The organism is Streptococcus sp. W151 (assembly GCF_053010205.1).
Genome location: NZ_JBRKNT010000001.1, coordinates 345,184 through 402,854, shown reverse-complemented (window position 1 = coordinate 402,854; position 57,671 = coordinate 345,184). Strand labels below are relative to the sequence as shown.

The 57,671-nt window shown below is 42.5% G+C and carries 58 protein-coding genes (2 of these 58 only partly in view); 9 read left to right on the top strand and 49 right to left on the bottom strand.

The genetic code is table 11. The features are described 5' to 3' along the window. The 14 genes from ACVC7Q_RS01890 to ACVC7Q_RS01825 all read right to left on the bottom strand — a co-directional run. Positions 1-1,775 carry the 5' portion of a PTS fructose transporter subunit IIABC gene (locus ACVC7Q_RS01890; RefSeq protein ID WP_447264620.1) on the bottom strand. It extends 193 nt beyond the left edge of the window, so the window shows 1,775 of its 1,968 coding nt (coding positions 1-1,775); it begins with the start codon at positions 1,773-1,775; its stop codon lies off the left edge, out of view. Further along, positions 1,772-2,683 (bottom strand): 1-phosphofructokinase, encoded by a 912-nt coding sequence (gene pfkB / locus ACVC7Q_RS01885; RefSeq protein ID WP_447264619.1) that lies wholly within the window; start codon positions 2,681-2,683, stop codon positions 1,772-1,774. Before pfkB ends, ACVC7Q_RS01890 begins: the two co-directional genes overlap by 4 nt. Continuing rightward, entirely contained in the window at positions 2,680-3,423 is a 744-nt protein-coding gene (locus ACVC7Q_RS01880; RefSeq protein WP_447264618.1) for a DeoR/GlpR family DNA-binding transcription regulator, read from the bottom strand. Before ACVC7Q_RS01880 ends, pfkB begins: the two co-directional genes overlap by 4 nt. A gap of 227 nt (positions 3,424-3,650) precedes the next feature. Further along, positions 3,651-5,972: a CAP domain-containing protein gene (locus ACVC7Q_RS01875; RefSeq protein WP_447264617.1), complete on the bottom strand. Its 2,322-nt coding sequence runs from the start codon at positions 5,970-5,972 to the stop codon at positions 3,651-3,653. Positions 5,973-6,110: 138 nt separating this feature from the next. Then, positions 6,111-6,827, bottom strand: coding sequence for a tRNA (guanosine(37)-N1)-methyltransferase TrmD (gene trmD, locus ACVC7Q_RS01870; protein ID WP_447264616.1), 717 nt, complete (start codon positions 6,825-6,827; stop codon positions 6,111-6,113). Next, positions 6,817-7,335 carry a ribosome maturation factor RimM gene (rimM, locus tag ACVC7Q_RS01865; protein WP_003016315.1) on the bottom strand — a complete coding sequence of 173 codons (519 nt, stop codon included), beginning with the start codon at positions 7,333-7,335 and terminating at the stop codon, positions 6,817-6,819. Before rimM ends, trmD begins: the two co-directional genes overlap by 11 nt. Positions 7,336-7,388: 53 nt before the next feature. Then, entirely contained in the window at positions 7,389-7,721 is a 333-nt protein-coding gene (locus ACVC7Q_RS01860; RefSeq protein WP_447264615.1) for a MazG nucleotide pyrophosphohydrolase domain-containing protein, read from the bottom strand. Positions 7,722-7,763: 42 nt separating this feature from the next. Further along, positions 7,764-8,003, bottom strand: a complete 240-nt coding sequence (gene kphA, locus ACVC7Q_RS01855; protein ID WP_003001620.1) for an RNA-binding protein KphA — start codon at positions 8,001-8,003, stop codon at positions 7,764-7,766. A 20-nt stretch (positions 8,004-8,023) separates the two neighbouring features. Continuing rightward, a complete protein-coding gene (rpsP, locus tag ACVC7Q_RS01850) occupies positions 8,024-8,296 on the bottom strand; it encodes a 30S ribosomal protein S16 (RefSeq protein WP_003007475.1) in 273 nt (90 codons plus the stop codon). Between the two features lie 123 nt (positions 8,297-8,419). Beyond that, positions 8,420-9,109 carry a YjjG family noncanonical pyrimidine nucleotidase gene (locus tag ACVC7Q_RS01845; RefSeq protein WP_447264614.1) on the bottom strand — a complete coding sequence of 230 codons (690 nt, stop codon included), beginning with the start codon at positions 9,107-9,109 and terminating at the stop codon, positions 8,420-8,422. Beyond that, complete coding sequence (locus ACVC7Q_RS01840; RefSeq protein ID WP_447264613.1) at positions 9,109-9,603, bottom strand: YkgJ family cysteine cluster protein; 495 nt, start codon at positions 9,601-9,603, stop codon at positions 9,109-9,111. The genes ACVC7Q_RS01845 and ACVC7Q_RS01840 overlap by 1 nt, the downstream gene beginning before the upstream one ends. Positions 9,604-9,687: 84 nt before the next feature. Further along, positions 9,688-10,332: a hypothetical protein gene (locus ACVC7Q_RS01835; protein WP_447264612.1), complete on the bottom strand. Its 645-nt coding sequence runs from the start codon at positions 10,330-10,332 to the stop codon at positions 9,688-9,690. A gap of 271 nt (positions 10,333-10,603) precedes the next feature. After that, positions 10,604-12,430 (bottom strand): translation elongation factor 4, encoded by a 1,827-nt coding sequence (gene lepA, locus ACVC7Q_RS01830; RefSeq protein WP_447264611.1) that lies wholly within the window; start codon positions 12,428-12,430, stop codon positions 10,604-10,606. A 66-nt stretch (positions 12,431-12,496) separates the two neighbouring features. After that, on the bottom strand, positions 12,497-12,934 hold the full coding sequence (locus ACVC7Q_RS01825; protein ID WP_447264610.1) for a GNAT family N-acetyltransferase: 438 nt from the start codon (positions 12,932-12,934) through the stop codon (positions 12,497-12,499). Positions 12,935-13,130: 196 nt separating this feature from the next. Between ACVC7Q_RS01825 and ACVC7Q_RS01820 the strand changes: the two genes are divergently transcribed. From ACVC7Q_RS01820 to pepT, 3 genes are read left to right on the top strand one after another with little or no spacing between them, the layout of a single operon-like run. Beyond that, entirely contained in the window at positions 13,131-13,886 is a 756-nt protein-coding gene (locus tag ACVC7Q_RS01820; RefSeq protein WP_447264609.1) for a LexA family transcriptional regulator, read from the top strand. Further along, positions 13,883-14,704 carry a Cof-type HAD-IIB family hydrolase gene (locus ACVC7Q_RS01815; protein ID WP_447264608.1) on the top strand — a complete coding sequence of 274 codons (822 nt, stop codon included), beginning with the start codon at positions 13,883-13,885 and terminating at the stop codon, positions 14,702-14,704. The genes ACVC7Q_RS01820 and ACVC7Q_RS01815 overlap by 4 nt, the downstream gene beginning before the upstream one ends. A gap of 2 nt (positions 14,705-14,706) precedes the next feature. Continuing rightward, positions 14,707-15,927, top strand: coding sequence for a peptidase T (pepT, locus tag ACVC7Q_RS01810; RefSeq protein ID WP_447264607.1), 1,221 nt, complete (start codon positions 14,707-14,709; stop codon positions 15,925-15,927). A gap of 36 nt (positions 15,928-15,963) precedes the next feature. Here pepT and ACVC7Q_RS01805 read toward each other — a convergent pair whose 3' ends face one another. The 15 genes from ACVC7Q_RS01805 to ACVC7Q_RS01735 form a co-directional block, all read right to left on the bottom strand. Then, positions 15,964-17,703, bottom strand: a complete 1,740-nt coding sequence (locus tag ACVC7Q_RS01805) for an ATP-binding protein (RefSeq protein WP_447264606.1) — start codon at positions 17,701-17,703, stop codon at positions 15,964-15,966. Further along, positions 17,700-18,791 carry a carbamoyl phosphate synthase small subunit gene (locus ACVC7Q_RS01800; protein ID WP_447264605.1) on the bottom strand — a complete coding sequence of 364 codons (1,092 nt, stop codon included), beginning with the start codon at positions 18,789-18,791 and terminating at the stop codon, positions 17,700-17,702. The genes ACVC7Q_RS01805 and ACVC7Q_RS01800 overlap by 4 nt, the downstream gene beginning before the upstream one ends. A gap of 124 nt (positions 18,792-18,915) precedes the next feature. Then, complete coding sequence (locus ACVC7Q_RS01795; RefSeq protein ID WP_003007497.1) at positions 18,916-19,839, bottom strand: aspartate carbamoyltransferase catalytic subunit; 924 nt, start codon at positions 19,837-19,839, stop codon at positions 18,916-18,918. Positions 19,840-19,885: 46 nt separating this feature from the next. Continuing rightward, positions 19,886-20,404 (bottom strand): bifunctional pyr operon transcriptional regulator/uracil phosphoribosyltransferase PyrR, encoded by a 519-nt coding sequence (pyrR, locus tag ACVC7Q_RS01790; RefSeq protein ID WP_003001719.1) that lies wholly within the window; start codon positions 20,402-20,404, stop codon positions 19,886-19,888. Positions 20,405-20,641: 237 nt separating this feature from the next. Continuing rightward, positions 20,642-21,301 carry a Pr6Pr family membrane protein gene (locus tag ACVC7Q_RS01785; RefSeq protein WP_447264604.1) on the bottom strand — a complete coding sequence of 220 codons (660 nt, stop codon included), beginning with the start codon at positions 21,299-21,301 and terminating at the stop codon, positions 20,642-20,644. 245 nt (positions 21,302-21,546) lie between these two features. Beyond that, positions 21,547-21,882: a zinc ribbon domain-containing protein YjdM gene (locus tag ACVC7Q_RS01780; RefSeq protein WP_101770717.1), complete on the bottom strand. Its 336-nt coding sequence runs from the start codon at positions 21,880-21,882 to the stop codon at positions 21,547-21,549. Between the two features lie 117 nt (positions 21,883-21,999). Next, the gene (locus tag ACVC7Q_RS01775; RefSeq protein WP_447264603.1) at positions 22,000-22,752 is read right to left on the bottom strand and encodes an HAD family hydrolase; all 753 of its coding nucleotides are present in this window, start codon (positions 22,750-22,752) and stop codon (positions 22,000-22,002) included. Continuing rightward, positions 22,727-23,131, bottom strand: coding sequence for a PaaI family thioesterase (locus ACVC7Q_RS01770; protein ID WP_003016342.1), 405 nt, complete (start codon positions 23,129-23,131; stop codon positions 22,727-22,729). The genes ACVC7Q_RS01775 and ACVC7Q_RS01770 overlap by 26 nt, the downstream gene beginning before the upstream one ends. A 123-nt stretch (positions 23,132-23,254) precedes the next feature. After that, positions 23,255-23,722: an NUDIX domain-containing protein gene (locus ACVC7Q_RS01765; protein ID WP_447264602.1), complete on the bottom strand. Its 468-nt coding sequence runs from the start codon at positions 23,720-23,722 to the stop codon at positions 23,255-23,257. A 26-nt stretch (positions 23,723-23,748) separates the two neighbouring features. Continuing rightward, a complete protein-coding gene (locus ACVC7Q_RS01760) occupies positions 23,749-24,168 on the bottom strand; it encodes a hypothetical protein (protein WP_447264601.1) in 420 nt (139 codons plus the stop codon). A gap of 31 nt (positions 24,169-24,199) precedes the next feature. After that, the gene (locus ACVC7Q_RS01755) at positions 24,200-24,553 is read right to left on the bottom strand and encodes a diacylglyceryl transferase (protein WP_447264600.1); all 354 of its coding nucleotides are present in this window, start codon (positions 24,551-24,553) and stop codon (positions 24,200-24,202) included. Positions 24,554-24,657: 104 nt separating this feature from the next. Next, positions 24,658-25,281, bottom strand: coding sequence for an NAD(P)H-dependent oxidoreductase (locus ACVC7Q_RS01750; RefSeq protein ID WP_447264599.1), 624 nt, complete (start codon positions 25,279-25,281; stop codon positions 24,658-24,660). Between the two features lie 92 nt (positions 25,282-25,373). Continuing rightward, positions 25,374-25,871 carry an N-acetyltransferase family protein gene (locus tag ACVC7Q_RS01745; RefSeq protein ID WP_447264598.1) on the bottom strand — a complete coding sequence of 166 codons (498 nt, stop codon included), beginning with the start codon at positions 25,869-25,871 and terminating at the stop codon, positions 25,374-25,376. Between the two features lie 14 nt (positions 25,872-25,885). Further along, positions 25,886-27,874: an excinuclease ABC subunit UvrB gene (gene uvrB, locus ACVC7Q_RS01740; RefSeq protein ID WP_447264597.1), complete on the bottom strand. Its 1,989-nt coding sequence runs from the start codon at positions 27,872-27,874 to the stop codon at positions 25,886-25,888. A 139-nt stretch (positions 27,875-28,013) separates the two neighbouring features. Beyond that, a complete protein-coding gene (locus ACVC7Q_RS01735) occupies positions 28,014-28,961 on the bottom strand; it encodes a CPBP family intramembrane glutamic endopeptidase (RefSeq protein ID WP_447264596.1) in 948 nt (315 codons plus the stop codon). A gap of 261 nt (positions 28,962-29,222) precedes the next feature. On the opposite strand from ACVC7Q_RS01735, the gene ACVC7Q_RS01730 reads away from it, so the two are divergent. Together ACVC7Q_RS01730 and ACVC7Q_RS01725 are read left to right on the top strand one after the other, a co-directional pair. Then, complete coding sequence (locus ACVC7Q_RS01730) at positions 29,223-31,406, top strand: amino acid ABC transporter substrate-binding protein/permease (protein ID WP_447264595.1); 2,184 nt, start codon at positions 29,223-29,225, stop codon at positions 31,404-31,406. After that, the gene (locus tag ACVC7Q_RS01725) at positions 31,406-32,146 is read left to right on the top strand and encodes an amino acid ABC transporter ATP-binding protein (RefSeq protein ID WP_003007564.1); all 741 of its coding nucleotides are present in this window, start codon (positions 31,406-31,408) and stop codon (positions 32,144-32,146) included. Before ACVC7Q_RS01730 ends, ACVC7Q_RS01725 begins: the two co-directional genes overlap by 1 nt. A 363-nt stretch (positions 32,147-32,509) precedes the next feature. On the opposite strand, the gene ACVC7Q_RS01720 is transcribed toward ACVC7Q_RS01725, so the two are convergent. From ACVC7Q_RS01720 to ACVC7Q_RS01695, 6 genes are all read right to left on the bottom strand, one after another. Continuing rightward, entirely contained in the window at positions 32,510-34,252 is a 1,743-nt protein-coding gene (locus ACVC7Q_RS01720) for an ABC transporter ATP-binding protein (RefSeq protein WP_447264594.1), read from the bottom strand. Further along, positions 34,249-35,976: an ABC transporter ATP-binding protein gene (locus ACVC7Q_RS01715; RefSeq protein ID WP_447264593.1), complete on the bottom strand. Its 1,728-nt coding sequence runs from the start codon at positions 35,974-35,976 to the stop codon at positions 34,249-34,251. Before ACVC7Q_RS01715 ends, ACVC7Q_RS01720 begins: the two co-directional genes overlap by 4 nt. 36 nt (positions 35,977-36,012) lie before the next feature. Further along, positions 36,013-36,741 (bottom strand): DUF1003 domain-containing protein, encoded by a 729-nt coding sequence (locus ACVC7Q_RS01710; protein ID WP_447264592.1) that lies wholly within the window; start codon positions 36,739-36,741, stop codon positions 36,013-36,015. 67 nt (positions 36,742-36,808) lie between these two features. Further along, positions 36,809-38,155 (bottom strand): asparagine--tRNA ligase, encoded by a 1,347-nt coding sequence (asnS, locus tag ACVC7Q_RS01705; RefSeq protein WP_447264591.1) that lies wholly within the window; start codon positions 38,153-38,155, stop codon positions 36,809-36,811. A gap of 147 nt (positions 38,156-38,302) precedes the next feature. After that, a complete protein-coding gene (locus ACVC7Q_RS01700) occupies positions 38,303-39,481 on the bottom strand; it encodes a pyridoxal phosphate-dependent aminotransferase (RefSeq protein ID WP_414345550.1) in 1,179 nt (392 codons plus the stop codon). Positions 39,482-39,497: 16 nt separating this feature from the next. Then, positions 39,498-39,845, bottom strand: a complete 348-nt coding sequence (locus tag ACVC7Q_RS01695) for a cell wall elongation regulator TseB-like domain-containing protein (protein WP_447264590.1) — start codon at positions 39,843-39,845, stop codon at positions 39,498-39,500. 357 nt (positions 39,846-40,202) lie between these two features. On the opposite strand from ACVC7Q_RS01695, the gene ACVC7Q_RS01690 reads away from it, so the two are divergent. Continuing rightward, positions 40,203-40,649, top strand: coding sequence for a MarR family winged helix-turn-helix transcriptional regulator (locus ACVC7Q_RS01690; RefSeq protein ID WP_049514775.1), 447 nt, complete (start codon positions 40,203-40,205; stop codon positions 40,647-40,649). Between the two features lie 118 nt (positions 40,650-40,767). On the opposite strand, the gene yaaA is transcribed toward ACVC7Q_RS01690, so the two are convergent. Beyond that, entirely contained in the window at positions 40,768-41,493 is a 726-nt protein-coding gene (gene yaaA, locus ACVC7Q_RS01685) for a peroxide stress protein YaaA (protein ID WP_447264589.1), read from the bottom strand. A 99-nt stretch (positions 41,494-41,592) separates the two neighbouring features. Between yaaA and ACVC7Q_RS01680 the strand changes: the two genes are divergently transcribed. Together ACVC7Q_RS01680 and trhA are read left to right on the top strand one after the other, a co-directional pair. Further along, positions 41,593-42,060 (top strand): DUF1836 domain-containing protein, encoded by a 468-nt coding sequence (locus ACVC7Q_RS01680; protein ID WP_447264588.1) that lies wholly within the window; start codon positions 41,593-41,595, stop codon positions 42,058-42,060. Next, a complete protein-coding gene (gene trhA, locus ACVC7Q_RS01675) occupies positions 42,035-42,682 on the top strand; it encodes a PAQR family membrane homeostasis protein TrhA (protein WP_049491795.1) in 648 nt (215 codons plus the stop codon). The genes ACVC7Q_RS01680 and trhA overlap by 26 nt, the downstream gene beginning before the upstream one ends. A gap of 423 nt (positions 42,683-43,105) precedes the next feature. Here trhA and ACVC7Q_RS01670 read toward each other — a convergent pair whose 3' ends face one another. Beyond that, the gene (locus ACVC7Q_RS01670) at positions 43,106-44,305 is read right to left on the bottom strand and encodes an MFS transporter (RefSeq protein WP_447264587.1); all 1,200 of its coding nucleotides are present in this window, start codon (positions 44,303-44,305) and stop codon (positions 43,106-43,108) included. 393 nt (positions 44,306-44,698) lie between these two features. Here ACVC7Q_RS01670 and ACVC7Q_RS01665 point away from each other — a divergent pair, with 393 nt between their 5' ends. After that, complete coding sequence (locus ACVC7Q_RS01665; protein WP_447264586.1) at positions 44,699-46,003, top strand: aminotransferase-like domain-containing protein; 1,305 nt, start codon at positions 44,699-44,701, stop codon at positions 46,001-46,003. Positions 46,004-46,020: 17 nt separating this feature from the next. Here the strand turns inward: ACVC7Q_RS01665 and ACVC7Q_RS01660 are convergent, their stop codons facing one another. The 12 genes from ACVC7Q_RS01660 to deoC form a co-directional block, all read right to left on the bottom strand. Continuing rightward, complete coding sequence (locus ACVC7Q_RS01660; RefSeq protein WP_447264585.1) at positions 46,021-46,269, bottom strand: hypothetical protein; 249 nt, start codon at positions 46,267-46,269, stop codon at positions 46,021-46,023. Positions 46,270-46,361: 92 nt separating this feature from the next. After that, positions 46,362-48,116, bottom strand: a complete 1,755-nt coding sequence (locus ACVC7Q_RS01655) for an ABC transporter ATP-binding protein (protein ID WP_447264584.1) — start codon at positions 48,114-48,116, stop codon at positions 46,362-46,364. After that, positions 48,103-49,857: an ABC transporter ATP-binding protein gene (locus tag ACVC7Q_RS01650; RefSeq protein WP_447264583.1), complete on the bottom strand. Its 1,755-nt coding sequence runs from the start codon at positions 49,855-49,857 to the stop codon at positions 48,103-48,105. Before ACVC7Q_RS01650 ends, ACVC7Q_RS01655 begins: the two co-directional genes overlap by 14 nt. Position 49,858: 1 nt before the next feature. Then, a complete protein-coding gene (locus ACVC7Q_RS01645; RefSeq protein WP_447264582.1) occupies positions 49,859-50,524 on the bottom strand; it encodes an MmcQ/YjbR family DNA-binding protein in 666 nt (221 codons plus the stop codon). A 103-nt stretch (positions 50,525-50,627) separates the two neighbouring features. Beyond that, positions 50,628-51,263: a copper homeostasis protein CutC gene (locus ACVC7Q_RS01640; RefSeq protein ID WP_447264581.1), complete on the bottom strand. Its 636-nt coding sequence runs from the start codon at positions 51,261-51,263 to the stop codon at positions 50,628-50,630. Positions 51,264-51,284: 21 nt separating this feature from the next. Then, positions 51,285-51,887, bottom strand: a complete 603-nt coding sequence (locus ACVC7Q_RS01635) for a hypothetical protein (protein WP_447264580.1) — start codon at positions 51,885-51,887, stop codon at positions 51,285-51,287. Between the two features lie 120 nt (positions 51,888-52,007). Continuing rightward, positions 52,008-52,964 carry an ABC transporter permease gene (locus ACVC7Q_RS01630; protein WP_129299189.1) on the bottom strand — a complete coding sequence of 319 codons (957 nt, stop codon included), beginning with the start codon at positions 52,962-52,964 and terminating at the stop codon, positions 52,008-52,010. Beyond that, positions 52,964-54,025 (bottom strand): ABC transporter permease, encoded by a 1,062-nt coding sequence (locus tag ACVC7Q_RS01625; RefSeq protein ID WP_447264579.1) that lies wholly within the window; start codon positions 54,023-54,025, stop codon positions 52,964-52,966. The genes ACVC7Q_RS01630 and ACVC7Q_RS01625 overlap by 1 nt, the downstream gene beginning before the upstream one ends. Next, positions 54,018-55,553 (bottom strand): ABC transporter ATP-binding protein, encoded by a 1,536-nt coding sequence (locus ACVC7Q_RS01620; RefSeq protein ID WP_447264578.1) that lies wholly within the window; start codon positions 55,551-55,553, stop codon positions 54,018-54,020. The genes ACVC7Q_RS01625 and ACVC7Q_RS01620 overlap by 8 nt, the downstream gene beginning before the upstream one ends. 128 nt (positions 55,554-55,681) lie before the next feature. Next, positions 55,682-56,743, bottom strand: a complete 1,062-nt coding sequence (locus ACVC7Q_RS01615) for a BMP family lipoprotein (protein WP_447264577.1) — start codon at positions 56,741-56,743, stop codon at positions 55,682-55,684. Positions 56,744-56,818: 75 nt separating this feature from the next. Further along, positions 56,819-57,208: a cytidine deaminase gene (locus ACVC7Q_RS01610; RefSeq protein ID WP_070675610.1), complete on the bottom strand. Its 390-nt coding sequence runs from the start codon at positions 57,206-57,208 to the stop codon at positions 56,819-56,821. After that, a protein-coding gene (gene deoC, locus ACVC7Q_RS01605; RefSeq protein WP_447264576.1) for a deoxyribose-phosphate aldolase crosses the window boundary here: on the bottom strand, positions 57,195-57,671 show its 3' portion. Its footprint extends 186 nt past the window's final position; 477 of the gene's 663 nt are visible here — the last part of the coding sequence; the start codon falls outside the window, past its right edge — the gene reads right to left on this strand; the stop codon is at positions 57,195-57,197. The genes ACVC7Q_RS01610 and deoC overlap by 14 nt, the downstream gene beginning before the upstream one ends.

Here is a 57,671-nt window from a genome sequence, read left to right as displayed (position 1 = left end):
ATGGCACGAGCTGGATCAGCTGCACCGAATGGAATGGCACCTTCTGTGATGAAGGAAAGACCCATAACAATGTTTGTCAAACCAGAATCGCGTTCTTCTTGTGTGAATTTATCTTTGAACAAGACAGTTGCTACAAATACTGCCAATGGAGGAACCATACCTGCTGCCATAACAGCAGCCATAACAATAGAACCTCCTGAAGCAACAGATTCAGCAAGTGTACCTGTAGCGAAGACATAAGCCGCTTTGTTAACTGGTCCACCCATATCGACAGCCATCATACCGCCAACGAGAAGGCCAAGAAGGACTGCTGAGCTACCTGATAAGCTTGAGAGGAAGTTGTTAAGACCAGTATTGATAGCAGCCATTGGAATATTGATAAGGAACATCAAGAATCCTGTCAAACCAACACCAAGCAATGGCAAGAGAAGGATGGAACGGATACCATCAAGAGAACGTGGAAGACCTGCAAGAGCTTTACGAAGAACTAGAATCACTCCACCTGCAAGGAAACCACCAACCAATGCGCCAAGGAAACCAGATGATACGGCTGCTGGTAATTCACCTTTAGCAGCACCGAAAGCGATGTTACCAAAGGCTGACCCTGAGCTAGCAATAGATCCTGCAATAAACCCTGCTACAAAACCAGGTTTTTCAGCGATGGAGAATCCGATGTAACCTGCGAGTACAGGAAGCATAAAGCCAAAGGCTGCACCACCGATTGTTTTAAATTGAGCTGCTAATTCATGGTACGAACCAAGTTGAGACAATTGATCTTGAGGAACTCCGAGAATTTGGTCAATCAAGAAGGCAAGGGCGATCAAGATCCCACCACCGATAACGAATGGAAGCATTTGAGAAACTCCACTCATCAAGTGTTTGTAGAAGGCTCCACCCAAGCTCAATTTTTCTTGGCTAGCGCTAGCTTCTGCTGCATTTTCAGCGTGGAAGACATCTGCTTTGCCGTCTAAGATAGTTTGGATCAATTCTTCTGTCTGACGGATACCAGCTGCAACTGGTTTAGAGATCAATTTTTTGCCATTAAAACGAGCTGTTTCAACTGCTTTATCTGCTGCAATGATCACCCCTTCAGCTTTGGCGATTTCTTCAGCTGTCAAGCGGTTGCCGACACCTGATGCACCGTTTGTTTCAACGCGTACCGTAACACCCATTTCTTCACCTTTTTTGATGAGGGCTTCTTCCGCCATGTAAGTGTGGGCGATACCAGTTGTACACGCTGTAACGGCTACGATCAATGGTTTGTCAGATGAAGCTGCTTCTTTGACAGCTTCTGCTTTTTTCGCTTCTTCAGCTGCAGCTTCTTGCTCTTCTGCATCGAAGACTGCGATTACTTGATCAGGAGTACTTACTTGGCGGAGTTTATCCGCAAAGCCTGGTTTCATCAAGTACTTAGACAATTCCGCAAGAGCTGCCAAGTGAGTATCGTTGGCCCCTTCTGGTGCAGCGATCATGAAGAACAAGTCAGTTGGTTGTCCATCAAGTGATGCGTAATCTACACCCTTGTTTGATTTTGCAAACAAGACCGTCGCTTCTTTGACAGCTTCATTTTTGCTGTGAGGCATAGCAATCCCTTCGCCCAAACCGGTAGATGTTTGCGCCTCACGATTCATGATGCCAGCTTTGAAAGTTTCAAAATCTGTCACCACACCATTGTCGACGAGCGATTGAATCATTTCATTGATCACGCCCTCTTTGTCTGTTGCTTGAAGATCAAACAACATCACGTTTTTATTTAAAACGTCTTGAATTTTCATAGTTTTTCTACCTCTACTTTTTCATAAATTTCTTTGATATAGTCCGCTGTCGCCAAATCATCTGAGAAAGTGGTCGCTGTTCCACAAGCCACGCCCCATTTGAAGGCTTCAATGACGTCTCCTGTCGTTGCAAGCTTCCCAGTGAAACCTGCCACCATGGAATCTCCTGCACCAACTGAGTTCTTCACTTGCCCTTTGATGGGTTTTGCGAAGTAGGTACCACTTGGACTGACTAGAAGAGCACCATCGCCCGCCATGGAAATAATGACGTTTTGTGCTCCTTTGGCCAAGATTTCCTTGGCGTAGCGTTCAATTTCTGGCAATTCCGTCAAGGTAACGCCAAAAATAGCTCCCAACTCATGGTTGTTTGGTTTGACCAATTGGGGATTGAACTCCAAGGAATCAATCAAGGTTTGCCCTTCAAAGTCACAAACGACTTGCGCACCTGTCGCACGGGTTGCTGCAATTAGTTCTTTGTAAATGGCATTTCCAAGTGAAGATGGGGCAGAGCCTGCAAAGACTACCACATCATCTGCTGATAAGCTGGATAGGATGCTGAGCAATTCTTGCAACTGAGCTTCCGTCACTTCTGGACCATTGCCATTGATCTCTGTTTCCTCATCGGCTTTGATCTTGACATTGATCCGGGTATCTTGGTCCACGGTCACAAACTTAGTTGAAATAGCTTCGCTCGTAAGGACATCTTCAATGAAACGTCCTGTGAAACCACCGATAAACCCAGTTGCTGTGTTCTCGATAGCGAGCCGCTTCAAGACACGACTGACATTGATTCCCTTACCACCGGCAAATTTATCTTCCGAAGCCATCCGATTGACCGCCCCTGTCTCTACATGATCGAGACGGACAATGTAGTCAATGGCAGGATTCAGTGTTACTGTATAAATCAAACCTCTATAACCTCCGTTTTTTCCTTTAAAACCTTCAATCGTTGTGGGTCACATTGATTGGTAATGATCATGGCTCGCTTGATAGGAGCCACTTTGACAAAGGATGTCACTCCAATTTTTGAATCATCCGCTAGGATATAGGTTTTTTTTGCATTTTCGATAATCGCACGCTTGACAGATCCTTCTTCCAGATCTGGAGTGCTGTAAAATTCATCATCGATTCCATTCATTCCAAGAAAGGCCTTGTCAAAATTCAACTGACCGATTTGATTGAGCGCGATCCCTCCGATACTAGCATCTGTAGAAGATTTTACCTTTCCACCGATGATGACCGTCGGAACATTTCGCTCGACCAACTTGGTCGCATGGTGAATCGAATTGGTCACCACAGTTACCGTTGGATTGACAATTTCTTGTACCAAGAGTTCATTGGTCGTCCCAGCATCGATAAAGATCACATCATGATCTTTGATCAACTCCGCCGCTTTTACCGCAATTCTTGACTTAACTTGAATGTTTTTGATAGATTTTTCTTTATTGCTTTCTTCCTCTTGAAGAAAATGCAAGCTTTCCGCGCCACCGTGAACCCGGCGAAGTTTGCTTTCAGCTTCTAGCTCATCCAAGTCTCGCCGAACGGTTGATTCAGACGTCCCCAGCTCTTGCACAAGGGTTTCTAAGGAAACAAATTTTTCCTTTAATACCTTTTCCAGGATAAATTGTTTTCGTTCAGACTTGAGCATTTCTCCTCCTTTTGCAATCGATTACAAAAACCATTATACTCTTTTTTCAAAAAATGTCAACAATTTTTATCATTTTCTATCATTTTCTTTCAAAAAATCCAAAAGTGTAAAAAAAAGACAGGAAAGAACTCATTTTGTTAAAAGAGTTCTTGTCCCACCCTCATAAATTTTCTTTAAAGATTGTAAGCAATAAAGTGTCTAAGCGTCCACTCTATCTTCTGTATTCCTTAATCATTATTTGAAGATTGTTTCTTTTTCTTGAAACCAAACAATCCAGCAAGTAGCCCAACGACTACACCTGTTGTTGCTGCTGCATATTTGGAAGAATCTGCACTTGCCACAGCTTGGCTGTTTTCTTTTTTGGGTTTGATTTCTTCTACTTTGGCTTCTTGTTTTGGAGCTGGAGTAGCTTTTGGTGCTTGCACTTGCGGACTATTGGTACTTGTTGGAAGAATTGTTGGTCTATCCGAAAAAGTGGTTGGATTGCTTGAGCGGATATCCATTGGCATATCTGCTGCTTCTAAAATAGCTGGATCCATTCGTGACGCTAGATCTTCATATTGAGAATTCAACAGTTCCACGACACTTTGATAAGATTGAAGAGTAGTGAATTCGGCTTCTAATTTTTCTTTTTTATTTTCTAAATTAGCCACCGCAGCTGATAAAACTGATTGGGCTTTGACCAATAATTCTGGAGCATTTTTAAAGTCAGAAAGACGTTTTTCAGCAGCAACCAAGCGTTCTTGCGCCACCTTCAAGCCCTCATGCGCTTCTTGAACGACTTGGGCTTTTTCTGCTTCTTCTGCTTTTAAAAGATCTAATTTCTCACGCGCAGCTGCTAACAAATCTTTCGCTTTTTGAAGCGCTGCTTCTTTTGGTTGGATAGCTGCTTCAATCCGACCTCGAGATACATCAAGAGTCGCTTTTGCTTTTTCAACTGCATGATCCTTGCTGACAAGAAGAATTTTGTAGTTTTGGATGCTTTTTTGGACATTGGCCATCTCTACTTCCACATTTGAATTAGTGTGGCGGGCATCTTCTAATTTGCCTTGCAAGATAATGATTTGGGACTCTTGATTGGCCTTATCCAGCTTGAGGTTAGCGACTTCATCAGATTTTGCTTTGACATCTGATCTTGTCGTTGTAGCACCAGCTCCCTGACGCAATTGGTAAGCAAGTGCATTGGTTGACACTGCTGAGGTAACTGGACTGTGTAAGAAAGCTGCTTCTGACATGGCATTACTTGGGTCATAAGCCACTGATAAAGCCGTTGCTTTGTTGTCCACCATTTGGAGGTAATGACCAATCTTGGCAAAGGCCTCAGCCCCAATCTTCATATAGATATCATTGGCATCGATTTGTGTTTCGTCTGTCGGTAGACCGTATTGAGCTGCCACTTCTTGGTAAGCCACTTTTTCATTGTACCAAAAGTCTACTGCACCAGCAGGTGAGAAGCCATAAGCAATATTTTCGTTCGGCAAATACTTAAACATATGCCAGTTGGCCTTTTTGAAGTATTCTAACTGAACTTGACTGGCAGGGAGGGAATAAGGATCCAGCTCCAATTCAGGCAAGCCTGCATTGCGACGATAGTTATTAATGGCATCTGCGATTTCAAGGGCTCGAAGATTGGCTTGCAAGGATCCAGACTCTCCAACCGTCAAGCCGTCTTCTTCACGACCACGCTTGTAGAGGGCTAAAGCACTTGCTGCAGCTTCATTGCCATTGTCAGCCAAGTGTTGCAAGTAGCCTTCGTAGGTTGCTTGACTCAGTTGAACTGGGCTATTAGCTGCTGCTTGTTCTATGGCTGCCAACTCCGCTTCTTTTGTCGCAATGACCGCCTTCAAGTCTGTGAGTCTCGTTTGGGCGAGTTGAATATCACTCTCAATTTGAGCGACTGTGTCAGCCCCATTTTGCTGACTCGCTTGCAAGGTCGCAAGGTAATTCTGAGATTCTCGAATACTTTGCTCGACTTGGCTTTGCTCCAATAAGGCTTGGTTTAGGACATTCTCATCATTTGAAATCGGTGCTTTTGCTTGGTTCAATTCATTTTGTGCTACATCGACCAAAGATTCCTGAGCAGTAACCTGATTTTCCTGTTGACGAACAGCCTCTACAACTTGGTCATGTTCAGCTTCCGCCTCTCGAACCTTATTTTCTTCGATGGTCACATAGGCTTGAGCTACCTTGACGTCATTTTCTGCATTCTGAACTTGTGCATTTGAAGTCGTTGCGATCAGGTTTTCCGCCTCTGTCACTTCAGCTTTCTTTTCTTCCAGTTCTTGTCCTGCAGCCTTGACTTCCGTTTGAGCATCGATCACTTTTTGCTCTTGGTAGTGGACATCTTTCACCACTTGCCCTTTTTGAGCTGTGATTTGCTTCAACTCATCAACTGTAATTGGTTTTTCGACTACTTCCGTGCTGTTGGTTTCTGGATTTTCATTTTGCTTGACCTCTTCCGCACTAGCCTTATGATGAAACATTCCAGATAGGACCGTTGTCGCCGCAACTCCTGTCGTAAAAACCGATTTTCCTAATTTCTTTCCCATTAAACTCACCCCCAAAACTGAATCATTTTCTTGAAGTTTCTCTACCCCTTAGCATACCACATTTTGTTACCAATAACTAGTAGGTTTAAAAAGTTTTTTTCACAAAATTTTAGGGCAAAAGAAAAACAGCTGACGCTGTTAGTCTTCTTGTTTAATTTGTTCCAACATTTTTTCTTCTTCTGCTGTCAATTCGTAGTTTTCTAGCAGGTCAGGCCGACGTTCTAAGGTCTTTTTCAAACTCTGATAGAGGCGCCACTGACGGATATTTTCATGGTGGCCACTCATGAGGACATCAGGAACCGTCATTCCTCGATAATCATAGGGCCGAGTGTATTGAGGATATTCTAGAAGCCCGGAAGAGAAGCTATCATCCTGGTGGCTAGACTCTTTGCCGATCACTTCTGGAATCAAGCGTACCGTCGCATCGATCATGGTCATGGCAGCTAGTTCGCCACCCGTCAGGACATAATCGCCAAGAGAAATCTCATCTGTCACCAAGGTCTTGATCCGCTCGTCGTAGCCCTCATAATGGCCGCAGATAAAGATCAATTCATCTTCTTGAGCCAACTCTTCTGCGTAACTTTGGTCAAAAGTCCGACCAGCAGGATCCAGTAAAATCACGCGCGGATTCTTTTTCTCAATCGCATCAAAGGCATCGAAAATCGGCTGAGCACGTAAGAGCATGCCTTGCCCCCCACCATAGGGTTCATCGTCCACATGCCGCGCCTTCTCAGCATTTTCACGGAAATTATGGTAGTTTATCTCGAGAAGTCCCTTTTCACGCGCCTTTCCGACAATCGAATGCTCCAAAGGCGAAAACATCTCTGGAAAGAGGGTTAAAATATCAATCTTCATCGTCTAACCCTTCTAAAATGTCTACATCCACTCGATTTCCTGGAATATCGATATTGAGCACCACTGGCGGGATATAAGGCAAGAGAAGGTCGCGTTTGCCTTTGCGTTTCACGACCCAGACATCATTGGCACCTGGTTGTAGGATCTCCTTGATCTGACCGATCAGTTGGTCATTTTCATATACATCAAGGCCGATGATCTCATGGTAATAAAACTCGCCCTCATCCAAATCCGTCAAGTCTTCCTCAGCAACTTTGAGGCTAAAGCCCTTGAACTTTTCGATCGCATTGATATGGTACATATCCTTAAACTTGATGATGTCGAAGTTCTTGTGCTTGCGATGACTGGCAATGGTCACCGTTTGGACAAAACGATCCTTCTCATCAAAGAGGGCCAACTCTGCTCCTTTTTTAAAACGTTCTTCTGCAAAGTCTGTCACAGACAAGACCCGCATTTCTCCTTGTAAGCCTTGGGTATTGACAATTTTCCCAACGTTAAAGTAATTCATGATTTCTCCAGTGTAGTTTTTTCACTCTATTTTATCACGTTCAAAGGATTTTCTCAAATGCTCTTTTCTGCTAGAAACTGCTCTAAATCCTTCTCGTGCTGGTATTTGGCAGCTGCTGTTTTATCCTTTTCAAAGATGGTTTTAGTAAGGTCGATGTCATTTATAGTTGCGATGGCGACTGTATAGTGAATGATATCAGCTAGTTCTTTGGCCAATTCCTCATTTGAGTCCTGAACCCCTTCTTTTCGTCCAGAACGACCATTTAAGATCTCGGCAACTTCTCCAACCTCTTCGACGAGCTTGATAAACAGACCTTCTTCCGTACGACTGTCTTTGTAATGTTCTTTTAAATAGGCTTGTAATTGCCGAATGGTAACTTCTTTCATAGCTTCTCCTTGCAACAAAAAAACGGGACAGAGTCCCGCCTTTTATTTTTCGTCAATAACGATTCTTACTTTTTTATCTTCAGTTGGGACAGAGTAGACAATCGTTCTTATCGCAGAAATGGTGCGACCTTTTCGACCGATTACACGACCAACATCGCTAGGATCAAGGTCAAGGTGGTACTCCAAAAATTCAGGAGTATCTTCGATCTTGATGGTTAAGGCATCCGGTTGTGAAATCAAGGGTTTCACAATTGCAATAATGAGATTTTCAATCGTATCCATACATCAACCTACTTAAAAAATTATTTTGAGAATTTAGAATCGTGGAATTTCTTCATCACACCAGCTTTTGAAAGGATGTTGCGAACTGTATCAGAAGGTTGAGCTCCATCAGCCAACCATGCAAGAACGCGGTCTTCTTTCAAAGTTACTTGGTTTTCTTCAACAAGTGGATTGTATGTTCCAACTGTTTCGATGAAACGTCCATCACGTGGTGAACGTGAATCTGCAACGTTGATACGGTAGTAAGGTTTTTTCTTAGAACCCATACGAGTCAAACGAATTTTAACTGCCATTTTTATAAGTCTCTTTTCTATATTTTAATTTTCGGTGAAATAGACAAGCTATTTAGCACATGATCTATTATAACACATTTTATAGGCCTGTCAAGAAAAAAACTTGACAGTATTTAAATTTTTTTAATTAAGCAGTAAATCGGCGATTTCTTGATAGGTGCTTACTTCATAAGTCGGCACTACTTGGCTGGTATTTTCCTTGTGATCCGGATTATACCAGACGGTATCAATCCCCGCAGCATTCCCTCCTGCGATATCAGCTGTCAAAGAATCACCGATCATGAGGGTCTCTTCCTTGCTAAACCCTGGAATCAGCTGGCCTACTTTGTCAAAAAATGCAGGTTCTGGTTTCTGAGTATGAAGCTGTTCAGAGATAAAGACCTCTTTAAAATAAGGTGCGATGGTAGAATGAGCTAAGCGTCCTTCTTGAATGGCAGTCACTCCGTTCGTAGCACCATAGAGCTGGTAACCTGCTTTTTCAAGTCGGGCCAGTAAGTCCTCCGCCCCTAGGAATGACTGCCCTTGAAGACTGATGTAATCTTGGTAGCGAAGAGCCATCTCGGCCCCATCAACCGTGATCCCAAAGTGGGCAAACCCAATCGCAAACCGACTATCCACGAGTTCTTGTTTGGTGAGCTTCTTTTGTTCCAAATCCTTCCAGAGCCCTTGGTTCATAGGTTTGTAGTAATCTTTAAAGGCCTCTACATCTGGAAAATTCATGTCTTCTAACATCTGCGTCAAGGCTGTTTCTTCAGCAGATTCAAAATCCAACAAGGTATGGTCCAAATCAAAAAGTAAAAATTTATATGCCATTACAAACGATCCTTCAATTTTTCGACAAATAAATAAGCAGCTGGGCAAGTGAGCGTATTTTTGATGGTCAGATGGTTGATCTGATAGATCTTCTTGCGATCGGTGTGAGGAAATTCCCGACAAGCTTTAGGCCGAACATCGTAGATGGAACAGAGATTGTCGCCACCAAGGAAGGGGCAAGGCATGGATTTAAAAACCTTGTCGCCATCATCATCCACTTGAAGAAATTCCGCCTCAAAAGCAGGTAGTTTCATCTTGAAATATTTGGCGATCCGCGTGATATCTGCTTCCTTAAAATCAGGCCCTAAGGTCTTACAGCAATTGGCACAAGCCGTACAATCGATTTCTTGGAACACTTCATCGTGGATTTCTTGCGCTAGTTTATCTAAATTCTTAGGCGGCTTCTTTTTGAGATTCGCTAATACCTTGCGATGCTCCTTTTGCTTTTGGAGAGCTAACTGATGGTATTTTTCAATATCAATTTCCTGTGTCATCCTCTATTTCCTCTTCTAAACAATAGAAAGATTATACCACAAAGACTCTAAAAAAAGATAGATCCTGCGATCTATCTTTCTCCATCAATCCGTCACGGCACCTGTTCCATCTAGGCTCCAAGTGTCTTCGATGTATGGGATAAAAGTTTTCATGGTTTCTGCATCTCCTTCAAAAGAAATAGTATAAACTTTTTCATCCTTTTGGAAGATCCAGGTAATCAAATATTGACCAGATTTCATCACAATTTGAAGCTGGTAAGCGTCCAGTCCTGCAACCTTTGTTCGAGCTCCCGTCATCTTGCCAACATCCTTATTATCTTGCCACATAAGGGCCAGTTTCTTGGCTAAAAATTCTGCATTAAATTCAATATCAGCGGGAACTTTTGCCTTTTCTTTGGTAAAGCTGTCTAAGGTGACAATATTATAGCCACTCCCATCAGTATATTGGACAGCCTCAACCCCACTAAGGTCCGTAAATTTGATCCATTTACTTGGAATATTGATGTATCCATAATCTGCATTTCCAATCCGCTTGGTTTCTTGATTGGTAGTACTTTTCTTTGTAGAAGCAGTATCCTTTGACGAAGAACTGCTTGTTTTCTTTTCGACTTTGCTGCTACTTTCTTTTGTAGAAGAAGCTGCTGTATCCTTTTTAGTGGTGTGACTACAGGCCATTAGGGTAGCTACAGATAGAATCGTAAGTGATGTAACAAGAAATTTATGTTTCATGCGCAACCTCCTTGAGAACGTTCTCTTTCCTCTAGTCTACCATGAATAAGGGTATTTTAAAATAGGATACGTGTCACATCTGATCGAACCTTTCAAATTCAGTTCATTTCTTTTAAACCTAAAACAAAAGGCTGGGACAAAAGTCCTAGCTTTTTAATTGTTTTTGGATTGTCGAGCAAGACGCAGTGGTTGAGCGGGCTCTACTGTGCGGAGGTGGGACGACGAAATCGAATTCTAACGAATTACCGATTTCTGTCCCACTCTCTAATTGTTATTCTTCATCCATTGACAGAACTGACAAGAAGGCTTCCTGCGGTACTTCTACTGAACCGATAGCTTTCATCCGTTTCTTACCGGCTTTTTGTTTTTCAAGAAGCTTGCGTTTCCGTGAGACGTCCCCACCATAACACTTGGCCAAGACGTTCTTACGAAGGGCCTTGATATCTGTACGGGCCACGATCTTATGACCGATGGCTGCTTGGATGGGCACCTCAAACTGTTGACGAGGGATAATTTTCTTAAGCTTCTCAACGATCAACTTACCACGTTCATAGGCAAAGTCCTTGTGAACGATAAAGCTGAGGGCATCGACGGTATCTCCATTGAGGAGAATATCCATCTTAACCAGTTTGGATGGACGGTATTCAGACAACTCATAGTCAAAGCTCGCATAGCCACGAGTGGAAGACTTCAATTTATCAAAGAAATCAAAGACAATTTCCGCCAGTGGGATTTGATAGATGACATTAACCCGATTCTCATCGATGTAATCCATGGTCACAAAGTCCCCACGTTTGCGTTGGGCCAATTCCATGACTGCTCCGACAAACTCTTGTGGCACCATGATTTGCGCTTTGACATAAGGTTCTTCGATCGAAGCGATCTTGGTTGGATCTGGGAACTCAGATGGGTTTGAGACATCTAGTGCTTCTCCATCTGTCAAATTGACCTTGTAGATAACAGACGGTGCTGTCATGATCAAGTCAATATTGAACTCACGCTCTAAGCGCTCTTGGATAACGTCCATATGAAGAAGTCCCAAGAAACCACAACGGAAACCAAAACCAAGGGCTTGAGAAGTCTCCGGTTCAAATTGAAGACTAGCGTCATTCAATTGCAATTTTTCCAAGGCTTCACGAAGATCATTATATTTATTGGATTCGATTGGGTAAAGACCTGCAAAGACCATTGGGTTCATCTGCTTGTATCCATGTAGTGGCTCACTTGCTGGATTGGTCGCTAAGGTCACAGTGTCCCCGACACGGGTATCTGCAACGGTCTTGATAGAGGCCGCAATATAGCCAACGTCTCCAGTTGCAAGGAAATCACGTCCAACCGCTTTAGGAGTAAAGATCCCAACCTCAGTCACATCAAAGGTTTTTCCATTACTCATGAGCTGGATCTTATCACCTGGTTTGACCATTCCATTGACAACCCGTACCTGAAGGATAACCCCACGATAGGCGTCATAGACGGAATCAAAGATCAAGGCTTGAAGAGGTGCTGCAACATCACCTGTCGGAGCAGGAACTTTCTCAACGATCTGCTCCAAAATCTCTTCAATCCCAATACCAGCCTTGGCAGAAGCTAGGACTGCTTCACTGGCATCCAAGCCGATGACATCTTCTACTTCTGTGCGCACACGTTCTGGATCTGCAGCTGGTAAGTCAATTTTGTTAATAACTGGCAGAATCTCCAAATCGTTGTCCAAAGCAAGGTAAACATTGGCTAGTGTCTGGGCTTCAATCCCTTGAGCGGCATCCACTACGAGAATGGCTCCCTCACAGGCAGCCAGCGAACGCGAAACCTCATAAGTAAAGTCTACGTGCCCCGGTGTGTCAATCAAGTGGAAGATATAGGTCTCCCCATCTTTGGCTGTGTAGTTCAACTCGATGGCATTGAGCTTGATGGTAATCCCACGTTCCCGTTCCAGGTCCATGCTATCTAGGAGTTGGGCTTGCATCTCCCGACTAGACACGGTTTCAGTTTTTTCTAAAATTCGATCGGCCAAGGTTGACTTTCCGTGATCAATATGGGCGATGATAGAGAAGTTTCGAATCTTCTCTTGTCGTTTTTTTAATTCTTCAAAATTTGGCATAATCATCTTCCTAGTAAATTTAATCGTACTCTTCATTATAACAAAAAAGATAGGCCTTTGCCTATCTTAATTCATTATTTTCAAAAATCGCTTCTGCGTTTTATTTCCCTCATAACCCAAGCGTTCGTAAAAAATATGGGCTTCTTTTCGATGAGATGCAGAATTTAAACGGATAAAAGCAGAATGCCTGCTTTTGGCAAGTTCTTCAACTCGCTCCATCAATTGGCGACCGATCCCATGTCTTTGAGCAGAAGGGAATACCGCTAGCCCTAAAATATTTAGACCGGCGTCACTATAAAGACTTTCATAAACCTCTGCTTCAACATAACCAAGAATAGTGCCTGATTGGTCCTCTTCGTAAACAAAGCAAAAGTGACCCGAGTCTGGCAGATTGAATTTTTCGATCTGAGCTGCCACTTTCTCAAAGGTCGAATCATACCCCAATGCTTGGTGGCACAAATCTCGAATTTGACCTGCATCTTTGACTTGAACGCTACGAATCATGCCACAACCTCCATGAATTCTTTGGTTTTATCTTAGACCTTTTTCCTCAAAAAGTAAAGGGAAATTAAATAAATTTTCAATTAAAAATCCGATTTATATCAAATCGATCTTTTTTTCATATTTATCAGGGATTTCTATTTACTTTTTCGATTTAATTCATTATAATAGAAAAGGTAAATACAAGGAGGTGAGTACGTTGGCCAGAGGTCGTGGAAAAGCAAGTCCTCAAGACAAAGAGGCATTACGGATTATATCGGAAAAGATCAGAGAATTACTGAAAGAACAAGGGAAAAAGCAGATCGAATTATCTCGTATTACTGGAATTCCTGCTAGCACCTTGACTGGATATGTAAAAGGAACTTCTCTTCCCGTTCCTGAAAATTTGGAGAAGATTGCTGCCTTTTTTCAGGTAACAGTTGCTGAAATTGACCCTCGATTACGAAATGATTTTGTGGTCATTGATTCAGAGATTGAGAGATTGTACAAACAGCTCGATGAGGGAAATCAAGAAAATCTTCTTTCTTATGGAAAAAGTCTCTTGACCCATCAGAAAGAAAGACAGAAGATTGAAAAGCAATACCATTCTTATTCTGTCTACGATTCTTTTGCATCTTATCAAAATCAGAAACAAGCTGATATCGTCTGGTTTGATCAAAAGATCCCTTACGATTTAGCTTTTTGGATTCATACGGATTCCTTAGAGCCCAAATATGAAAAAGGAGCCGTTGTGTTAGTCAAGCAAACCTATTACGATCAGGCGGGGGCTATTTATGCCATTGATTTTGATGGGCAAACTTTGATCAAACGTGTCTTTCGTGAGGCCAACGGGGTACGACTCGTTTCCCTCAATAAGAAATATAGTGATCAGATCATTCCACTGGATGAGGAACCTGGGGTGATTGGAAAAGTGATTGATGGCTTTGTTCCTCTCGATTTGGAGGAGATCAAATGATTCAATTAATCGCGATTGACTTGGACGGAACTCTCTTACATGAAGATAAGTCGCTGTCTAAAGGCAATATCGAAGCTCTTCATAAGGCCCATGAAGCCGGCTATGATATTGTGATCTGTACAGGGCGTCCCTTAGCGGGGGTCCGTCCCATTTTTGAAGAGATTGGTCTTCCGGATGGCAACTACTATATGATTATCAATAACGGGTGTACAACTTTATCTACTAAGAATTGGGAAATCATTGGTAAGGAAGAATTAAGCCTTGAGGACATGCACCACCTGCATGTTTTGACGAAAGATTCAGACGTCCAGTTAACATTATTTGACATGGATCATTACCTAGTCGTCGCACCTGAAGCCAGTGATCTTGTCACTATGGATGCCGGCATCGTAAATACTAAACCGACACCTGTCTCAGAAAAAGAGCTCCCCAACTATCTTCCTATTTTTCAAGCGATGTATGTGGGAGATCCTTCTGCTATTGATAGCTTTCAAGCTAAGCATGAGGCAACTTTAGAGAACAAGTTTAACACCGTACGTTCACAGAATATCTTGTTTGAGATCCTTCCTAAAGGCGCAAGCAAGGCTTCTGCTCTACAAGCATTAAGTCAAACATTAGGCTACAGCAGAGACCAAGTGATGGCTCTTGGAGATGCTAATAATGACCTTGAGATGCTTCGTTTTGCTGGTTATAGTGTTGCCATGGGAAATGGCAATGCTGCTGTCAAGGAAACAGCGGACTTCGTCACCCTGACCAATGATGAGGATGGCGTGGCCCATGCTATTCACAAATTAATTGCAACTGAAAAAGGAGAATGATTATGAAATACGCAAATTTGTTGGACCGTTTTATTACCTATGTAAAAGTCAATACACGTTCAGACGAACATTCTACAACGACTCCAAGTACCCAATCACAAGTTGATTTCGCAACCAATGTCTTGATTCCTGAGATGAAACGCGTGGGGCTTCAAAACGTCTATTATTTACCAAACGGCTATGCCATTGGGACACTTCCAGCTAATGATCCAAGCTTTACACGCAAGATTGGATTTATCTCTCACATGGACACCGCTGACTTCAATGCGGAAAATGTCAATCCTCAAATCGTTGAGAATTATGATGGGGGTGTCATTGCTCTAGGGGATTCTGGTTTCACACTGGATCCAGCTGATTTTGCTCATTTGAACAACTACAAGGGACAAACCTTGATCACGACGGATGGTACTACTCTTCTGGGAGCAGATGATAAATCTGGTATCGCTGAAATTATGACGGCTATCGAATATCTGACAGCGCATCCTGAAATCAAACACGGAGAGATCCGTGTCGGCTTTGGTCCAGATGAAGAAATTGGCGTCGGAGCAGATCAGTTTGATGCAGAAGACTTTGATGTAGACTTCGCCTATACGGTTGACGGCGGTCCACTTGGCGAGCTTCAATACGAAACCTTCTCAGCAGCTGGAGCTGAAATCACCTTCAAAGGACGCAATGTCCACCCAGGTACAGCCAAAGGTCAAATGATCAATGCCCTTCAATTGGCCATTGATTTCCATAACAAACTACCAGAAGGAGCACGTCCTGAATTGACCGAAGGCTATGAAGGTTTCTACCACTTGATGAATATCGATGGAACTGTCGAAGAAGCTACTGCCAGTTACATCATTCGTGACTTTGAAACTGAAAGCTTTGAGAAACGTAAAGACTTCATGACATCTATTGCGGATCAGATGAATGCTGAGCTCGGTAGCGAACGCATTCTCCTCACCCTCAAAGATCAGTACTACAACATGAAGCAAGTGATTGAAAAAGATATGACGCCGATTACCCTTGCTAAGGAAGTCATGGAAGATCTTGGAATCACTCCAATCATTGAACCAATCCGCGGTGGTACAGATGGGTCTAAAATTTCCTTTATGGGAATTCCTACACCAAACATCTTTGCCGGTGGCGAAAATATGCACGGTCGCTTTGAATACGTTAGCCTCCAAACCATGGAACGCGCTGTTGATACCATTATCGGTATTGTGACCAAAAAATAAGAAACAAAAAGGATTCGGATAGATTGTCCGGATCCTTTATTGTATGTTAGAAAGAATGACAATATCTTTGACCTGATCAATGGACTGAATTAGGTTAAGGCTTGTTTCATTGATAGGGAGATAATAGACTTTATCTGCCAAAGATTCTGTAAAAGGACGATTGGTGAGTAAGATCACCTGTTGTCCTCTTTCTTTTAACTCTTGCTCCTTCTTTCGTACCTTTTGGTAAAAACTCGTGTCCCGAATTTCTAGATCATCCACCAAGACACACGCAGCATCCAAACCGAATGACTCATTGATCCCATTTTGGGTCAGATAATAGGCTGCTCCTGCTTTGACCTCATATAAGCCAGCTGATGGCTCAACCGGAAGAAATGCTGGACTTGTATCAGCCTCTACACCTTTTTCTAACTCCACTAGATTGGCCAAGACCTGCAAATAAATAGGGGATAATTTACTTAAATCCAAGAGTTCCTCAAACTCAAAACCACGTTTCAGAGCCTCTAAGATATAGAAGAGCCGATGGGGCATATGACGAGCTATTTTTTGGATTAACTCATCATCGCTCATTTCTTCAGGAAAGACAGTCAGCAGTTTTTTATCTTTAATGGTTTCTAAGGCCTGTTGATAAGCTTCATCGATCCTCTTTCCAAATCCATAAACTGCCCCATAAGAGTGAATTTGGGTATTGAGACGAGCATTCTGTGCAGCATCTGAAAAGATCGGAATCTTAAAGAAAATATAGTCTAGACTGGGTTCATAGACAGCCTTTAGATCCTGTAATAAGGGGTGAGGCAAATGCTCGAGCGAGCGCCCCAATTGCAGCTGCACGCCTTGCTCAAACAAGGAATAGCCCAAGCCCATAGAGGCCATCGAGATACTATCTGAAGCAAATGGATTAACCTCTAAGATATAAAAAGCATAGCTCGTCGGATCCAAGGCAAACTTAATGGAAATGGCTCCTGTCAACTTCAGATAGCGACTGATATGGATCGCCGCTTCACGAAGATTTTGAAACTCCCGGTCAGTCAGGGTAACCGCTGGCATAAATTGGTAAGAGTCACTAGAGTGGATCCCAACAGGATCAATGCTTTCAATAGAGGCCGCCAGGTAGTGATTGTCTTCACGATCCCGCATGACTACAAAATCCAGTTCCTTAAAGCCATAAGTCGAAAACTCCAGCAAACACTGCTGACTTGGAGAGACCGAAAGTCCCATTTCTACAGCTTCGCACAAGTCATCCAGGTTATGAGCAATCTTTCGCCCTTGCCCTTGCTTACTCGCTACTGGCCAGATCATAATGGGAAATTGAATGCCTTCAGAAAACTCGATAGCTTCTCGAACCGAACCAACCAGTGCTGAAGCCGGTACCTGATAGCCCAGCTCTTGAAAGAGACGTCGTTGATCTGCCTGTTGGTAAAACGTACGGTAACGCTGCAAGCTAGGACCAAGAATCGCTAGCGAGGCTTCTTTGAAAAAGGACGTTTCCTCCAATCGAAACAAGAGATTCAAAATCTGTTTATCCGCAAAAGCTAGGAGCAAGCGAGATCCAGTATAAGAAAGAAGAGTCGTCCTAAGCGCATCCAGCTTGAGCTTACTAACTACAACTATATCTGCAGCTTCTTGGGTGATAGCATTTTCCTCGCCCAAGTAAAGGACAAGAGCATTCCCATCCTTGTCATAAAGTTTTTGTGCTTCATTTACAGCAGCCAAGAGGCTAATATCCTGATAAGAATCTCCACACAGGAGAAGCAATTTCTGGTTTTGTTTCATCATTCCTTCTCCCTTCTACTTTCGTGAATTTTGGCATCAATCAACTCTAAAAATTCATCGTAAAAATAGAGATTTTCCCTTGGCCCTGGACTAGCGTCCACTTGGAATTGAACCCCTAAAATCGGTTGGTAACGATGACGAAAAGCTTCAATACTATGGTCATTGACGTTTTCATGCGTGACCAATAAATCATGGGGCAGGCTATCGCGTGCTATACTATACAGGTGATTTTGACTGGTTATTTCGATTTTTCCTGTCGCAATTTCACGCACAGGAATATTTAAACCAAAATGCCCGACTTCCATGGGAGCTAGCTCAGCCCCGTAGGCTTGTGCTAACAACTGGGCTCCCAAGCCCATGCCCCAGATCGGAATCTGACCATTGAGCTTTTGGATCAAGCGGCAGAGTTTTTTCACCTGATGGGGATCGCCTGGCCCACTGGATAAAATAACCCCATCTGGTTGCTGCTCCATCAGTTCATCATAAGAGATATCATAGGGATAGACTGTCACATTACAGTCCCTTTGACTCAGCTGGCGTAAGACAGAGTGCTTGACCCCTAGATCAATCAAGGCAATACTCTTTCCAAAACCAGGTACAGCATAGGCTGTTTTTGTCGAGACTTGACGCACTTGGTCTTTTGGAAGGACTGTCGCTCGCAACTGATCCAGGATATGCTCAATCGAATCCCCCTTGTTAATAACAGTTGCCTTCATCCGTCCATACTTGCGGACAATTTTTGCCACCTGGCGCGTATCAATCCCTACAATACCAGGGATTTTTTTTCGCTTCAAGAATTCATCCAAGGTCATCTGCTGCCGCCAATTGCTCGGCATCTCCACCATATGCTGAACCACTAGCGCTAAACAAGTGGGTGTAATGGATTCAGAATCATCCCGATTGATCCCTGCTGCGCCAATAACCGGGAAGGTAAAGGAGAGAATCTGGCCACTAAAAGCCTGATCCGTGAGCAATTCTTGATAACCTGTCATGGCTGTGGTAAAGACCAACTCACCAGTCACATATAGATCTGCACCAAAGGCTTCTCCTTCAAATACAGTCCCATCCTCTAGGACCAATAGTCGTTTCATCGGACCCCTCCCTTCTTTTACTCTAGTCCAATTTTATCATAGTTCCTCAAAAAAAGGAAAGTCAGATTCCATGTAGCGATCTACTCTGTCCTCTTTCTTTCCTTTCAATGAATTTTCAGTTATCTTATTTTGCTCCGCGACCTTTAAGGACGGCTTCAATGATGGCCATACGGACAAAGACACCATTGGTCATTTGTTCTACGATACGTGATTTAGGAGCTTCTACCAAGTGGTCCGCAATTTCAACGTCACGGTTCACTGGTGCTGGGTGCATCAAGATCGCAGTATCTTTCATACGGTCATAACGTTCTTGTGTCAACCCATGAAGACGGTGGTAGTTTTCTTTAGAGAAAAGTGATTCGTAATCATGACGTTCGTGTTGCACACGCAAGAACATCATCACATCCACTTCTTCAATGACTTCATCGATAGTGACGAAGGTTCCATAGTCTTCAAATTCCGCACTTCTCCATTCGTCTGGACCTGCAAAGTAAAGAGTTGCTCCCAAACGTTTCAAGATTTGCATGTTTGATTTTGCCACACGTGAGTGATCCAAGTCCCCAGCGATACAAACTTTCAAGCCATCAAAGTGACCGAATTCTTGGTAGATGGTCATCAAATCAAGCAAGCTTTGGCTTGGGTGTTGACCTGAACCGTCCCCACCATTGACGATAGAGGCAGTGATCGTTGGACTTTCAACCAATTCTTTGTAGTAGTCCACTTCAGGGTGACGGATGACACAGACATCTACTCCAAGAGCTGACATAGTTAAGATGGTATCGTAAAGTGTTTCCCCTTTGTTCACAGAGCTTGTCTTCACATCAAAGTCAAGGAGATCACATCCCAATTTCAACTCTGCCACTTCAAAGGCTTTGTGGGTACGAGTTGAAGGTTCAAAGAAAAGGTTTGAGATGATGTGTTGGTCTTCGTAGGATGCTTTAGCTCCGTTTTTGAACTCAATCCCACGTTTGATCAAAGCCATTACTTCTTCATTGGTAAGAGTTTCCATTGAGACAAGGTTTTTAAGAGCGATTTGATTTTCAGACATGTTGATTCTCCTTTTAAAATGTGAATGCAAATAGTTTACAATTTGTTTAAGCTTCTTTGATGAGGACGCGGTCTTGGCCGTCTAGCTCCACCATCTCGACAATGATTTCCTCTGACTTACTAGTCGGGATATTTTTCCCAACAAAGTCCGGACGAATCGGCAACTCCCGATGCCCACGGTCGACTAGAACCGCAAGACTTACTCGAGCAGGACGACCGTGACTGACCAGATTGTCAATGGCAGCACGTATCGTGCGACCTGTATAGAGAACATCATCGATCAAGATGACTTCTCTATGAGCGATATCAACTGGTAAGACCGTCGTATCTTCTGTCGCCTTCATATCATCTCGGAAAGGCTTGGTATCGAGTTCTGCAACAGGGACATCAATTTGTTCCAGCTGAGAGAGGCGTTCTTGGATCCGGCGAGCAATGTAAACACCGCGCGTCTTGATCCCCACCAGCACAATCTGGCTTAAATCTTTGTTTCGTTCAATGATTTCGTAGGTGATGCGGGTAATGGCCCGCTTCATCGTCAAATCATCAACGACTTCTTTGGTTTTCATTCAGTCCTCCTTAGTTGTAAAAGAAAAACCTCCTTTTTCAAGGAGGTTCAGCAAATGAATGGTCTAAGAGGATAGAGTCTCGCCCTATGGTCCTAGCCATTGTTTTTCACAGTCTCCTTGCCTGCCTCACGGGACAGGATTAAAGGATTTATTTAATTGAGATAACTATATCACAGTTTCAAACGACATGCAAGAAAAAACTCAACATTTTTCAAAAAAATTTAAAAACATGACTTTTCACCCGAATAACGTTCGGTTTTTACTAAGAAACAGCGATTTTCGCTTGATATTTTTGATCCCATAGAGCACATAGCCAGCTAAGAGGTAAGCGATAAAGATGATCACCACCCATTTGCCAACAAAGGCCCAGCCGTATTTATTGACATTGATAAAGAAATAGGCAAAAGGACTATCTTTTGCACCTGGAATCGGCCACTTCAGGACCAAACCATTGAGAAGGGCAAAGAGCATATAAGCAAGGGGAATCAAGGTCCAAAGGAAAGGATCGAGCTTGCGGTATTGCTTGGCTTTATCAACCACTAGGGTATCAAAGAAGAACATCAAAGGAACGATGTAATGACAAAGGAAGTTTTCCAAACGATAAAACTTCTCTGGTGTCGCAAGAGGCGCCAACATAAAGTGGTAGATGACAAAGGTAATCATAATAGCCATGGTCACTGCCCCCTTCATGCGAAGGTAGCCCTGGGTCTGGGTCAAACGACCACGAAGCATGCGCCAGACCATGTCTCCCATGAAAAACATGACCAACATGTTGGATAAAATGGTGTAATAAAGCATCATACCAAAGCCACCATGCTTGGTCAGTTGCAGATAAACCCCGAGCACACTTAAGATAAACAATAGAAAACGATAGCTAAACAATAGTTTGAATTTCATAGTATTCTCCTGAAAGAAAAGGGGCTAGGCCCTTCGGTTTAATCAGGAACTTTCCTTAAGTGAAGACGGACGTCAGCGAACTTCTAGGAAGTTCCATGACTTAGTTTTGAACCTAAAGTTTCAAAACTCCCGAGTAGTTGAAACAAGACTGTTTCAACTACTTTTCTCACAGCGGAAAGTTCCATAATAAACTTAAACAACTCTATTAGTTTTTGAACTTTATATAGAGCTATTTCTTCTTATCTTTAGATTTTCTTCACAAATTCTGATTTGAGTTTCATTGCGCCAAAGCCATCAATCTTACAATCGATGTTATGATCGCCTTCTACGATACGGATGTTTTTCACGCGCGTTCCTTGTTTCAAATCCTTTGGTGCACCCTTGACTTTCAAATCTTTGATCAAGGTCACCGTATCGCCATCAGCCAATTTGTTTCCGTTGGCGTCAATCGCTACGACACCCTCATCTTCTTCGACCTCAGCTGGGTTCCACTCATAAGCACACTCTGGGCACACCAAGAGAGCACCATCTTCATAGACGTATTCAGAGTTACATTTTGGACAGTTTGGTAAGTTATTCATTTTTATCTCCTTATTCAAATTAACTTTCATAGTATACCATGAAAGCAAAAATTTGACAAATCCTGCTCGACTGTATAAAAAGGAGACGACTTGGCCTCCTTACATAGATAATATCTTTCAATCTTCTTGCAATTCTTGAATATCCCGAATCACGCGCACGCCTGCTTGATTCTTCTCGCGCAGTTCAGCATCAGAGTATGGGAAGGTATTGATCAAGATACTCTCCATCCCGATACTTTGGGCGACAGCGACATCTGTTGTAAAGTCATTGCCCACCATGACCGTTTTCTCAGGGTTCAACTGGTGTTCTTTGAGCACTTCCAAGAGGAACTCTGGCTGAGGTTTGCGAATACCTGCATCTGATGACAAGTAAATGGCATGGAAAAGTTCTCTCAAGCCTACTAAATCAATCTCAGGATTTGTAAAATCTGCTTGGGCATTAGATAAGAGATAGATCCGGCAACCTGCAGCTTTCATATCCTCTAATACTTCTTTCGTGTGAGGATAAAGCTCCAATCGTTTGCGAGAAAGGACACGGAAAGTCCGTGCAATCAAACGTCCCCACTCTTTGAGGTGGGCAACACTGTTTCCACTTGGATGACTTTCTAAATACAATTGCACAAAAATGACCGTCAGATCAATCTCAGGATGGGCAACTTGTTTTTCCTTAGCCAAGTCTTCTTCAGCTTGCTGCACCAACTCTCTATAACGCAGGCGCAGACCTTCTCCAGTGTAACTTGCCCCGTAGGATTGGTAGATCTGAGCCATGGTATCCCATAAAACTGGACTGTCCTCATCAGTTTCGATGTCGACCAAGGTTCCATAAAAATCAAAAATATAATTTTTAAATGCGTACTTGTGCGGATTCATCTCTCACTCCCGTAACAAACATGGTAAAGGTTGCCTTGCAGACATTGGCACCGTCTTGATTGGTAATATCAACATCCACAACTCGAGTCGTCCGTCCACTGTGGACACATTCGCCATGGATCGTGAGGACATCCCCCAGACGCCCTGCTTTCAAGTAATTGATGGAGGATTGCAAGGTCACACCATCGACCCCCTGAGAAACCACGACCAAACCACTGACTTGGTCACACAGGGTAAAGAGATAACCACCATGCGCATTTCCATAATAATTGAGCGATGATTCCACGACCTTGGTTGTCACCACTACATGGCCATCTCTCATCTTTTCGATTTCGTAATTTTCAAATGCAGCAATTGCATCAAAGTGAAAATCTTTCATATACTTGCCACCTTTTCTAGCATCTTTTCAACTCCTCTATCATACTACAATTAAGGTATAGATACAAGCGAAGGAGCAATTCCTTAGAGCTAAAAAAGAACTAGATACCTCTAGCCCCTTTACTTAAAATCTTAATTTTTCCCAATCATCGTCTGTCCGTTTGCGATAATAGTACTCGGATAAATCTGGGTCTTCCATCACTTCCAGCAGAGGAAGCATGTCGTAGGACAATTCCAACTTTTCTAATTGGTCCTTCTCAACCCAAGAAACTTCTCCTTCTTCAGATGATCTGAGCTGGCCTGTAAATTCTGTCGCTTTATAGCAAAAGACAATATAGCGGCCTCCCTCATCTTGTGGCCAGTCTTTGACTGCGACCAGTTTTGGATTTGTAATTGTCAGTCCTGTCTCTTCGTAGATTTCACGAATGACTGATTCTACAAGGCTTTCTCCTTCTTCGATATGGCCACCTGGAAAAGCATAGCCAGCCCAGTGAGTCTTTCCAGGTGAGCGGTATTGGAGGACTACTTTCCCATTTTCAAGATCTTCGACCATGCAAAGATTGCACAGTATAGTAGGCGTTGTACGTGACATATATTTCCTTTCTATGATATTGACAATTAATCAATATAAACTTTTTTCTTTATCTCTTTTTTCATCACAAAGGGATTTACCAGCTCATGGTATTCATCATAGGCATCCAAAAGAGAGCCTCTCTGAAAGACAATTGACTTCTCTTTTAAATAATATTCTGAGTGAATCGTTACCGAACTATGACCATCAAAACTAAAGAAAAACACAATGAATAATACTAAGATCAAGCTAGCAAAGAAACTAAAAAGTAGCCCCACTACATTCTTCCAATTGACTGTGTGAGTTCGATAAAAGCGATACCAGATGTGACAAAAAATCGTCAGTACTCCTAGATACAACCAGGGATTCCAGAGGAGCGGCGTAAAGGCATAACCATTGTATCCTAATACAAAGTTCGCAAAATCAAAAAGTAAAAGAATAAGATACACGATCTTAAACAGGTTCATATACTTTCCCATTATGAAACTCTCGCTTACCTTAAATAATGATCAATAGAATATGAACACCTAATCGAAGCCAATGGTCAATGAGAGGCGTATCCGGATCACTTTTTTTGCTGTCTAAAAATAGACTGAGCGATAACAAAAGCAAAAGAAGGGCAATGATCAATCTCAGATAGAGCATCACGCCACCAATAGCAAGAGAAGCTAGAAAGCCAAAAAATGGCAAAGGGCTAAATAAAAATGACAATAAACTAAAATAGAGCATAAACAAAGATAGAATCAATAGGCTATAAACAATCAAATAAGTAAAAATAGAAACTCTTTGACCTTCTCTTTTCATTTTTAAAATTGAAGAAATGACATAGATCATATAGATAAAAAGCAGCATATTGGACCATTCCTATTTTTTTATAGATTATATTGATAGTTTAACTGAATCCTATTCAAAACACAACTAAAGACACGAACTTATAAGAACAAACTGATGTTTCATCAGAGTTTCTTGATTTCTGTTGCTACCTTTTGAAGATGCTGTTCACGGATGCTAGCGGTATTCACATCGCGGCCGACTTCTCCTAAGATGCAGACGCGCTTGGTTTTTATCCCACAGTGGTTCAAGACGGCATTCTTCAATACAGAGATGCCATAACTATCAGGAATGTTAAGAGGACCTGAAAAAATCTTGTACCACCAAGTAGGCGCCATGGAGGTTGCATAAATACTAGCTGTTTTGCCTTTAAGCAACTTTTTAAATTGTTTGCCTCTCAGGTAATTCCAGATAAAACTTCCCTGATCATTAGCCGAGTAGGCAATCCCCGGTGTAAAGACCCGGTCGATCCAGCCCTTCATAAGGCTCGGCATACTACTCCACCAGATGGGATAAACAAAGATCAGGTGATCCGCCCACTGGATTAATTCTTGGGAACGAAGAATAAAAGGATCTTCCTCCATCCGCTTTCGATAGCCGTAGCGAAGAACAGGATCAAAATCCGCTTCATTGAGATTGATGATTTCAAGCTCATGGTGCGTCGAGTCAATATTTTCTACTATGGTTTGGAAAATAGCCTGACAGTAACTTTCCTTATCGGGATGCCCATTGATGACTAAAATTTTCATTCGTCTTCTCCTTCATCTCTTTGGTTCATTCTATCTCTTTTATTTTTTACTTGATGAATTGATAATGGTTCAAAGATTGATAGATACGTCCTTTAGGAATTTTTATTTGAAGAACATATCATCCGCAATTCCTTAACAGGTTTTCCAAGTTTAAGTATTTGTTCTTGGCCATCAAAAGTAAAACCCATTTTTTGATAGAAAGCAATGGCTCGCTTATTATCTTTCAATACCCATAAATAAATTTCAGAGAATTGATCAAGAGCAACAAATGCAGCATGCATTAACTGTTTACTCACACCTTTTCCATAGTAATCTTTTAAAACATATAAGGCAATGATTTCACCAGCTTGAATGGTCTCATCACGGTAATTTCCATAGCTGATAAATCCAACGACCTTCTTTCCATCCATCGCAATCAAGGTGTTTTCTGGATATTTTTGACTAAAGAATCGACATTTTTCTAATGTCATCGTCTCCTGAAATTCTGCAGGTAAAAGATCGTCATAAGCCTCTCTCCACGTTTGCCAGTGAACAAGGGACTTACCTTCTATCTCTTCAGGAGTTTCCATTGTTTTAATGAAAATCTTCATTCGTTTTATCCTATCTAATCCAAGGCCTTGACTTCCAACATCATATCGCGAATCTGTGCAGCCAATTCAAAATCAAGCACTTCGACGGCTTCTTGCATTTGGCTTTGCAGTTTCTTGACCAGTTCCTTGCGCTCTTGGCGGTTGAGACTGGTGATGTCCACTTCCTTGTCTTCTTCCTTAGCCACAGCCTTGGTGACGGAGATAAGGTCACGGATTTCCTTTTTGATGGTTTGTGGGACAATGCCATGTTCTTCATTGTAGGCCATCTGAATCTGACGACGACGAGCCGTTTCATCGATGGCTTTTTGCATAGACTGGGTCATGGTGTCCGCATACATGATCACATGGCCCTCACTATTACGGGCAGCACGACCAATGGTCTGGATCAGACCGCGTTCATTACGGAGGAAGCCTTCTTTATCTGCATCGAGAATGGCCACTAGACTGACTTCTGGTACGTCAATCCCTTCCCGAAGGAGGTTGATACCGACCAAGACATCAAAAACGCCCAGACGCAAATCACGGATAATTTCCGTCCGCTCCAAGGTCTTAATATCCGAGTGCATGTATTTGACCTTGACACCCATTTCCTTGAAGTAGTCCGTTAAATCTTCTGCCATCTTCTTGGTCAGGGTCGTGACAAAGGTCCGCTCTCCACGTTCTACACGCGCATTGATCTCACCCAGGAGATCGTCCATTTGCCCCATGGTAGGACGTACTTCGACCTCAGGATCCAGAAGGCCTGTCGGACGAATGATCTGCTCGATGACGGTATCCGTCTGTTCCATCTCATAGTCACCTGGTGTCGCAGACACATAAACAATCTGGTGAACATGGCTTTCAAACTCTTCACGACGCAGTGGCCGGTTGTCCAAGGCCGACGGCAAACGGAAGCCATAGTTGACCAACATCTCCTTGCGTGAGCGGTCTCCATTGTACATTCCCTTGATTTGGCCCATGGTCATGTGACTTTCGTCAATCATAATGAGAAAATCTTCTGGGAAGAAGTCCAAAAGGGTGTACGGTGGCTCTCCTTCACTCCGTCCGTCCATGTGACGGGAGTAGTTTTCGACACCATTTGTGTAGCCCATTTCCCTAAGCATTTCAATATCATACTCGGTCCGTTGTTTCAAGCGTTGGGCTTCCAAGAGCTTGCCTTCTTTTTCAAAAACTTTTAACTGCTCTTCCAGTTCAGCCTGAATCTTGGCAATGGCCACTTCCATATGGTCGTCATTGGTCACAAAGTGAGTGGCTGGGAAAATCGCCAAATGGTCCACTTCACCAAGAACTTGACCGGTCAAAGCTTCAATCTCACGAATCCGCTCAATCTCATCCCCGAAAAACTCGACTCGAAAGGCGTGCTCATCACGCGAAGCTGGGAAAATCTCGACCACATCTCCACGAACACGGAATTTTCCCCGTTGAAAGTCGATGTCATTGCGCTCAAACTGGATATCCACCAAGTCGTTCAGCAGTTTATCACGAGAAATCTCGAGACCTGGACGCAGACTTACGACGCTGTCGGAGTATTCCTTAGGCGAACCTAACCCATAGATACACGAAACAGACGCGACTACAATGACGTCATTTCGTTCTAAAAGAGCAGAGGTTGCTGAGTGACGAAGTTTGTCAATCTCATCATTGACCGAACTATCTTTTTCGATATAGGTATCGCTCGATGGCACATAAGCTTCTGGCTGGTAGTAATCGTAGTAAGATACGAAGTACTCGACCGCATTTTCAGGGAAAAATTCTTTGAACTCCCCATAGAGCTGGCCTGCTAGGGTTTTATTGTGGGCGATAACCAGGGTTGGCTTATTGACCTGGGCAATGACCTGACTCATGGTATAGGTCTTCCCCGTACCAGTTGCTCCCATTAGGATTTGGGCCTTCTCGCCCCCCTCGATATTATCCACCAACTGCTCGATCGCCTGCGGTTGATCCCCAGACGGTTGGTATTTGGAGACGAGTTTAAATTTGTTATCTGTAATTCGGTTAATCATACTTTCTTCCTTCGACTGTACTGCCTTTATTTTACCATAATGAAGGATTTTTCTCAGACTTTTGAGTAGGGGTCCCTAGTACAAATAAACAGGCTCAAGAGCCTGTCTTCGATTTTAACTTCATTTCCTATCAGCCATTTCACTTTTGTTCTTTAACAACTTTCTCATTTCTTTCCCCTAATCGGTAAACAATCACGACGGATAATAGAAGAACCAAAGTGGTGATGATCGAACCTTCCGCTCCAAATGCTCCTCCAGTCAGCCAGTCAGGTCCTGATCCCATGGTAAAGCTAAAGATAGAGGCATCTGCTCCCGTCCCACTGACTTGAAAACCAAGGAGATTCCCTTGTACATAGTTCCAGGTGCCGTGCTGGGCGACCACTAGGCAGATGCTATCGGTGTAGATAAAGAGCAGAGCAGCTAGGACTCCGTCAAGGATGATATTCAGTAAGGATAAAAAGGTCACACCAGCATTTCCCAGATGAAGAATGCCAAAGAGACTACTAGATATCGCGATCGCTATGGGAAGATTGGTTCTTGCTGCAATCCGAGTTAGGAGCCAACCCCGCGTCGCTACTTCTTCCGTTCCTCCTTGAAGGAGCCAAAATGGAAATAACCCTAGGATAAAGAGGATGGGTTCTAAACTTAATTCATTTAGCTCAAAAGACCCGATTCCACTTACTTGGTAGACAAGGGCAATGACTCCCATTTGAAGAAGGGAAAGCAAGATCCCCCAACCTAGATACTTGAGCCAATTTCTTTTTACAAAGCCTAAAGTTGATAAGGAATTCTTCTCTACAACCTTCACCCAAAAAATAAAGAGGATGAGAATGATTACAAAACAGAAGAGCTCATAATAGAGAATGTAATGATAGAAAAACTCTTGAACACTTGCTACTCCATTTCCTGGTGAAAAGAACTCTGTGAGAAAACCGATTACAATGGAAAACGGTCCCACCAATTCACTACCGAGCCATAGTCCCCCTTCTATAAAAAGAGAGGCTAAAAATACAGAGAATAGTGTAAAAAGGAAAACTGGGATCGATGTGTTCGTTTTGATAGCTTGAATGATCAACCCTTTTTTCATCAGCAACCTCCATTTATCTAATAGGTCCATTGTAGCAAAGAAAATCCAGACCTGCAAGACCACTCCATGTTAGATAACCTGACATCGAAAGTTGGTTTTTCTTGCTAAACTGATACTTTTCTGATATAATAGCTTTTATAGAAAAACATAAGATCATTCATACTCTATTTGGTATGAATGTTTTGTTTTTTCAGGCCATCCTTTGGTCAATGCACTCATGGGTCAAACACCCAAAGAGAAATGAATTAAAAGGAGACAGAAATGAAGAAAAAATTACTAGCCTATTTGCTTTTCTTATTTCCACTGGTAGCATTCGCTAGTCATGCTCAGGCTGAAACGATCAAGGTCGTTTTCGACACAGCTTATGCTCCATTTGAATTTAAAGATTCAGATCAAACCTATAAAGGAATTGACGTAGAAATCTTGGACAAGGTCGCTGAAATCAATGGCTGGGATTTAGATAAATCCTTCCCTGGATTTGATGCAGCTGTCAATGCTGTTCAAGCTGGTCAAGCAGATGCCATTATGGCCGGAATGACCAAAACAACTGAACGTGAAAAAGTCTTCACCATGTCTGATACTTACTACGATACAAAAGTTGTCATTGCGACGAAGAAAGCTGACAAAATCACGAAGTACAGCCAATTGAAAGGGAAGACCGTCGGTGTCAAAAACGGTACTGCAGCTCAACGCTTCCTCGATAAAAACAAGGACAAGTACGGCTACAAGATCAAGACTTTTGATACAGGCGATCTCATGTACAACAGTTTGACAGCTGGTGCAGTGGACGCAGTCATGGATGACCAACCCGTCATTCAATATGCCATCCAAAAGGGTCAGGACCTAGCGATCAATATGGACGGGGAAGCAGTCGGTGGCTTTGCCTTTGGTGTTAAAAAAGGTGGAAATCATGAAAAGTTGATCACTGAATTTAACAAGGCCCTCGCTCAAATGAAAGCTGATGGAACACTTGATGAGATCATCAAGAAATGGACCGGTGAAAGCCAATCATCAGGGAACAGTGCCGTTCCAGAAACTACTACTCCTGCTGGTCAAAAAGCAACTCCCAAAAAATCAAAATATAGTATCTCAAGTGATTCTTCCTTTGCACCATTCGTTTTCCAGAATGGGAAAAATAAGTATACAGGGATCGATATGGATTTGATCAAGGCCATTGCCAAAGACCAAGGATTTACCATTGAAATTGATAACCCTGGATTTGACGCTGCGGTAAGTGATGTCCAATCTGGTCATGCCCAAGGAATGATCGCAGGGATGACCGTGACCGATGCTCGGAAAGAAACATTTGATTTTTCTGAACCATATTATACTGCTAACTCTATTCTTGCAGTCCAAAAGGATAGCAAGATTGATTCTTACGATGACTTAAAAGGTAAGACGGTCGGTGTTAAAAACGGAACTGCATCGCAGACCTTCCTTGAAAAGAATAAAAATAAATATGGCTACAAGATCAAAACTTTCTCTGACGGGGCTTCTATGTATGACAGCTTGAACTCAGGTTCTGTCGCTGCGATTATGGATGATGAACCCGTCATCAAATACGCTATTAAACAAGGTCGTAAATTCAAAACACCTATCGAAGGAACTCCAAGTGGTCAACTAGCATTTGCCGTTAAAAAAGGTGAAAATCCTGAATTGATCGAGATGTTCAATAACGGTCTTGCAAACTTGAAGAAAAATGGCCAATACCAAAAGATTCTCGATAAATATCTTAAGTCAGATAGCAAATCAAGTACTTCAAGTACAACAGCAGATGAAACAACGATCTGGGGCTTACTTCAAAACAACTACAAACAATTGTTAAGTGGTTTGGGTGTGACTCTTGCCCTTGCCCTTCTCTCTTTCGCCATTGCTATGGTGATCGGTGTTATCTTTGGGATGTTTAGTGTTAGCCCTTATAAGTGGCTCCGCTGGACAGCAGAAATCTTTGTCGATGTTATTCGTGGGATCCCACTCATGATCCTCGCCGCCTTCATCTTCTGGGGAATTCCAAACTTGATTGAATCGGTCACAGGTCATCAATCCCCAATCAACGACTTTGTCGCAGGCACCATCGCACTCTCCCTCAATGCTGCTGCCTATATCGCAGAAATTGTTCGTGGGGGGATCCAAGCTGTACCGATTGGACAGATGGAAGCCAGCCGAAGCCTTGGAATCTCTTATGGCAAGACCATGCGCAAGATCATCTTGCCACAAGCAACCAAACTCATGCTTCCAAACTTTGTTAACCAATTCGTCATTGCCCTGAAAGATACGACTATTGTGTCTGCAATCGGATTGGTCGAACTCTTCCAAACTGGTAAGATCATCATTGCTCGAAACTACCAAAGTTTCAAGATGTATGCTATCCTTGCCGTCTTCTACCTCGTGATTATCACCTTGCTAACACGATTTGCAAAAAAATTAGAAAAGAAGGTTAACTAATGGCTAAATTAAAAATTGATGTCCATGACCTCCACAAATACTATGGTGAAAATGAGGTCTTAAAAGGAATCTCAACAAAATTCTACGAAGGGGATGTGGTCTGTATTATCGGACCGTCCGGTTCTGGTAAATCGACCTTCCTTCGTAGTCTCAATCTCCTCGAAGAAGTTACAAAAGGTCAAATTACCGTAAATGGATATGATCTAACCGATCCAAAAACCAATGTTGATTTGGTCCGTGAAAATATCGGGATGGTTTTCCAACACTTCAACCTTTTCCCTCACATGAGCGTCCTTGAAAACATTATGTTTGCGCCAGTAGAGCACAAATTGATGACCCGTGAAGAAGCTCAAAAAGTCGGGATGGAATTATTGGAAAAAGTTGGACTCGCAGATAAAGCTGATGCCAATCCAAATAGTCTTTCCGGTGGTCAAAAACAACGTGTGGCCATTGCCCGTGGACTCGCCATGAATCCAGATATTATGCTCTTTGACGAACCTACTTCTGCCCTTGACCCTGAGATGGTCGGAGATGTATTGAACGTTATGAAAGAGTTGGCAGAGCAAGGTATGACCATGATCATCGTTACCCACGAGATGGGATTTGCTCGCCAAGTAGCCAACCGCGTCATCTTCACCGCAGATGGTGAATTCCTCGAAGACGGCAAACCAGACCAAATCTTCGATAATCCACAACACCCACGATTGAAAGAATTCTTGGATAAAGTGTTAAACGTTTAATTGAGATAAAAACTGGAGTTGAAGCTCCAGTTTTAGGATGTAGTCATAATTTCTTTTTATACAAAAGTATCTAATTGATTTTCAGTAAACAAAAATAATTTCATACTTTTAGAATTATTAACGTAATAACTAAAACTTTCCGCCGTGAGAAAAGTGCTAGAAATACTATTGTTTCTAGCACTCGGGAGTTTTGGAACCTTAGGTCCAAAACTAAGTTATGGAACTTCGAAGAAGTTCGCTGACGTCCGTACTCACCTAAGGAAAGTTTCTATTATTTAATTTTCCTAAATCTGACATCTAGCAGTTTGCTAGATGTTTTTTTGTACAAAAAAAGCATTTTCAAACTTGAAAATGCTTTTCATTTTAACTAATCTGTTGTTGAGCTGTCTGCATCTGATAGTAGACACCTTGTGCTTGCATCAGCTCTTCGTGGGTCCCATGTTCAACAATATCGCCATCCACCATAACCAGGATCATATCCGCATTTTGAATGGTCGATAAGCGGTGAGCAATGATAAAGCTGGTCCGTCCTTTCATGAGCTGATTTAAGGCATCTTGAATCAAGACCTCTGTCCGAGTATCAATAGACGATGTCGCCTCATCCAAGATCAAAATCTTAGGAACCGAAAGGAACACACGCGCAATCGTTAAGAGTTGACGTTGACCTTGGGACAAAGATTCTCCAGCATCTGAAAGATATGTATCATAGCCTTGTGGCAACTGCCGGATAAAGAAATCCGCATTGGCTGCTTTGGCTGCTTCTATCACTTCTTCTCTGGTCGCATCTGGCCGAGAAAAGGCGATATTTTCATGGATGGTCCCAACCTTAAGCCAGGTTTCTTGTAGAACCATGCCAAACTGTTGGCGGTAGGAAGCACGGGTGTAGTCCGTAATCGGCACCCCATCAATCGTAATCATCCCAGAGTTCACAGGGTAGAAACGCATGAGCAGATTGATCAAGGTCGACTTTCCTGCTCCCGTAGGCCCTACAATAGCAACCTTACTAGCAGCTGGGACTTGAATGGTTAAATCCTTGATCAAAGTCCGCCCTAAATCATAGCCAAATGTGACGTGTTCAAACCCAATCGCCCCTTTTACATTCTGAGTTTCTAGAACCTGATGTCCTGTTTCCTCGATCTCAGCTTGATCCAAGACACTATACAAGCGCTCTGCACAAGCTAATGCACTCTGTAATTCAGACAAAACAGAAGAGATATCATTAAAGGGCTTGGTGTATTGGTTGACATAGTTGAGGAAGGTCACCAATTGACCCACAGTAAAGTGGGATCCCGAAATGATACGAACCGCACCAAATCCAGCTACTACTGCATAAATCAAGGCATTCACAAAGCGAGTCGCAGGATTGACGGTCGAAGAATAAAAGACAGCAGATTGGGAGTAATTGGCATAGTTTTCATTCGTCTCCTTAAAGTCCGCACGGAATTGATCCTGAGCGTTAAAGGACTGGATCAAACTTTCCTGGGTCAAAGACTCTTCGATCAACTGAGTTTGAAGACCACGCGCCTTGGTCTGCTTTTGGAAAAGCGTATAAGAACGCTTCGCAATAAAACGAGCAATCAAGAGAGATAATGGAGTCAAGACCAGAACCGCTACCATCATGAAGAAATCCAATTCTGCCATGGTCACGATGGTCACAAGGATGGTTAGGAGACCGACAAAGAATTGGTTAAAGACCATGAGAAGACCGCTATTGAGTTGCTCTACATCGGTCGTGAGACGACTGACGAAGTCACCACTCCCTTGTTTATCCAGATAAGACAAGGGCAATCGATGCACTTTTTCAATGACTTCTGCTCTTAGGGTTAGGCTAAACCGATAGACCAATTGATTGTATAGAAGGGGATTGAGCCATTGGATCAAGATATTCGCCACAATGATGAGAGCCATCTGAATCAAAACGGGCAATAAGACCTTCATCCCTTGAGGATTAATGACCAAGTCAACCGCATGTCCAATCAAGATCGGTAACCAAACCGTTAAGGCTACTTGAGCAATGGTCCCGATACTGGCTAGAATCAGGAGACCGGGATGGTGAGCAAAATCTCTAAACAGACGTTTTAAATAACTAGAACGTTTTTGACTCATGCTTCCTCCCTCCCGTGTTGTGAATAATGAATTTCTTGATAAATCTCATTGGTAGATAAAAGGAAATCGTGATTTCCCAGTCCTACTTGATGCCCCTTGTTCAAGAGCAAAATCTGATCAGCCGACTTGAGACTATTGGTTCGTTGAGATACTAAGATCAAACTTGTGTCACTCAATTCTTCTTTAATCGATTTTAAGAGACGAGCCTCCGTCAAATAATCCAAGGCAGAAGTCGAATCATCTAAAATCAAGAAAGGGGCCTTTTTCAAAAGGGCACGCGCAATGGTCAAACGCTGGCGTTGGCCTCCTGAGAAATTTCGACCAAAGGCTTCAACCGGCTCATCCAGTTGTCCTTCTTTTTCACGGACAAAATCAGCCGCCTGAGCTGTTTCCAGTGCCCACCATAAATCATCATCGGACACATTTCCTTCCATTCCCAGTAAGAGATTGGAGCGGATAGTTCCTCTAAAGAGCTCTGCTTTCTGCGGAACTACAGATACCCACTCCCTCCACTCCTTAAGAGTTTTAGGAGAATGAGCTTGATGATAGAGGGCTAATTTTCCCTGACTAACAGCATACAAATGACTCAATAACTGAACAAAGGTGGACTTCCCAGATCCTGTACCACCGATAATTCCCAGCATCTGTCCTTGTTCAAGATCAAAGGAAATTCCCTCTAGGGCTGGGCTTGAAGCCGTTGGATAAGTGAAAGAAACTTCCTCTGCACTGATCGCTTCTTGTTCTGTTGCGGTTTCTTCTGCCAAAGCTTCTAGGAGGTCTTCTTCTTTCAAATCAAAGATCTCTTGTACCCGCTTGGCTGAAATATAGCTGACATTTAAAGACGTGACCAGCATAGCCAGCTTGATCAATTCTGTTAAAATTTGCAATAAATAATTGACCAAAGCGACCAACATCCCTTGAGTCAGAAAACCAGCAGAGATAGTCAACTGTCCCTGCCAAATAACACAGACTAAGGTCGTATTGACCACAAGGAAGGTCAAGGGACTAACCAAACTAGACCAGATACCAGCGCGAATTTGCCAGACTTTGTAGTCCTGATTGACCTCTCTAAAATCTTCTAATTCACTAGCCTGTTGTCCAAAGGCCCGAATCACTCGCATCCCTTGAAATTGCTGACGCGTCACTGTGACCATCCTGTCTGTGATTTTCCGAATCTTTGCAAAAAGAGGATTGACAATCCGAGACATGATGACAATAATCAGCGTCAAAATGGCCACCATACCCAAGAACCAAAGGGTTAATTTCGGACTGATCGTAAAGGCCATGATAATAGAGCCAAAGACAATAATCGGCGCCCTCAAAAAAAGTCGCAAGAAGAGATTGATCCCAACCTGGATTTGATAAGTATCAGAAGTGAGACGGGTTACCAAACTAGATGTACCGATTCTATCTCGTTTTTCTTTTGGAATGGACAAGATCTTATCATACAAATCCTTGGTCATCTCACGGGTAAATCCGACAGCTGCTTTAGATGAAAAATACTGAGCCGTAATAGCAACGACGACACCAAAGCTAGCAAATAAAAACAAAGCACCGACCATCATCACCACTCCGCTCGTTTCCTTTTTCGGAATGACCTGATCGACTAAGTGGGCAATGATTAAAGGTACGCACAATTCAAAGATAGCTTCTAATAGTTTAAATACAGGACCTAAAATAGTTTCCGTTAGATAGCCCTTAAAATACTTCAATAATGATGTCATCGTCTCCCCATTCTCTTTATCTGGATATATGATTGATCAGTCAACTTCTTCTTTAGCTTGGTTCATCTCTTGACGCAATTGGGTCACTTGATTAGACAAAGAAACCAACAATTCGGTTTGCAACTTTTGAATCTCAAGTAGATCCGTCTGATCTTGTTGCACCATATGGTCAATCTTTGTATGGAGCAAACGAATTTCTCGTTCCGATTCCATATTGACGTTAAAGTCATTTCGTGCTTGCAGGCGATCATAATCTGCCGCACGATTTTGACTCATCATGATTAAAGGAGCTTGAATCGCCGCAATCGTAGACAGGGCAAGATTGAGCAAGATGAATGGATAAGGATCAAAATTCCAACCAAAAGGATGCAAGACATTAATCAACATCCAAATCCCCATCATCATGATAAAGGTGATGATAAAAGTCCATGATCCACCAAAACGTGCGACCGAATCCGCCACCCGCTGACCAAAGGTATAGCTAGCCGTCAAGCGGTCTTCAACGTTAAAGGGAGCCTCCGTCATCGGCAAGACTGCCGTCACCTGTTGCTTGATCGCCTCATTTTTCTCATTCGCCCGGTCAATAATCTGAGACAAATAATCCATACAATACTGACTTAAATTCTTGTAGGTAATAAAGTCATCCATCTGACTATCGGGATAAGAAATCTGCAACATGGTTTGGATGGTATGATCCAAGTCAGCAATCAAAGCACCATGAATACTATCATATTCTTTTCCATCAATGATATCTCTTTTCAGCATAAGAAACCCTTTCCTCATCTTCTTGTTATAGAAAAGTTAAAAACGCCTAATGGCGTTTTTACGTCTATTAAGGTTTGATACGGTGCAACATACGTGGGAATGGAATCGCTTCACGGATGTGTTTCGTTCCAGCTGCGAAGGTTACCATACGCTCGATACCAATACCGAATCCACCGTGTGGTACTGTACCGTATTTACGAAGGTCAAGATAGAATTCATACTCTGTACGATCCATACCAAGTGATTCCATCTTCGCTACAAGGGCATCGTAGTCTTCCTCACGCATAGAACCACCAATGATTTCTCCATAACCTTCTGGCGCAAGCAAGTCTGCACAAAGCACGCGATCTGGGTTACCAGGAACTGGTTTCATGTAGAAAGCCTTGATGTCAGCTGGATAGTTGATCACAAATGTTGGTATACCAAAGTGGTTTGAAATCCACGTTTCGTGTGGTGAACCGAAATCATCTCCATGTTCCAAATGCTCATAATCCGCATCTTCATCGTTTTCATGCTCTTGCAAGAGATCAATGGCTTCATCGTAAGTGATGCGTTTAAATGGCTCAGCAATGTAGCGTTTCAAGAGCTCTGTATCACGTTCCAAGGTTTCCAAGGCTTGAGGAGCACGATCTAGAACACCTTGAAGCAACGCTTTAACATAAGCTTCTTGCAAGTCAAGTGACTCATCATGTGTCAAGTATGAGTACTCAGCGTCCATCATCCAGAACTCAGTCAAGTGACGACGAGTCTTAGATTTTTCAGCACGGAATACTGGACCAAAGTCAAAGACGCGACCAAGGGCCATAGCACCAGCTTCAAGATAAAGCTGACCAGATTGGCTCAAGTAGGCTGGTGTTCCAAAGTAGTCTGTTTCGAAAAGTTCTGTAGAATCTTCTGCTGCATTTCCAGAAAGAATTGGGCTATCAAATTTCATAAAGCCGTTCTTGTCAAAGAACTCATAAGTCGCGTAGATGATGGCATTACGGATTTGCATCACAGCGACTTGTTTGCGTGAACGCAACCACAAGTGACGGTTGTCCATCAAGAAATCTGTACCGTGTTCTTTTGGCGTGATTGGGTAATCTTGCGATTCACCGATGACTTCGATGTCTGTAATATCCAACTCGTAACCAAATTTTGAGCGCTCATCTTCTTTGACAATCCCAGTCACAAAGACAGACGTTTCTTGGCTCAAGCGTTTGATGGTATCAAATTTTTCAATTCCCACTTCTTCCCCAAATTTTTCAATAAAGTTTGGTTTAAAAGCCACACCTTGGAAAAAGGCAGTCCCGTCACGCAATTGCAAGAAAGCAATTTTTCCTTTACCTGATTTGTTAGCAACCCAAGCACCGATAGTCACTTCTTGACCTACGTAGTCTTTAACTTCGATGATAGTAATCCGTTTTGTCATCATTCATCTTCCTTTTCTCGTTAAACTTGTCCGAAGACATTATCTTCTTTATTGTATCATAAAAAGGCTTACAGTGCTAGATTCTACCTGTGAAAAGCTGATTTTTTTAAAGAAAAAGATCCTCAGCTCAATGCTAAGGATCCGATATGTTTATTTTTCCATAAAGGCCTTGAGTCGACGAACTGCTTCTTTGAGGGTATCCAAATCTGTCGCATAAGACAAGCGAACATTTTCAGGGGCACCAAAACCTGCACCGGTGACGAGAGCTACTTCAGCTTCTTCCAAAATCGCTGTGGTAAATTCCGTCACATCCGTGTAACCCTTCATCTCCATGGCCTTCTTCACATTTGGAAAGAGATAGAAGGCTCCTTGAGGTTTGATAGCTTCAAAACCAGGTACTTCATTTAACAAAGGATAAATGGTATTCAAGCGCTCTTCAAAAGCTTGGCGCATGATTTCAATAGAAGATTGGTCTCCAGTTAGGGCTTCAATGGCTGCATACTGGGAAACTGTCGTCAAATTAGAAGTTGTTTGGCTGATCACCTTGGCCATAGCCCCGATAATCTCAGGATCCCCCACTGCAAACCCAACACGCCATCCGGTCATGGCATAGGTTTTTGAAACTCCGTTAATCACGATGGTTTGCTTACGAATCGCTTCTGACAAGCTAGAAATTGGCGTGAAAGTATTGCCATTATAGACCAAACGACCATAGATATCATCTGCCAAAATCAAGATGTCGTGCTCAACAGCCCAATTTCCAATCGCTTCGAGTTCTTCTTTGCTGTAGATCATTCCTGTTGGATTGGATGGCGAATTTAGCAAGACAACCTTGGTCTTGTCTGTCCGTGCCGCTTCCAACTGCTCAACCGTTGCTTTGAAGTGATTTTCTTCTGTTGTTTGGAAAGTAACGGGTGTTCCTTCAACCATCTTGACTTGATCCACATAAGAGACCCAGCAAGGTGTTGGAATGATGACTTCATCACCTGGATTAATAACAGAAGTAAAGAAGGCATAAAGAATAAACTTGGCGCCAGTGCCGACCACTACTTCATTGCGGCTGACAGCATAGCCATAAAACTCTTTCATATAGTCACTAATGGCATCCTTCAATTCTGGAAGTCCAGACGCTACCGTATAAAAGCTAGCCCGACCATCCTCGATGGATGCCACTGCTGCTTCTTGAATGTTTTTTGGAGTCGCAAAGTCAGGTTGACCAAGCGTCAAACTCAAAATATCACGACCTTCAGCTGCCAAAGCTTTGGCACGAGCATTTGCAGCCAAAGTCACACTTTCTTCCATTTCCAATACACGATTTGATAATTTCATATTTCCTCCTCAAATCCTAAAAAACACTGGTTACTTTCCCAGTCTTGAAATCCACCACATAATAAGATCTTCCAGACTTAACTTCCCAGATCGGTTTGCCTTTAAAGCGTCCAAAAGTTACCCGATCAATCGCGTCTTTGCTCTTCTCTTTCACAATAGCCTTTGCTTTTTTCTGGCTGATCCCCTCTTTTAAAGGGTAAGCATAGACCTGATCATCTGCCTCCGCCACCAAGACCGCTAGTTCTTGCCCCTCCTGGTCTTTTCCAATAAAGGAAAGATACGCTTCTTTGCCATGGAAGAAACTCTCCGTATCAATTGTAACCATCGAAGAGTGCGACAGCGCTATATTTCTTGCTTGTTCCATTTGATCCTGCATGCGATCCGAAGTTTTTTCAGCAAGAAATAGCCAAGAAAAAAGCACCGTCAGAACTAAGACACAGATTCCTATTATATGTTGCCATATGATAAAAAGATAATTTTTCTGTTTCACTCCCTCATTATACACCAAACCTACCTAGAATTCTATAGATTTTCAAGAAAGAATTGTTACTAATATTTCATGCCTGTTACAATGTTTTAGTATAAAATTATTTGAGAAGCAAACTAAAATTAACACCTTGTATATTTTTTGTTCATAGTTTAATAAATTTGTCACAATTTTGTAACTAATTTGAAAATAAAATTAAACGACAGAAACACTATTTATTGATAAAATATAGATATGGAAAATTTAAAGAGATTATTCAAAGAAGCAAACGTAGATTTAAAAACCATGATCGTCTTCCACAAGGCGGAACGATTGATCCGTGCATCTGAGGCTCATATCTTTAAAAAGCACCAGTTGACACCAACTCAATTCTCTGTCCTTGAGACCTTGTATAGCAAAGGCGATCTTCGCATTCAAGATCTGATCGATAGCATTCTTGCGACCTCTGGAAATATGACTGTGGTTATTCGCAATATGGTCCGCGATGGTTGGATTACACGCGAAACCGATCCAGAAGACCGCCGTGCATATGTTGTATCTATTACAGATGCCGGTCGTAAAAAGATCGAAGAAGCTCTTCCAGATCATATTAAAAATATTCAACGCTTGATGCAAGTCTTTAATAGCGGCGAGCAAGCTGAGTTAACAGAACTCTTGAAGAAATTCAAACATATCGCCTAAGCCTACAGCTCAAGACGATTCTGACTCCAAAATCCTCTATTTTGGAGTTTTCATCGTGCATTCTCTTTATCTAACAGATCAAAAAACTATTCCTGATGCTTCTCAGGAATAGTTTTATTTATTCTTTCACAAAAAACCATTCCTTCTCTTGTGATAAATCCTCACGATAAGAGAAGCCTGCTACTTCTAATGATTTCAAATCTTTTAGATGGGTGATTTCTTCCTTCATCATAACTGTAACCATGGCCCCACGGGCTTTTTTTGAAATCGTTGAGTGAATCTTCAGTGTCCCGCCACGATTCTCCATGAATTTAATCTGTATCATTCGCTCGCGAATGGCTTTTGAAAAAACCAGTTCAAACTCAGAGGACAAGAGAGATAAGATCTCCTCCTCTCCTTCTAGTGCCTGATCATAGTCTCCTTGCCAGAGTGCCTTTAGAGACTTTCCAGCTGGTTTTAACTTCATCATAAAGTCTAAGCGATGAGGAGCTATTCCCTCATAGGCTGGGATCACCCCATATAAGGCAGTCGTGATCAACAAATGCTCCTGAAGATAAGTCTGCTCTTTTTCAGATAAGCCTTGACGCTCGATACTCCGGTACATAAGACCATCAAATAGTTCCAAAGCAGGATAGGTCTTAGCACTCCCATCTAATAAAGCCTCAATTCTTTCCTTTTCTACTAGGGCCCTCTCCTCTGAGATCCCGTAAAAGGTTGCTAATTCTTTTAGAGAGGAATCCTTCAAAGCTTGGAGGATTATTTTTGTGTTCTGTGATAAGGGTTGGGGCTCGAGTCTGCGAGCCTGTTCATTCAGTTCTTTTGCAGATGGAATTAATAGTTTCATAGTCCTATTGTACCATATTTCTGTAAATTTCTTGACAGAAGTTTTTATTAATGTTATTATCTAGTTGTTAAAACTAGATTAAAGAAAGGTGAAGATTTAGTGTCCACTTTTTCCTATCCAACCTGGGAGCAACTGCCTGAGCTAGACCTCTATCTCGATCAGGTCCTTCTTTATGTTAATAAAACCTGTGCACCTGTCCTCTCTTCTTCAGACAAGGGCTTGACGGCTGCCATGATCAACAATTACGTAAAACATGGTTACGTCGAAAAACCAGATAAGAAGAAATACCAGCGTAGACAGGTAGCTCGCTTGATCGCTATTACAACCTTAAAAACGGTCTTTTCTATTCAGGAGATCGCTTCTACCTTAAATTTTTTGCAGGACCAGGTAAGCTCAGATCTTCTCTATAATAGCTTTGTTGCTTATCTCAATGAGCAAAAAGAGCCGATTGCACCCATTATTCGCTCTGCCTGTCAGACCGTTCAACTTTATCTAGAAACCCTATCTTATATACAACCAGCAAACAAGGAGGAAGAAACTGATGAATTATACCATGAAACTAAGTAAAAAATTATCTTTTGGTGAGGAGATCGCAAATAGTGTAACCCACGCTGTTGGAGCCCTCCTTATGCTCATCCTGCTTCCGATCTCAGCAGTCTACAGCTTTGAGCAGCACGGTCTTCTTAGTGCTTTTGGGACTTCTATTTTTGTCATTAGCCTCTTTTTGATGTTTCTGTCTTCGACTATCTACCATGCCATGTCTTATGATTCTCCTCAAAAGTATGTGCTTCGCATTATCGACCATTCGATGATCTACATTGCGATCGCAGGCAGTTACACGCCAGTTGTCCTCACCTTGATGAACAACTGGATGGGCTACAGCATTATCTTAATCCAATGGGGAACCACTATCTTTGGCATTCTCTACAAAATCTTTGCTAAAAAAGTCAATGAAAAATTCAGCCTAGCTCTTTACTTGATCATGGGCTGGTTGGTTATCTTTATTATTCCCCAAATTGTTAGTCAAACTACCCCTATCTTCTGGGGGCTCATGCTCATGGGGGGGCTGTGCTACACGGTGGGAGCTGGCTTTTATGCCAAGAAAAAACCCTATTTCCATATGATTTGGCACCTCTTTATCCTTGCTGCTTCTGCCCTTCAGTATTTAGCCATCGTTTACTTTATGTAATACAGCCTCTAGTCTTTTAAACCACACCCGAAAAGTTAGATAGAAAAATCTAATTTTTCGGGTATTTTTTTATGAAAGCAACTGAAAGAGTCGTTGACGTCCTTCTTCTTCCTATGAAGGAGAGATCAGATAAAATACAGACTAGCCTATTAAAAAACTACCGAGACGAGTTCTTATAGACGATTTTGATTCCTAACACAATCAGTTAAGTAGGAACAAACCAAAAGGACCTAGTCCTGTGGAATACAAAACTAAGTCCTTTTTTTACATTATTTGTCTAACTTTTGGGGATCAATACTAGCATTGGAGATTTGAGAAATTACATGATTTCTCAAATCTTTTTGTTTACATCAGATGATTCACCCATCATGTTCTTGCTATGTACTATTTTAACATAGGTGGACAAATGAACGTATGGAGCTTTTATTCCGTCTTTGTCCCCTTATTTAATAGCTTGCCCATTTTCCTCAATCCAATCAGTAAGAGAGGGAAAGATAGGAGGGTCACAAAGCCTAGTACAAGAAAAACAGCTACAAATCCACAAGTATCGATGAACCAACCAGTCAGAGGGAAAATCACAATCATAGACAAACTAAACATCATGGAGTTTATACTAAGCATGGTTGCCCGTACACTGGAAGGCAAATAAACTTGTAAATCATTGTAGTATATAGGTTGATAAACGGCATAAAGGGCATTGGTCAAGAGATAGACGCTCAGATAGGCGAATGGAGTTTTCAAACATACCAACAGCAAGACCAAACCTGTCAATGCAACTAGAATCGGGAAGACTTGGTTACTATTCCACTTTTTCCCGATCTGACTGGCCAGATAAACCGCTAGGAGATTGAATCCACTACCAATTAACATAATGAGTGAAACTTGCCAACTGGCTAAGTCACTGATTTTTTGTTGGTAGTAAAAATAGAACATGCACATAATGGTTCCTACCAGCTGATAGGTCAGCATCCAGTAAAACAAGACTGGTTTTTCCTGCCATTCTTGTTTCACTACTACCAATATCCGTTTTAAGGTCAGACTATTTCTTTCCTCTCTCTTGCTCTCTGGCTCTTTCATCAGAAAAATAAGGAGAATGGATAGCAATGAAAGACCTATGGCAATACGATAGGTCCAAGCCAAGGCCCCATGAACAAAGAGACCGGCTACCACTGTTCCTAAGGTTCGGGTGACTTCAGCCACTCCAGACAAAAAGCTAGAAATCTGAAGATAGCGATCCTTTTGACCTGCTTCTACCGCCGAATCAAACAAGAAAGCAGTATTCGTACCTGAATCAAAATTGTAGGACCAGGCACTGATCATCATAGCCATTGCATATATCCAGAAATTTCCTTGACCAAGTAAGATCAAGATAGATGACACAATACTGGCTATGCGAGCCAAATAGAGATTGGTCTTGTAACTAAATCGATCGGCCAACATGCCAGATGGAATTTCGCTCAATAGACTAGTTCCATGAAAGATACTCTCTAATAGCCCGATCTGAAGCAAGGAAAGACCATTTTGAATGAAAAATAAAATCCAAAAACTAGTGATTCCAAAATAAGATGTGAATTCCAGACCAGCTAAGAGTGGAATATTGCGTTTGTAAGTTCTTTTAAACATTGTTCTTCCTCTTTCAATTGATATTTTAAGTGTTTCTAAAAGACTTACCTAGATTTGCCTACATTTTCTCCACCTCTTTCATTGATCGTAAAAAGTTATGTAGCTTGTTTATGGTTATAAAGGTTTGATTCGATGCATCACATACAGATATGGAACTGCTTACAGATAGGTCTTGTACCAGCTATACAGGAAAGCATCTGTTCAATCCCGCACCCCAATACACTGTGCGCTACTGTACCATATTTACGGAAGACACTACGATCTTCATTCTATCATAAAAAGTCGTACGGCACTAGATTCTACCTATGAAAACAAGAGTTTAAAAAAAAGATCTTCAACTCATTTTCAGAGTGGTATTTTTGTGATTATTTCTGTACAATAGAAAAAAACTGTATGGGGACAGTCAAAATGAAGACGAACAAATACCAAGAAATTATTCATGTTCTAAAAAAAGCCATTCAAGACGGAGAACTGGTGACCGGTCAGAAAATTTCCTCCGTTCGCCAGCTAGCTAGTCAATTTTCTTGTAGTAAGGATACGGTGCAACGGGCCCTGCTGGATTTGACCTACCAGCACTTACTCTACGCAAAACCTCAAAGTGGCTACTATGTTTTGGAGCAGGAACCTGACCAACATGAGGATCTTCCACTAAAATTAGAGAAAGACCGCAACCAGGCTTTTGAAGATTTCCGAACCTGTATCAATGAAACCTTAATTGGTCGTGAGAATTATCTCTTTAATAATTTTTCAGACCAAGCAGGATTACCAGAAGTACGCCAATCGATTCAAGGCTTATTGAAGGAAGAAAGTATTTATACGACTGCGGATCAGATCGTTTTGACTTCTGGTACACAACAGGCACTCAATATCCTCAGCCAAATTGACTTTCCCAATAAAAAATCTCAGATCTTGATTGAGCAGCCGACTTATCATCGGATGAATCAACTCCTAGATTCGCAGCAACTTGCCTACCGGACCATTCAACGAAATTTAACGGGAATAGACCTCGAGGAACTCGAAGAGATTTTTAAGAGTGGTCACATCAAATTTTTCTACACGATCCCCCGTTTTCACTATCCACTTGGTCATAGCTATTCCACCAAGGAGAAAGAAGCAATCTTGCAACTAGCTGATCAATATGATGTCTACCTTGTCGAGGACGACTATTTGGGAGATCTTGATGGCCGCAATGCTCCTTCTTTTCATTATCTAGATCGCAATAATCGAGTTATCTATATCAAGTCTTTTTCGACCAATCTCTTTTCTGCTCTTCGCATTACTTCCATGATCCTTCCCCAAGCCCTTCTTAAACCTGTCTTGACCTATAAAACAATTCTGGACTATGATAGCAACCTTATTATGCAAAAGGCTTTGAGCCTCTATATCGATAATGGTATGTATCAGACCAATAAAAAGCGACTCCTCGCCAGAAAAAAAGAGGAAGAAGAAAGTCTGAAGACTTTGATGGAGCAGTCTTCTCTTCTACCTCATCTGACCCTGACCCACGATGGGGTCCTAGTAGATCTTCATCAGGTCAAATCTCTTGCTGCCTTAAAACACAGTGGACTCTCTCTTGATTTTTTTGAAGCAGCCTACATCACTCCTTGTCCCTATCAACTAGCAAAAATCCAATCAGCAGATGTTGCCAACGTTTTACCAAAGCTGACGCCTTTTTTTGAAAGAGAAACCCTCGTATAGACTATACGAGGGTCTTCTTATTTCTTTATGTGCTCATAGACAAGTTTGGCATTTTGAAGGCCAATCCGATAGTCGATGCGAATTAAGCGAATCGCTTCCATCTCTGGTTCTTTGAGGTACTTCTCTTTTTGTTCCTTGGAGATGCTACCTGGTTTTAGAAGATAGTGGGTGAATTGATTTCTAACTTTAGTAAGCTCTACTTGAAGGGTGAAATAAAGTCCAAATAAGACAATAACAACTCCCATTAGGATGAGATCGTTTGACATGATTGTTGCTTCCTTTTTCTGTTCTTTTCTTTATTTTACAGCTTTCAAGCAAGAAAAACAAGGTTAAATTTGCATTTACCCCTTGTTTGTCCTTATTTCATCATACCAGCCTGGAGGTCATACATTTTCTTATACGTTCCTCCTAGAGCAACGAGCTGATCGTGATTGCCTGATTCGATGATTTTTCCCTTATCGAGAACATAGATGCAATCGGCATCTTGGATAGTGGAAAGACGATGGGCAATAGCAATGGTTGTCCGCCCTTGACGCATCTTCTTCAGAGAGTTTTGGATCATTTCTTCCGTCTCCTGGTCAATATTAGCTGTGGCCTCATCCAAAATGAGGATCTTAGGCTGGGCAGCAATGGTCCGAGCAAAAGCCAGAAGCTGACGCTGACCGGTCGATAAGGTAGACCCCCGCTCTGTTACTAAATGATCATAGCCACCAGGTAAACCCTCAATAAAGTCAGCCACATCCACAAATGCAGCTGCTTGTCGGATTTCCTCATCTGTCAGTTCTTCATGGTACATCCGGATATTAGAAGCAATGGTTCCATGATAGAGAAAAGGTTCCTGCAGCACTAGACCGATAGACTTGCGCAAGGCTTCCTGACTGTAGTCCTTGATATCCTTTCCATCAATCAAGATCCGTCCGCGATCAAATTCATAAAATCGCATAAAGAGATTGATAATGGAAGATTTACCAGAACCAGTATGACCGACAAAGGCGATGGTTTGTCCGTTTTTGACCTCAAAGGAGATATCTTTTAGGACATCTCGTTTGCCATCGTAAGAAAATGATACATGGTCAAAACGTATATCTCCCCGCTCAATTTCTTTCAGACTATCTGCTTGCTTGGGCTCATAGTCAGATCGATCCATCATCTCAAAGACACGCCCTGCAGAGATGGTAGAGGTCTGCAAGGTTGCAAAATTTTGGGTAACATCAATCAAGGGTTGGAAAAGCTGGCTAACGTACTGGATAAAGGCATAAATAAGACCTGCTGTAAAGCCAGAAGACTGCCAATTTAGGCCGAAAAAGGTCAGAATGACCGCATAGGCTAGGACCTGTAAAAGGGTCATAGCTGGTCTCAAAAAGAGGGAATTGACATCGACAGAACGATTGGCAAAGTCCAAATGTTCCCCATTAATCCGTTCAAACTCATCGGTCAAACGCTTTTCTTGGCGAAAGGCCTGCACGATTCGCATGCCTTCGATGGATTCAGATAATTTCACATTGATATCTGATAATTTCTGACGCGTCATTTTGACCAGGCGGTTGGATAACTTGCGATAGAGTCGAATGGAAAACCAAATGATGGGAAGAAAAGGCAGAATCCAAATAGTCAAATGCCAATCCAGGCTAAACATGGTCACCAGGGTCACTACAAAAAGTAAAAAGGATGAAACCAGACTTGAAAAGACAGTGGAGAACATATCTGCGACAGCCTGTGTATCATTGGTCACACGGGAGACAATCGAACCTGCTGCTGTCTGGTCATAAAAGGACATGCCCAGCCTTTGCAGATTTTGGAAAATATCTAGTCGGATATCTCTTACGATGGAATTGGATACACGCGCAAAGGTTAATTGGCTCAGGTAGGTCGCCAGCACGCGCCCAATGAATAACCCATAATAAAGAATGAGAAACTGAAAAGCTGTCATGACCGATGAACCTACTTCTGTTGGATCCACAAGGTGGTCAATATACCAGCGTGCCGCTAGAGGGATCGCTGTCAATAAAAGGCTGGTCAAAAGGGTAAAGACTAAGGCCAAAGCCGTGAGCCATTTATAGCGCCACATATAAGCCAAGAGCCGCTTCATCACACGAGCTTCAGATGTTTTCATTCAGCTTTCCCTCCATTTCTTCTGATAATTGTTGGGCTTGGTAGGTTTCATAGTACCAACCTTTTTGACCCATTAATTCCTCGTGATTTCCGCGCTCCTTGATTTGACCATTCTCCATTACCAGAATCAAATCCGCATGAACGATAGCGGATAAGCGATGGGCTGTGATCATGGTTGTTTTCCCCTTGCGTTCCTGCTTCATATTTTCGATGATCTGGTGCTCCGTCTTCGCATCTACTGCAGAGAGGGAATCATCCAGAAGCAAGATCTCAGGATTCATGACCAAAGCACGACTCATGGCAATCCGTTGCTTTTGCCCGCCAGAAAGAGAGACCCCTCTCTCTCCAAGCACAGTCTCCATCTGGTCTGGCATAGCCAAGACATCCTCATAGACCCCACAGGTTCTTAGCGCTTTTATCAACTCTTCTTCCTTGATCTGCGGATCTGAAAAAGCAACATTCTCGCGAATAGTCATGGCAAAGAGAATCTGATCTTGAGGAACATAGCCGATCAAACTACGTAGATCTTGCAAACGATAATCTTTGATGGAGATTCCATTTAGAAAGATATCTCCCTGCTCCAAGTCATGCTCTCTGAGTAAGAGACGCAACAAGGTGGTCTTTCCAGATCCAGTTGGACCCACAATCCCAAGGGTTTGTCCTTTTTCTAAATGAAAAGTAACCTTTTCAAGAACAGGCTCTTTCTCGTAGGCGAATTCTTCAATGTCATATTCCAAATCTCCATTTTGAATGTCTCTGACTGGATGATTTGGATCTTGGATTTCAGGTGTTTCTGCTAAAAGTGTCTCAATTCGGTCATACGAGACGCTAGCCCTCTGACTAATATTAAATAAGAAGCCCATGGCTTGAAGGGGCCACACGAGCATATTGAGATAGGTGATAAAGGTTACGATTTGTCCAACTGTCAAGCTTCCTTCCTGGACGAAAAGGCCCCCGAAGTAAAGGGTCAAGACATAAGAGAGACCGACAAAAAGAAGAGTGGTCGGATCAAACAAGGCATTGTAACTGGCGGAAGTCATATTCTTTGAAAAGACCATTTGATTGGTCTTTTCAAAAGCCTGAATCTCATCTGCCTGAAAACCAAAGGATTTGGTTACCTTGACTCCTGATACTGATTCCTGCACAAAGTTGTTGAGCTCTGAGAAGCCTTCTTGAGCTTCTTTGAAGGCTTGGTGGTTTTTGCGCCCAATAGCCGACGTCACTACCACCATGACCGGTAGGGGCAAAATAGCCAAGAGAGTTAAGCGCCAATCAATCATGAAAAACATGCTGACCAGGGTCACCAAGGCTGTGACAGACGCATCCACTGCAGACATAACCCCACCACCGGCAAACATGGTTACCGCATTGATATCATTGGTAGCATGGGCCATGAGATCCCCTGTCCGATAACGCTGATAAAAAGACGGTGACATGAGCGTAAAGTGCTTGAACAAACGGTAACGCAAAATCCGAGCTAAATTATTGGCCGTCCCAAAAATATAGCGTCTCCAGACAAAACGAAGTCCATACATGGCAAGAGCTGCTAGGACTAGAAATCCAATATTCACGACCAACTGACTCAGTGTCAACCTTCTTTTATCGATCAAATCGATCACAAGTCCCATGATTCTTGGAGGAATGAGATTTAAAAAACTAACCAGGATCAAGGACCCTATCCCGATGAAGTAACGCTTCTTCTCTAATTTAAAAAACCAAGATAATTTCCCTAACAGATGCATCTTATTTCCCCTTTTTGGTGAGTTGCCAGCTACTGTCCACTAGAGCAAACAACTCCTCATCAGCAATTGTTCCATCGAGCGGGATACTCACCCAATATTTTTTATTCATATGAAAAGCTGGATAAATCCCCTTTTGTTGAATGAACTGAGCTACTTGATCAGACTTGACATTCAAAACTTCTATTTTCCCTGACTTGCCAGCATCCAGTTTGTTCCAATCAATGGTCATAAAGACTCCATACCACTTGAGGGTATCTCGGTGGCGAATAGCACCCGACTCAGGAGATCTTTCCCACAAATATTCAATCGTTCCCTGATAGTGTAGGGAAATATAGGCCATGAGACGCTTGGTTTGAGGATAGAGAAAATCTTCTACCTCAAAACAGGCTTGGCAGATCCTTGCAAGACTTTCCTGACAAGCTTCCCTGACTTGGCCAACGAAATTTCCTTGTAGCTGTTCCAGATGAACCTGGATATATTCGTCCCCTGTATCCTGATCATAGACCCGAAAGGAAATCTTCTGGTCGCAGACTCGGAACTTTAAGAGAAATGTGTCCGAAAAGACGGGGCACTGATACTCATAGCCTGCCTCTATTTTCTCAAATCCATAAGCCACTCCCTTTTCTGGCTGAAAGGTGTAGCGGTCAAAATAATTCTCTAAAAACATTTTCTCTCCCTTATTCATTTTTGCACTAGAAGAGGCTGGGAACAACGTCCCCAACCTTGATAACGGATCCTCAAAACGACTTAAAGCAGTGATCGTTTCTTTTTTAAAACACAATGCGCGTGCCATGCAGTTGACAAACGCCCAATTGCTCCAAAAAAAGTGCACGATTTTCTACCGTCACACCTCCACCTGGCAAGATCTGAATCTTTCCCTTAGCCACAGCTAATAAACGATGGTAATGTTCAAAACGTTGCTCTAGTGATGCATCTAGACCTCCAGCTCGTGTTAAAATACGGGCTACACCCTGATCAGAAAGCCACTCAATCGCTTCTATCTGGTCAGTAACAGCTAATTCATCAAAGGCCATATGAAAGACAACCTCTGCCTCTTCACAGGCTGCTAGTAAGAGCTGCATGACTCTCTGATCCAACTTTCGATCACTCGTCAGCGCACCCAGCACAAAACTAGAAACCCCTATTTCCTTCGCAGCCCGAATATCCGTCAGCATAGCTTGGACTTCCAGATCAGTGTAGACAAAGTCTCCACCACGGGGCCGGATAATGACACAAAGACCCACTGACTTCTCTTCTGTCAGTTTGATTGCTTCCTTGATCACCCCTAAGCTCGGTGTGGTCCCGCCTACTGCAAGGTTGTCGCACAGTTCAATGCGACCTGCCCCAGCAGCAATCGCCTGATCAATAAACGTTAAATTCTCTGCACAAAATTCAAAGATAAGCATGACAACTCCATTTTCATAGTCTTAAAATAAGGAGATACTAACCGTCACCTTGGCATTGCCATTTTCTACTCGCGCTTTTGAGATAGTATAACCTGCTTGAGGGATCTCAAGGGTGATTTGATCACCATTCACTGTGAAGGCGCCTCCATTTTGATTGGATTGATCCTTCAAATAGTTGAGAACCAAGGATTTTGGAATCGGCATTTTCCCTAATTTAGCAGCTGTCACAGTCAAATTCATGACATTGTTTTCAACTTGACCGGTCATGGTTAAATCTAGATAGCTATCGACTGGCCCTAAGGAAACCGGAACTTTGACGTGAAGGTCATTGCCATCCATTCCAAGTGCCATCTTTTGAAAGTCAGAATTGTCAAGAGCAGATCCAGCACTTGTTTTTACAACTTGACTCAATTGCACAGAATTGAGACTCAACTCAGTTGAGAGCCCTTCAGTGCTTACAGAAGCATTTGAAACAGCATTTTGAGCCAGTTCAATCAAAGAGCTCCCTGCCTGCACATTTCTCAGCTGCTCCCCTTCAGGAATAGATCCAGGAACCAACAGGATCACTAAAATAATAAATAAAACGATCACCATGCCAATCAGGCGTCTCATCCACTTAAACATCTGCTCCTCCAATACGTGAAAAGTTGTATCCTTATTGTACCTTAAATCCAAAGAAATTGCGACTAAGAGGGGCCTTTAGAAAGCAAAAGAGACCGAGGAAACCTCGCATCTCTCTGTGCATTATTTCGATTTAATGTAGTTAACACCATCTGCTTTTGGTGCAACTGCTTGTCCGAAGAAGGCTGCCAAGACAACCATGGTCAAGACGTAAGGCGCAATTTGCAAGTAGATGGATGGGATACCTTTAAGCAAAGGCAATTGATTCCCGATAACTGCCAAACTTTGTGAAGCTCCAAAGAAGAGACTAGCCAACATGGCACCGATTGGGTTCCATTTCCCGAAAATCATGGCCGCAAGGGCGATAAATCCAGGACCTACAATAGTAGTTACCGCAAAGTTAACAGAAACTGACTGAGCGTATATGGCTCCTCCGATACCTGCTAGGGCACCTGAGATCATGACTCCTAAGTAGCGCATTTTATAAACATTGATTCCCAATGTATCTGCTGCTTGTGGGTGTTCACCAACTGAACGAAGACGCAAACCAAATTTTGTCTTGAACATGACGAACCAAGCAAAGAATGAGAAGAGAATTGCAACCCAGCCGATGATGCTGGCATTGTTGAAGAAAATATCCCCAATCACCGGAATTTTAGATAAGACCGGAATGGATGTTTTCCCAAAGGCAACTTTGATATTATCAGTTTGCCCCTTGTTGTACATTGCTTTAACTAGAAAGACGGCTAATGGAGGTGCCATCAAGTTCAATACTGTACCTGAAACGATATGGTCAGCACGGAAATGAATCGTTGCCACCGCGTGGATCAAGGAGAAAAGTACTCCAATTCCTGCAGCAACAATCAAGGACAACCATGGTGTCAAATTCCCTAAGGTAGGCTCAAAAGTCAAGTTAAAGATAATTCCTGAGAAGGCTCCCATAACCATGATTCCTTCAAGGCCAACGTTAACAACCCCAGCGTGTTCTGAGTATGCTCCTCCGATACTTGTGAAGATCAGCGGCGCCGCATACACAATCATAGAGGAAACAAGAATACTTAAAATCGTTACAATACTCATTAGTTTGCTCCTCCTTTTTTAGCTGATCGCATCGAGATCATCTTTTCGATAATGTAGTGGGCACATACGAAGAAGATAATAGATGCTGTCACAATTTGAACGACTTCTTCAGGGATGGCAGCTGGTTTCATACCAACTCCCCCAATTTGAAGCGCTCCAAACAAGAAGGCAGCAAATGGAATACCAATTGGTGAATTCATCGCAAGAAGCGCAACGGCCATTCCGTTAAATCCAACACTCATTGAGCTAGTTTGAACATAGACATTTGAGTAAATACCCAGACCTTCTGCTACTCCACCGATACCAGCAAGAGCACCAGAAATGATCATAGAAAGGATAATGGTCCGTTTTGCAGACATCCCTGCGTATTCTGCCGCATTCGCATTGAGACCAACGGCACGGATTTCAAAACCAAGTGTTGTTTTCTTCATCAAGAACCAGATGACTACCACTGCGATGATGGCAAAGAAGATCCCGATATTCATTTGTGATTTGTCTGTCAAATTACGCAACCACTCCGTCTGGTAGACAGCGTTGGCTCCTACATCAACGGTTGAGTCCTTGTTTTTCATCAAGGAAGCTGGGAAGCTATGGATCAAGGCATTCCCACCATAGAGAACAATGTAGTTCATCATAATGGTGATGATGACCTCACTGGTTCCGAGATAGGCACGAAGGAAACCAGGAATCGCTCCAATAAATCCACCTGCGATAGCCGCAATCAAAACGGTCATCGGAATCATCAGTAAGCGAGGCATATTTGGGAAGGAAAGGGCAAACCAAGTCGCCATGATCCAGCCTGCAAAAGCCTGACCAGGAAGTCCAACGTTAAAGAAACCGGCCCGGCTAGCTACTGAAAATCCAAGAGCAACTAAAATCAGTGGCCCCATAGCACGGGAAATATTACCCCAACTCTTAATCGAACCAAAGGCTTTCTTAAACAGCAATTCATATCCCCAAATGGCATCATAGCTGAAGGCCCACATAATAATGGCACCCAGGACCAATCCTAAAAGGACAGACACCAATGGAACAGCAATTTGTTTTAAATTCTTATTCATTTGATGCTCCCTCCTTTACTTTTCCTCCTGCCATGAGGATTCCAAGTTCTTGCTTATTCGTCGTTTCTGGGGTTACGATCCCTTGGATCTTCCCATCATGAATAACTGCAATACGGTCAGAAACATTCAAAATTTCATCTAATTCAAAGCTGACAACCAGAACGGCTTTTCCATTATCCCGTTCTTGAATCAAACGTTTGTGGATATATTCAATCGCTCCGACGTCCAAACCACGAGTTGGCTGGCTGACGATCAAGAGATCTGGATCGCGATCGATTTCCCGAGCGATAATGGCTTTTTGCTGGTTTCCTCCAGAAAGAGCCTTAGCTGGTACCACTTCACTAGCTGCACGAACGTCAAACTCTTCCATGAGATTCTTGGCATAAGAGGTAATATTTGGATAATTCAAAATACCATTCTTGCTAAGAGGTTCTTTATAGTAAGTTTGAAGAGCAATGTTTTCAGAGATCATCATATCAAGGACTAACCCATCCCGGTGACGGTCTTCAGGGACGTGTCCTACCTTCATTTCTGTGATTTGACGTGGGCGAAGTCCTACAACATCCTTGCCTTTAATCTTGATTGAACCGGATTTCACCTTCCGCAGACCTGTAATGGCTTGGATCAACTCAGATTGACCATTTCCATCAATCCCTGCGATCCCAACGATTTCACCAGCACGAAGTTCTAAGGAAAGATTCTTAACAGCTGGGACTCCCCGGTTTTCATTCACGACCAAGTTTTCGATCGACAAGACCACTTCTTTTGGTTCAGAAGGACCTTTTTCAGTCTTAAAGGAAACAGAACGACCGACCATCATTTCGGCCAAGTCTTGGTTCGTTGCTCCACCAATCTCGACTGTTTCAATAGATTTCCCACGACGGATAACCGTTACGCGGTCTGAAACAGCACGGATTTCATCCAACTTGTGCGTAATCAAGATGATCGATTTTCCTTCATTCGCCAAGTTCTTCATGATTGTCATCAATTCTTCGATTTCAGCTGGTGTCAACACTGCAGTTGGTTCATCGAAGATTAGGATGTCGGCTCCACGATAAAGCGTCTTTAAGATTTCCACACGTTGTTGCGCACCAACGGAAATATCCTCAACTTTAGCATTTGGATCTACTGCCAAGCCATATTTTTTAGACAAGTCCAGGATATCTTGACTGGCTTTCTTAAGATCCAAAACACCATGTTTAGTGGTTTCAGAACCAAGGATGATATTTTCAGCAACAGTGAAGGCTTCAACCAACATAAAGTGTTGGTGCACCATTCCAATTCCTAAAGAAGCTGCTTTTGAAGGTGAGTCTAGGTTAACAGTATTTCCATTTACCACGATGTCTCCGCTAGTTGGTTCCAACAAACCAGCCAGCATATTCATCAGGGTAGATTTTCCCGCACCATTTTCTCCAAGAAGTGCATGGATTTCACCTTTGCGCAACTGAAGATTAATCTTGTCATTTGCTACAAAGTCACCAAATTTTTTGGTAATCTCACGCATTTCGATGACATATTCATGTGTCATGTAGGTGTTTCCTTTCAAAAATTTTTTATTTCAATAAAATCTGTTAGACAACTAACAGATTTTATTGAGACAAAAATGTCTCACTTTAAAAGAAACGGCCCTTATAGGGAGGGCCGCCCAATCAAATATTATTTTTCAGGAACTTTAAGAGACCCATCAAGGATTTTAGCTTTGGCATCTTCGACAGCTTTTTTAGCATCTGCAGAAAGGTTGTCAGTTGTCAAATCAACTCCACCATCTTTCAAGCTATAAGTAATCACTTCACCGCCAGGGAATTTACCGTCAGCAGCTTTCTTAGCCAAGTCTTTTACTGATTCTCCGACTTTCTTCAAGCTTGAAGCCAAGACAAAGTTAGATTTTTTACCATCTTTAGAAGTGTATTCACCTTCAGCTTTTTGGTCACGGTCAACACCAAGAACCCAAACTTTTTCGTCTTCATTTTTCTTCTCGTTCAAGTCTTTTGCTTCAGAGAAGACACCTGCTCCAGTACCACCAGCTACTTGGTAGATAACATCTGCACCTGCAGCGTATTGTGCAGCAGCAATTGTTTTACCTTTAGCAGAGTCACCGAATGAACCAGCGTAGTCTACTTGAACTTTGATAGATGGGTCAACAGATTTAACACCAGCTTCAAATCCAGCGCGGAAACGAGTGATAACTTCACTTTCCATACCACCTACAAAACCAACTTGTTTAGTTTTTGTAGTTTTCGCAGCAGCGATACCAGCAAGGTAACCAGCTTCGTTATCGGCATAAACAGCAGATGCTACGTTCTTTTGTCCTTCAATACGATCATCAATGATGACATATTTAACATCTTCGTTGTCTTTTGCAGCTTTTTTAACTGAGTCGCTCAAGGCAAAACCAACACCAAAGATCAATTTGTAGTCGTTAGAAACAGCTTCATCAAGGTTTGTCGCATATTGAGATTCATCTGTTGATTGGAAGTAGTCGAATCCGTTCCCTTTAGAAAGACCGTTTTCTTTCCCCCAAGCTTGCAAACCTTCCCAAGCAGATTGGTTGAATGATTTGTCATCCACACCACCAGTATCGGTAATAATAGCAGCTTTCAAATCAGTTTTTGATTCTGAGTTTGCGCTATCTTTTTTAGACGCACGATTTCCACATGCTGCAAGTCCGATAGCAGCGACAGTTACTAGACCAAGGCCTAGCCATTGTTTCTTGTTCATTACTGAACCTCCTAAATTATTGTGCAACATTGTTGCGAAGTATTGAAAGGGTCAAAAGACCGCCTCACAGACCAACTAAGTCAAATCTGTAAAGGAATATGGAAGTAATTCCTTGACCGTCATCACGACCGTCGATTTATCTTTAGATACCAAAGTTACAGGCAGATCAGGCTCAAAAAATTCAGCCATGACCTGGCGACAAGCACCACACGGAGAGATGGGCTTTTCTGTTTGCCCATAGATAATCAGCTCTTTGAACTCACGAGCTCCCTCAGAAACTGCTTTAAAAATAGCTGTCCGTTCCCCACAGTTGGTTAATCCAAAACTGGCATTTTCGATATTGACACCTGTATAGATCTGGTCATCCTTGGTCACAAGGACTGCACTAACCGGGAAATGAGAATAGGGCACATAAGCATGCTGGCTCACTTCTACTACCAAATTGATCAACTCAGTAGTCGCCATGAGCCACTTTTCCTTCCATGATAGCTACACCAGAGGAAGTTCCGATACGGGTCGCACCAGCTTCGATAAATGTAAGAGCATCTTCATAAGAGCGAGCTCCACCAGAAGCTTTAACACCCATGTCTGGTCCAACTGTTTGACGCATTAAGGCTACATCTTCTACCGTCGCTCCTCCAGTTGAGAAACCAGTTGAAGTCTTCACAAAGTCAGCTCCAGCTGACTTAGCAATCTGACAAGCAACGATCTTTTCATCGTCTGTTAAGAGACACGTCTCAATGATGACTTTGACCAGCTTATCACCGCTTGCTTCGACAACAGCTTGGATATCTTCTTCAACTAGTGCTAAATTCTTAGACTTCAAAGCACCGATATTAATGACCATGTCAATTTCATCGGCACCATTTTGAATAGCATTTTTTGTTTCACACGCTTTGACAAAAGGGGTATTTGCTCCCAAAGGAAA

Coding starts and splice junctions, on each gene's coding strand:
- ACVC7Q_RS01880 (WP_447264618.1), bottom strand. CDS start 3,423: ATGCTCAAGTCTGAACGAAAACAATTTATCCTGGAAAAGGTATTAAAG.
- ACVC7Q_RS01875 (WP_447264617.1), bottom strand. CDS start 5,972: ATGGGAAAGAAATTAGGAAAATCGGTTTTTACGACAGGAGTTGCGGCG.
- trmD (WP_447264616.1), bottom strand. CDS start 6,827: ATGAAGATTGATATTTTAACCCTCTTTCCAGAGATGTTTTCGCCTTTG.
- rimM (WP_003016315.1), bottom strand. CDS start 7,335: ATGAATTACTTTAACGTTGGGAAAATTGTCAATACCCAAGGCTTACAA.
- ACVC7Q_RS01860 (WP_447264615.1), bottom strand. CDS start 7,721: ATGAAAGAAGTTACCATTCGGCAATTACAAGCCTATTTAAAAGAACAT.
- kphA (WP_003001620.1), bottom strand. CDS start 8,003: ATGGATACGATTGAAAATCTCATTATTGCAATTGTGAAACCCTTGATT.
- rpsP (WP_003007475.1), bottom strand. CDS start 8,296: ATGGCAGTTAAAATTCGTTTGACTCGTATGGGTTCTAAGAAAAAACCT.
- ACVC7Q_RS01845 (WP_447264614.1), bottom strand. CDS start 9,109: ATGGCATATAAATTTTTACTTTTTGATTTGGACCATACCTTGTTGGAT.
- ACVC7Q_RS01840 (WP_447264613.1), bottom strand. CDS start 9,603: ATGACACAGGAAATTGATATTGAAAAATACCATCAGTTAGCTCTCCAA.
- ACVC7Q_RS01835 (WP_447264612.1), bottom strand. CDS start 10,332: ATGAAACATAAATTTCTTGTTACATCACTTACGATTCTATCTGTAGCT.
- lepA (WP_447264611.1), bottom strand. CDS start 12,430: ATGCCAAATTTTGAAGAATTAAAAAAACGACAAGAGAAGATTCGAAAC.
- ACVC7Q_RS01825 (WP_447264610.1), bottom strand. CDS start 12,934: ATGATTCGTAGCGTTCAAGTCAAAGATGCAGGTCAAATTCGAGATTTG.
- ACVC7Q_RS01815 (WP_447264608.1), top strand. CDS start 13,883: ATGATTCAATTAATCGCGATTGACTTGGACGGAACTCTCTTACATGAA.
- pepT (WP_447264607.1), top strand. CDS start 14,707: ATGAAATACGCAAATTTGTTGGACCGTTTTATTACCTATGTAAAAGTC.
- ACVC7Q_RS01805 (WP_447264606.1), bottom strand. CDS start 17,703: ATGATGAAACAAAACCAGAAATTGCTTCTCCTGTGTGGAGATTCTTAT.
- ACVC7Q_RS01800 (WP_447264605.1), bottom strand. CDS start 18,791: ATGAAACGACTATTGGTCCTAGAGGATGGGACTGTATTTGAAGGAGAA.
- ACVC7Q_RS01795 (WP_003007497.1), bottom strand. CDS start 19,839: ATGTCTGAAAATCAAATCGCTCTTAAAAACCTTGTCTCAATGGAAACT.
- pyrR (WP_003001719.1), bottom strand. CDS start 20,404: ATGAAAACCAAAGAAGTCGTTGATGATTTGACGATGAAGCGGGCCATT.
- ACVC7Q_RS01785 (WP_447264604.1), bottom strand. CDS start 21,301: ATGAAATTCAAACTATTGTTTAGCTATCGTTTTCTATTGTTTATCTTA.
- ACVC7Q_RS01780 (WP_101770717.1), bottom strand. CDS start 21,882: ATGAATAACTTACCAAACTGTCCAAAATGTAACTCTGAATACGTCTAT.
- ACVC7Q_RS01775 (WP_447264603.1), bottom strand. CDS start 22,752: ATGAATCCGCACAAGTACGCATTTAAAAATTATATTTTTGATTTTTAT.
- ACVC7Q_RS01770 (WP_003016342.1), bottom strand. CDS start 23,131: ATGAAAGATTTTCACTTTGATGCAATTGCTGCATTTGAAAATTACGAA.
- ACVC7Q_RS01765 (WP_447264602.1), bottom strand. CDS start 23,722: ATGTCACGTACAACGCCTACTATACTGTGCAATCTTTGCATGGTCGAA.
- ACVC7Q_RS01760 (WP_447264601.1), bottom strand. CDS start 24,168: ATGAACCTGTTTAAGATCGTGTATCTTATTCTTTTACTTTTTGATTTT.
- ACVC7Q_RS01755 (WP_447264600.1), bottom strand. CDS start 24,553: ATGCTGCTTTTTATCTATATGATCTATGTCATTTCTTCAATTTTAAAA.
- ACVC7Q_RS01750 (WP_447264599.1), bottom strand. CDS start 25,281: ATGAAAATTTTAGTCATCAATGGGCATCCCGATAAGGAAAGTTACTGT.
- ACVC7Q_RS01745 (WP_447264598.1), bottom strand. CDS start 25,871: ATGAAGATTTTCATTAAAACAATGGAAACTCCTGAAGAGATAGAAGGT.
- uvrB (WP_447264597.1), bottom strand. CDS start 27,874: ATGATTAACCGAATTACAGATAACAAATTTAAACTCGTCTCCAAATAC.
- ACVC7Q_RS01735 (WP_447264596.1), bottom strand. CDS start 28,961: ATGAAAAAAGGGTTGATCATTCAAGCTATCAAAACGAACACATCGATC.
- ACVC7Q_RS01730 (WP_447264595.1), top strand. CDS start 29,223: ATGAAGAAAAAATTACTAGCCTATTTGCTTTTCTTATTTCCACTGGTA.
- ACVC7Q_RS01725 (WP_003007564.1), top strand. CDS start 31,406: ATGGCTAAATTAAAAATTGATGTCCATGACCTCCACAAATACTATGGT.
- ACVC7Q_RS01720 (WP_447264594.1), bottom strand. CDS start 34,252: ATGAGTCAAAAACGTTCTAGTTATTTAAAACGTCTGTTTAGAGATTTT.
- ACVC7Q_RS01715 (WP_447264593.1), bottom strand. CDS start 35,976: ATGACATCATTATTGAAGTATTTTAAGGGCTATCTAACGGAAACTATT.
- ACVC7Q_RS01710 (WP_447264592.1), bottom strand. CDS start 36,741: ATGCTGAAAAGAGATATCATTGATGGAAAAGAATATGATAGTATTCAT.
- asnS (WP_447264591.1), bottom strand. CDS start 38,155: ATGATGACAAAACGGATTACTATCATCGAAGTTAAAGACTACGTAGGT.
- ACVC7Q_RS01700 (WP_414345550.1), bottom strand. CDS start 39,481: ATGAAATTATCAAATCGTGTATTGGAAATGGAAGAAAGTGTGACTTTG.
- ACVC7Q_RS01695 (WP_447264590.1), bottom strand. CDS start 39,845: ATGGAACAAGCAAGAAATATAGCGCTGTCGCACTCTTCGATGGTTACA.
- ACVC7Q_RS01690 (WP_049514775.1), top strand. CDS start 40,203: ATGGAAAATTTAAAGAGATTATTCAAAGAAGCAAACGTAGATTTAAAA.
- yaaA (WP_447264589.1), bottom strand. CDS start 41,493: ATGAAACTATTAATTCCATCTGCAAAAGAACTGAATGAACAGGCTCGC.
- trhA (WP_049491795.1), top strand. CDS start 42,035: ATGAATTATACCATGAAACTAAGTAAAAAATTATCTTTTGGTGAGGAG.
- ACVC7Q_RS01670 (WP_447264587.1), bottom strand. CDS start 44,305: ATGTTTAAAAGAACTTACAAACGCAATATTCCACTCTTAGCTGGTCTG.
- ACVC7Q_RS01665 (WP_447264586.1), top strand. CDS start 44,699: ATGGGGACAGTCAAAATGAAGACGAACAAATACCAAGAAATTATTCAT.
- ACVC7Q_RS01660 (WP_447264585.1), bottom strand. CDS start 46,269: ATGTCAAACGATCTCATCCTAATGGGAGTTGTTATTGTCTTATTTGGA.
- ACVC7Q_RS01655 (WP_447264584.1), bottom strand. CDS start 48,116: ATGAAAACATCTGAAGCTCGTGTGATGAAGCGGCTCTTGGCTTATATG.
- ACVC7Q_RS01650 (WP_447264583.1), bottom strand. CDS start 49,857: ATGCATCTGTTAGGGAAATTATCTTGGTTTTTTAAATTAGAGAAGAAG.
- ACVC7Q_RS01645 (WP_447264582.1), bottom strand. CDS start 50,524: ATGTTTTTAGAGAATTATTTTGACCGCTACACCTTTCAGCCAGAAAAG.
- ACVC7Q_RS01640 (WP_447264581.1), bottom strand. CDS start 51,263: ATGCTTATCTTTGAATTTTGTGCAGAGAATTTAACGTTTATTGATCAG.
- ACVC7Q_RS01635 (WP_447264580.1), bottom strand. CDS start 51,887: ATGTTTAAGTGGATGAGACGCCTGATTGGCATGGTGATCGTTTTATTT.
- ACVC7Q_RS01630 (WP_129299189.1), bottom strand. CDS start 52,964: ATGAGTATTGTAACGATTTTAAGTATTCTTGTTTCCTCTATGATTGTG.
- ACVC7Q_RS01625 (WP_447264579.1), bottom strand. CDS start 54,025: ATGAATAAGAATTTAAAACAAATTGCTGTTCCATTGGTGTCTGTCCTT.
- ACVC7Q_RS01620 (WP_447264578.1), bottom strand. CDS start 55,553: ATGACACATGAATATGTCATCGAAATGCGTGAGATTACCAAAAAATTT.
- ACVC7Q_RS01615 (WP_447264577.1), bottom strand. CDS start 56,743: ATGAACAAGAAACAATGGCTAGGCCTTGGTCTAGTAACTGTCGCTGCT.
- ACVC7Q_RS01610 (WP_070675610.1), bottom strand. CDS start 57,208: ATGGCGACTACTGAGTTGATCAATTTGGTAGTAGAAGTGAGCCAGCAT.